This window comes from Xenorhabdus sp. BG5, assembly GCF_015163665.1.
Classification (GTDB): domain Bacteria; phylum Pseudomonadota; class Gammaproteobacteria; order Enterobacterales; family Enterobacteriaceae; genus Xenorhabdus.
The window spans coordinates 1-57,671 of record NZ_JADEUG010000003.1; the positions used below are offsets into that span (position 1 = coordinate 1).

The window sequence follows — 57,671 nt, forward strand, 5'->3', positions numbered from 1 at the left end:
ACAATCAATTATCGTTAAAAGGGATGTGAAGTGAAGGCTCTCAGAGTCTGAACTAATAGCGCCCCTCTGGGGCGAAATCAAAGCCGCCTTCTATGAAGGCGGTTTTTTACTATCATTTGATAAAAAGAAAGATTATATTCTTAGTGAGCCAGAATAAATACCCATTTATTGGATAGTTATGTCCAGATATTTCAGTGACATATAAACCTGTCAACTAGTTCTTATATATAGAAACAGATTGAAACTATCAATCACAATAATAGGAGAATAGGGAATGACAAATAAAAATAATCAAGGCTCCATTGAATTGGTTTCTGAAATAACGATTGAAGATATCACTAACCTATTTGATGGGGCATTTAGCCATTTCAATTCATCAGTAAAAATCAATTCAGACAATATTCCATTGGGAAGTATGGAGTTTTATCAATGGTCGAGTGATGAAAATTTGCCATTATTGATAAAAAATTACCAAGATTCATATTATAGTGATAATGAATTAAAACCAAATCAGAAAGGGCTTTATTCTTTATGGGCACAATGGTATTTTGGCTTAATTGTCCCACCAATGATGTTAATGTTATTGGAATATCCCCAGGCTGTTGATACGGATTATAAGCTTTTTCAGATTGAATTTCATGAAACAGGCAGGCCAAATGTTGTTTATTACCAGTTAACGTGGTTGGACGAGTCAATATCTTTATTGGCGCGTTATCATTCTATGTTGGATCGGCATATTATTCCTGTATGTGAGAAAATTGCATCCTATCGTGGAATAAATGGTCGTTTATTATGGAATAATATTGGCTATGTTATGCATTGGTACCTAAATAATTTCAGGGAAAGAATAGACGCGGATCAGTATGATACATTAATACAAAATCTTTTCTTTACACAAACGTTACCTGATGGCAGGGGTAATCCACTTTATCGTACAGTGATTATGAAAAATAATGTCATACAACGCCGTTGTTGCTGCCAAAGAAATAAATTACCCGGAGTCGGAAATTGTCACGACTGTCCTCTTGAACCTACAGCGCAATCCTTTTAATCGTAATTGATACTTTATGATGAGAGAGGATTGTGGTGTGTAGCATTTTTCTTAACGGGAGCAAATACTCCCGCTAAGGTCACTCTATTAAATCGATTTAATGTAATAAGATTAATGCGCTCCTCCGTGGTCTTTACCTCCGGCAGAGAAAGGTGGTTTTGCCAGCCAGATCAATAACGTCAAGACAAGGAATATGCCTGCTGAAAGCCAAAAGATCTCATTGGCAGAGATAATTAACCCTTGATGAGTGATCTGTTTTGCCAGGTAAGCTGATATTTGTTCATCATTCATGCCCAATTGAGCTAATTGCTGATGTATTTGCTGATAATTAGGGTTATATGGATTGATGTATTCCGTAAGGTTCGAGTGGTGCATTGATTCACGTTGTGTCCACATTGTGGTTGTGAGGGATGTCCCGATTGAACCCGATAATATACGGGTAAAGTTCGATAAGCTGGAGGCTGAGGCCATTCGTTCTGGTGCTAGCCCTGCTAATGTAATGGTTGTCAACGGCATAAAGAAACAGGCCATGGCAAGCCCTTGAACAAACTGAGGCCATGCAGCGGCAGCGAAACCCATGTCTGGTTCAAAGGTATATGCCCGCCAATAGAAGCAAATCGCATAAGTAATGAAACTAAATGTCACGATATAGCGCATATCTATCTTATGACCAAACTTACCAATGACGGGTGACAATAACAGTGGCAGTAATCCTATCGGTGCGGCCGCAAAGCCAGCCCAGGTTGCGGTATAGCCGTAAACTTCTTGCAATAGCTGTGGCAGTAAAACAATTGAACCAAAGTACATCATGAAGCCGAGACTAATACTCAGTGTACCGATGGAGAAATTGCGCAACTTAAACAGGGAGAGATCGATTATCGGATGATCATCAGTCAGTTCCCATATGATCAGAAAAATAAGTGATATAACCGCAGTAGCAGTAAGGATAATAATCTCTGTAGAATTAAACCAATCAAGTTCCTTGCCTTGGTCAAGCATAATTTGCAGGCAGCCAATACCAATCACCAGTAAGAACAGTCCAGTAACGTCAATGGGGCGGATTTCTGTTTTCGTTTCCCGACCACGCAATAGCTGCATAATGATAAAAATAATTGCGATACCAAGGGGGATATTGATGTAAAAGATCCATCCCCAGTGGTAGTTATCACTGATATAGCCGCCAAGGATAGGACCGCAAATGGGGGCAACAACGATCATTATCGACCATAACGCTAATGCCATGTTGCGTTTCGCTGGTGGATAGTTGTTTAGTAACAAACTTTGGCAAAGGGGGAGCACGGGGCCTGCGGCCAACCCTTGCATCACACGGAAGAAAATTAACATACCGAGGCTGTTGGAAAGGCCACACAGCCAAGATGAAAGAGTAAAAATTGCGGTAGACCAGAGGAATAATTTCACCTCACCGAAACGCTTCGCTAACCAACCGGTAATAGGAATGGAAATTGCGTTTGCGACACCGAAGGAGGTAATCACCCATGTTCCCTGCGAGCTTGACGCACCTAGATTACCCGCAATCGTCGGTATGGCGACGTTAGCAATGGTAGTGTCGAGAACAAGCATGAAAGTCGCCATTGAAAGAGTAATAGTCAAAAGGGCGAGTTTCGTACCTGTAAACGGTTCTCTTGTTACCATGACTCCCCCTTAAATTTGGTTTCCTGAATTACTATTAATAATGTCAGTAACTATTTTGTTTGCAGGAGCCATATCTATCGTCAACGCATTGGTTTGATAGGCGGGAAGGGTACGGCCGGTGGTTGCCAGTACAGTTCCATCAGTGTTCGCTGTGTTCACGGTGACTTTTGTTGATAACCCAATTCGTAAGGGATGTTGTTTTAATTGTTCAGGATCAAGTTCAATACGGACCGGTAAGCGTTGTACAACCTTAATCCAATTTCCACTGGCATTTTGCGCGGGCAATAGAGAAAAGGCGCTACCGGTTCCCATATCAATGCCTGCAATCTTGCCGGTATAGACAACATCGTCACCATAGAAATCGCTGATGATTGTAGCAGGCTGTCCAATCCGCATGTTTGCCAGTTGAGTTTCTTTGAAATTGGCCTCAATCCACATATTGTTGACAGGTACAATCGCCATCAATGGTGTTCCTGAATTGATACGGGAACCCACCTGAACGCTACGACGAGCGACATAACCATCAACTGGGCTGACAATATTGTTTCTCTGCAAGGCGAGCCAGGCATCACGAACGCCGGAAGCCGCTTTTTCGATAGCTGGCTGTTTTTCCAGCGGAGTATCCAGAATAATGGCTTGATTGCTTTTATATTGAGCTATCGCGACATCCAGATCAGCTTGGGCTGCCGAGACAGTTTCGCGCATATGTTGCAGCTCTTCTTTACCAATCAAATTTTGAGTTCCCAATATTTCCCTTCGATTGAGGTCACTTTGAGCTTTTCTGAGAGCAATTTTTTTCAGCTCAATGATGGCCTGATATCTTTTACTGTCGATCATGTGTTGATGAGTGACTCTGACAGTATTGGCTAATTCATTTTTGGCTCTGGAAAGAGCCAATTCAGCGTCACGGGGATCGAGTTGGACAAGAGGCTGACCACTTTTCACAAAATCAGTATTGTCAAAATTAACCGTCACGACACTGCCTGCAATTTGCGACATGACTTGTATTTGATTGCCTGTAACATAGGCATTATCGGTTTCTTGGTAGTGACGTAAAGTGAGAAACCAGTAAACGCTATAGCCAGCCCCAAGCAGAAGGAAAAATAACGTCAATAACATAATGATATGGCGGCGTTTTTGTTTTTTAGTCCTATTTTTTGTTTTCACCTTTGCAGGAGAGTGTTTTTCGCTTGAGGATAGTTTTTTTTCGCTAGACGGAAGTGATGCTTTCTCACTAATACTCATGGAGAGTCCCCATATTTGTTTTTAACTTATTATTAATTGTGTGGCCCCGACAGGACAAAACACGTTTCCAGTAGTGTGCGCTTACACTACTGGAAGAGACGAACGATATGGATTTAAGTATTATCTGAAGATAATAGTCAGCCATACGAAGTATCTGATGATACAGGCTAGTAGAAAAGTTTTTTTAGATCATGTTGCTATAACATGTTTTCTTGGTTCAAAACCGTCCAGAAGAAAGGCAATCACTTACTTAAACAATCCCCAATATTATCTAATTGACCCAAAACTTTTCTCATCAATTTTTCTAACTGTTTTTTCTCCTCTGAATCCAGGATAGACCAAAGCTTAACCAGGCACTCATGCTGTGGTGGAAGTAAACTGTTCAAGAAATTTGAACCTTTTTCTGTGAGATGGAGATGGAGACAACGACGATCATTATGGCTCTCCTTTCTCTCTATCCAGCCCTGCTTTTCTAATTCATCTGCAATTCGGGTTGCATTTGTACGGGAAGAGCCTAATGCAGCGCTGAGTTCTGATGGCTGAATGCTACGGCTTTCTTTGGTATCCAGAATCATTAGAGCCATAAACAAGGTTTCATTGATTCCTTGTGCTTTCAGCATGTTGTTGCGATTTTCCAGCAGTCTGCTCTGGACATGCATAGATAAGCGAGTCAGTAATATCTCTTGATAGGGTAAACTTTTTTGCTGTGCTACACGGCAATTAAGTAACTCTTCTGTGGGAGTGAATGAACTTTCCATTGTTTAGATACCTTATTAGTTTCAACCGGTAAAGTAACTTTTGTTAAAAACCCTACAAATACTATATTAAAAGTTAAATTTAGCAATTATAGTTATTTATTATCATCATATTTCTTTTAATATTGATACCTAATTCATAAATAGCTTGAATATTATTCCAAAAGCTACGGCACCAGACAGTGTTGAAATAATGATGCTTCGAGTTTTGTAGAAAAACAGACAGATGGTTAGGCAGCCAATGAGAGTCGGAAAAAGTTTGCTGTGCTCCTTCATGATATCAGGAATGCTTGAGACGATAAGGAGTGAGCAAATTGATGCAATACCAATGCTGTCGAGTATGACGCTCATTTTTCCTTTTTTTTCTGCTGGCGAGCGATTGATACCCAGACGCAGAGGAAGATAACGGAATAAAAAGTTGGCCGCGCCTACAATAAGTCCGATAAGAAGTATTTTATTATCAATCATATAATGAGCTAAGTATGTAATATATTAATTATGTAAGGTACTGATCATGCATTTTTAGTTTGCAAAAGTGCTGCTAAACATCCACTCATGATCCCCGCGAGAATGGCAATGGGGATCGAAAAAAATGTGATTCCCATTAATGCGCCTAATAAAGCAGCGGTAACACAGTAGGTATTTTGTCTTTTGAAAGATGCTAACAAAAAACTTAAGAATAGAGCTGGAAGCATAAATATCATGGCAGCTTCAATGGCGGGATAAGAGCTCAAATAACCATTACCCAATATGGCCCCAGCTACGGTACCCAACACCCAAGAGAGCCAGGAACATGTTGCAATGGCAACCATCCAGTTCTCACTCCAACTTCGTTGGTTTTTAATCAATTTGGCTGTTGCTGCGGCAAAAACTTCATCAGTCAGGCCAAAGGCCCAAATTACAGTTTTCTTTTCTGATAATTTTTGTTTGATGCGATAACGTAAGGCTGGGCCATACAAAATGTGGCGGATATCCATTGCCATTACGGTTAGCGCAGAAAACCACAATGACATTCCTGCACTCAGTAAAGCGGTGATGACAAACTGGCTGGCGCCCGCATAAATGACACAGGAAAAAAATATGGCCTCTATGGGAGTAAATCCCAATTTAATGGCGCTTAAGCCAAATGCAAAAGAAACGGGAATGTAGCCAATGGCGATTGGAAGACTGTCCCAAATACCTTCTTTAAATGAAGAAGCCTTGTGTGATAGAGGATTCTCGGGTTCTGATGTCTCAGATATTGGTATGTCAGATACAGATTTATCAGGTATTGGCATGGGGTATTTTATTTTTTTGTTAACAGATAAAACAACATTAACAAAATATGATGAAAGTGAAAATATAAAATATATAAATTATTTAAATAATATCATTGAGAACAAAGAGATCGATGGTGATGGACGGGAGTGTACTGGATAGCCGTGAATTTTTGTTAATGTCTTCACGGCTACCAGAGGCAGAATGAAGGAAAGGTTAATTTATGCTTTGTGGGCGGCTTTTCTGGCTGCTTTTAGCCACCCATCTACCGTTTTCTGGTGTGTTTTGATCCAGTCTTCAGCTTGGCGTCCAATATCAGCTTCTGAAATTTTAGCGTTATGCATGAGCTGATTTTGCGCACTGATATCCGCAATAGGTAAGGTCATAATAGCAAAAAGTTTCGCCGCAGCGGGGTTCTTTTCTGCCCACGCTTTGTTTGCCACGATACGCATGGAGCTGGGAGGGAAGCCATAGTTACGGCCGTTAGGCAATTGGGTATTGATGGTATCTCCCTCACCGATAGCAGAGAAGGGGACTTGTAGCCAAACGACATCTTTTCCGGGTTTCAGTACATCACTCACCCAATAAGGTGTCCAGGTATAATAGAGGATAGGCTTACCTGCCCGATAACGGGCAATAGTGTCAGCCATCATAGCCGCATAATTGCCTTGGTTTTGTTCCACGGTATTTTTCAATCCATAAGCAGCTAAATGATGATTGATCGCACTTTCACACCCCCATCCGGGGTTACAGCCTGTCAAATCTGCTTTTCCATCTCCATTACTATCAAACAGCCTGGCAAGGTTAGGATCTTTTAATTGAGCAATATTAGTGATGTGATATTTTTCTGCGGTTTTTTTATCAATAAGATACCCTTGAGCCGCATTTACAACATAACTTCCCTTGCGATAGAAGATGTTATCTCCTCCGGCAGCTTTGTATGGGGCATCATGGATTGGTACCCAATTGACGGCCATAAAGGTGGCATCACCAGAAGCAATGGAAGTGTAAGCAACGTTATAATCAACTTCTTTGATCGGTTTGACGTCATAGCCGAGTTTTTCTAATGCTTTGCAGACAATTAAAGTCTGAAATGTTTCTTCCGTGATTGTACTTTGCAGCGGTTGTACACTGATACCTTTGCCGGGAAGGTCAGCTGCGGATGCTACTGAGGATAATGAGAGACTCATGAATACCATGAGGAGCGTTGCAAAAATTATCCCCTTATTCATGATCTCTTTGCATAAGGTGATTATGCGCATGGTTGTTTCCTCCTTTTGTTGCCAGGTCGGATATCGTTTTGGACGTATTATTTTGACTGGCATGATTTTGATGGGCGGTTTTTTTTCTTATTGAACGAATTGAGAGAAAAAGTCGGCGCAGTAATCCTATTGGCCCAGAGTGATACCAGTGTCCTCCTCTGGTTCGATGATTTTTGCCCAAGGATTGAGTCAGGCGATCAAGGATAATGGCAAGAATGACAATACTTGTACCGCCAACGGCGGCTAATCCTATATCAAGGCGGCCAATACCGCGCAATACCATCAACCCCAAGCCGCCAACGGCAATCATGGAAGCAATGACGACCATGGAAAGCGCTAACATCAATGTTTGATTCACACCCGCCATAATTGTCGGCATCGCCAACGGCAATTGAACTTTGAACAGCATCTGCCGCGGGCTTGCTCCAAATGATCTGGCGGCTTCAATTAAATCTGATGGAACCTGTTTTATTCCCAAAATTGTCAGGCGAATAATAGGAGGTAATGCAAAAATGATGGTGACGATGACGCCGGGTACATTACCTATACCAAACAGCATTACGATGGGAACGAGATAAACGAAAGCAGGCGTGGTTTGCATGGCATCCAGCAAGGGGCGAACAATTTTGGCTAGCCGTTCATTGCGAGCCAACCCGAGCCCAAGGGGAAGCCCAATGATAAGGCAGAAAAATAGAGCAGTTAGCACCAGAGCCATGGTTATCATCGCTTCTGACCATGCCCCAATTGCACCGATCATGATCAGCGAAATTAAAGCGATCACGCCTATTCCTGCCCCGGCAATTTGCCAGGCCAGTAACGCAAAAAATAAAATGGTGATGGGGGGAGGCAATGTCGTCAGGAACTGTTCAAAACCACTGAGGACAAAATCTACCGGGACGCGGATGACTTGAAAAACAGGCCGGAAGTGCACAACAATCCAATCAATGATATTGGTCACCCATGAGTCAAACGGAATGAGCTTATGCTGAAAAGGTGACATGAAATCAAAATGTGCTGGAGGAGTATTGGTTGCAGAAGTATTCAGCCAATCGTGGTTTGATGCAGCAGTAGCCGTGCCACTGTCCATCCAGGGATCACTGTTGTTGGTGGGATCAGTGACTGTCTGTGGAGAGTTATTGTCCATTGGGTGCCTCCTTATCTAAGGCCTGTAGCAATATTCCTTTGGAAATGACACCTAAATAACGGCTATTGTTATCTATGACAGGAACAGCACAAGGAGATTGTGCGACAGTGGATATCAATTCGTTCAGCGGAATATCTGCCGAAACGGCGGTTGGTTTTTCCAATATGGCATGTTCAATGGATTTTTTTTCTGTCAATGCTTGTTGCAGAGAATTGACAGATACCACGCCAATAAATTTCTGGCCTTTTTCGATTAAATAGCCATAGCTTCTGTCTTCATTATCCAGCACTTTCAATGCAGAGCGAGGACCAAAACCTGTTGCGGTATGAAGCAACGTTTCTGGTCGGCGGCGGGCAATATCTTTGGCTGAGAAGACATGTCCAACATCCACACCACGGAAGAATGTTTTGACATAATCATTAGCAGGGCTATTCATAATCTCATCAGGTGTACCGACCTGAACGACAATACCGTCCTGCATGATGGCAATGCGATCACCGATACGCATTGCTTCATCCAGGTCATGGGAAATAAAAACCACAGTACGTTGATGTTCCCCTTGCAGGCGCAGTAATTCATCTTGCATTTCGGCTCGGATGAGAGGATCGAGGGCTGAGAAGGCTTCATCCATTAACAGAATATCGGGATTGTTAGCCAGAGCTCTGGCTAACCCAATACGTTGTTGCATCCCACCGGAAAGTTCATCGGGATATGATAGCGCGTAGTTTTCGAGATTGACTTGTTGCAGTGTTTCAAGTGCTTTTTGATGACGCTCTTCTTTGGGGACGCCCGCAAGCTCCATACCAAACGCCGTATTCTCCAGAATATTCAAATGTGGCATAAGTGCAAATGACTGGAAGACCATGCTGATCTTGCTGCGGCGAACGTCTCGTAGCTGAGTTTCTGTGATGGTGGAAATATCTTCGCCGTTGATAAGGACATGGCCTTTGGTCGGTTCTATCAGACGATTGAGAAGACGTACTAGTGTGGATTTACCTGAACCAGATAATCCCATGATCACAAATATTTCGCCTTCTTCAATGGCCAGATTGACATTTTGAACACCGACGGTGAGACCTGTTTTTTCAAGTATTTGTTCTTTGCTGAGACCAGACGCCAATAACTTAAATGCTGGCTCAGGATTATTGCCAAATATTTTATAGAGATTCTTAACTTCAAGTTTAACAGTCATGGAATAATATTTTCCTGTTGTTGATGATATATTGTGTTCAATTACTCCGGTGCCATTTTACCAACATATACCCTAACATATTAAAATGCACTGACAACCCCTTATTTAACATCATTAATAAAAAGTTATGTTTTCACATGACATAATATTGGAGTGATAAAGTAAGTTTTTGGGTATTAATTTAATGAAATTCAACTAGGTAAATGATTTTTCTCAGAAAACAAAAAAGGTTATTATCATGAATAAATTTAATTTGGTTTTTGTTTTTGGTGTATTGCATTGGTTTTTATGATTTTTTGGTTTTTTATGCTTATTTTTGAGTTGCTATAGTGACACATAGGCTAACCATAGAAAAATTCATGAAAACAATGAGGGGGTTAAATTACTATTAGAATATATTTGTGTGATTAGTAGGTGTGATTCTATTTTGCAGGCTTTAAATGGGGTTTATTGGTATATAAATAACGCTATAACAATAGCATATGTCATTTGTAATTATTGTTTTTTATAATTGATTAATCACATGGTGTGGAATTGAAATTCAGTGTTCGATATTTATTTTATGTATTTTCTATGTTTTGAGATTTTACAGATAAATTTTCAATGAGTTTTTATATTAAACAGTGTGTTAATAGATTTGGAATTTAATATCTAATAATTGGTGAAATAACGAATTGAAATCCATTGTATCTGATTCATCATTTCACATCTCAAGAATAGAAAATGGTCATTGTTGAAAAAAGAGTCAGAGGATTGAGTGCCTGGGCGATGAAATTCACACAGTTTGTGAGTGAACGCTGTTAATGCTTGGGTATAACTGGCTTTTTCGCTCCATTGAGTTGATTGGCAGCAGTGTAGTGTATCTCTTTTAGGGCAAATTAGCCCCCGATTGTCGTTTTCTAACCTGGAATCGACGGATGCTATACTACTGTGTTTGCCATAAATGATAACACTTCTAGTAAAATTTCTGGGTGCTATCTTATTTAATAATAATAAAAACTAACATATGTGCATTATATTGAGATAATTTAACTGTGAAATTTACACTATATATGGTTGTTGATTTTATTATTTTATCTATATGTAGTGTTTTAATCTTTTTTAAAGAGGCAACATTAAAAATAAAGTATTATAACTTATTGGCAGAGCCATAATTTTAATTGTCAGAGGGCGCAATGGTTTCTTTATCAAATTGTCAGATGTGTAACCGAATTCATCATTGCAAATTGATGAATGAGAGATTTAGGCTAGTACAGAAATTTTCAATAATAAATTAAATGGAGGTAGTTTATGTATCATCATTACCTGAATACTCCAGAAGGATTTCCCAAGCCTTATGTACATATCACTGCGGACGATGAAGGAGTAACCAGTATCAATTTCGTCAACGAAAAGAAAGAATTAGAATCGAAGAGTGTGATAACCAGGCAGTGCGTGAAAGAGTTGCAGGAATATTTTAAAGGGAAACGATTAACGTTTACCGTCCCTTTAAGTATGCAGGGAACTGAATTCCAAAAGCGTGTTTGGCAGCAACTTTGTAAAATTCCTTATGGCGAACTGTGGAGTTATAAACAGTTGGCACTAACGTTGGGATCGGTAAATTATTGCCGTGCGGTCGGTATGGCGAATTCACGCAACCCTATTTCTTTGATTGTGCCTTGTCATCGGGTGATTGGACATGATGGTAAATTGGTTGGCTATACCGGTGGGCTGGATATCAAAAGGTGGCTACTCGATCATGAAAAAAATAGAAAGGTAAAAAGTAAACAGAATTAAAATAAAACGCTAATTTATTTGTGAAATCACCATTGGCGTATAAAATCAATCAATGTAATTAAACAAAAAGTGTGTTTTTTTACATTCGGTTATATGTTTCGTGATCTATGTTGCAGACAGTGGACTATGTTATTTGCTGTACTGTACGTGACACAGAGTTCGTGTCTTTTTTATTAAAGGTAAGTGTTAATGTCAAAAATTAAAGGTAACGTTAAGTGGTTTAATGAATCCAAAGGATTTGGTTTCATCACTCCAGAAGATGGTAGTAAAGATGTTTTTGTACACTTTTCCGCCATTCAGTCTAGCGGATTCAAGACTCTAGCTGATGGTCAAAAAGTAGAGTTTGAAATTACTGAGGGTGCGAAAGGTCCATCTGCTGCAAACGTTGTCGCAATCTAATTTCGAATCCCGTATTCTGAAAACCCGTTTTGATAACGGGTTTTTTTAATCTTATTCACTTTTAGACAGTTATAAGATCCTTACAATTTGTTCATCACTGCAAAAGCCAATACTGTCATCAACAATGAGCCGATCACATTCACCAAAATACTAACCAGTGCCCAGCCTATTCTTCCGGCCTGCAATAAGTAAACTACTTCGGCTGAAAAGGTGGAAAAGGTCGTTAGCCCACCGCAAAACCCCGTCGTTAGCATGAGCTTCCAAATCGGATCGAGATGTGTGGCTTTGTTAAAATAGGCCAAACCCAATCCAATGATAAAGGCGCCAATGCAATTAGCCGTCAGTGTACCAACGGCAATCGGGGAAGCCGATGTGTTTAGGCGGAGGCTGATGAGCCAGCGTAGTACACTACCCAGGCCACCACCAATAAATACAGCAAATATAATATTCATCATGATGGTGGCAACAGATTATTTGATTTCTACGCCCTTGGCCTGTAAGTCAGCATGGTACGAAGAGCGAACAAACGGACCACAGGCAGCATGGGTAAAGCCCATTTCCAGCGCGGCTTCTTTCATTTCATCGAATTCAGCGGGGCTAACATAACGCTGCACTGGCAGGTGATGGCGGCTTGGTTGTAAATATTGTCCTAAAGTCAGCATGGTAACCCCGTGGCTACGCAAATCACGCATGACCTCTAAAATTTCTTCGTTGGTTTCTCCTAATCCCACCATTAAGCCTGATTTGGTCGGGATATCTGGATGTGCTTCTTTGAATTTTTCCAGGAGTTTCAACGACCAGGCATAGTTAGCACCGGGACGAACCTGACGATAAACCCGTGGCACGTTTTCCAAATTGTGGTTGAACACATCAGGCGGAGTTGCGGTCAGAATTTCCAGCGCACGATCCATACGCCCGCGGAAATCTGGCACTAAAGTTTCAATCTTAATTGATGGGTTTTTTTCACGAATAGCCGTGATACAGTCAGCAAAATGTTGTGCACCACCATCACGCAGATCGTCACGGTCAACCGATGTAATAACGACATAACGCAGCCCCATATCCTGGATAGTCTGCGCGAGCTTGATAGGTTCATTTGCATCAGGTGCATTTGGGCGACCATGAGCTACGTCACAGAATGGACAGCGACGAGTACAGATGGCGCCAAGGATCATAAAAGTGGCGGTTCCGTGGTTAAAACACTCAGCAAGGTTAGGGCAGGAGGCTTCTTCACAGACAGAATGCAACCCATTTTTGCGCATTGCCGCTTTGATACCCTGAATGCGGCTGGAATCCGCAGGAAGTTTGATTTTCATCCACTCAGGTTTACGCAAGAGTGCTTCACGTTCTGTGGCAATTGTTTTCACAGGGATCAAAGCCATCTTGTCTGCGTCGCGGTATTTGACACCACGTTCCATCTGAATTGGTTTACTCATAATCGTGCTGCTTCCAGTTATATTCTTCAGATTTTGACTTATTGCCTGATGGTTATGAGAAAAATATCAAGGCAAATAAATCCATTAAAATTTTTTTGAAAAATGTTAAAAAATTATATCATCTTTCGTCGATGAGTTGGAATCCCAAGATCTGACAGAATTTTTCCACCAGAATGGGTTGTACATCTTCAATGGTCACTCCGGTGACGAAGTCACTGAGTTGGATCATTTGCATTCCTGCATAACCACAAGGGTTTATGCGTAAAAATGGTTGTAAGTCCATTGCAATATTCAGTGCCAGACCGTGGAAAGAGCATCCTTTTCGGATACGCAACCCAAGGGAACATATTTTGTTACCTGCGACATAAACTCCGGGGGCATCTGGGCGAGCACATGATTCCACGCCAAAATGCGCCAGCGTTTCGATGACGGTATTTTCGATTGAAGTGACCAATTGACGCACCCCAATTTTTGACCGTTTTAAGTCAATCAAAACATACATGACCTGTTGTCCGGGACCATGATAAGTAATCTGTCCTCCCCTGTCTGACTGGACGACAGGGATATCACCAGGTGCAAGTATATGCTCAGCTTTGCCAGCTTGGCCTTGTGTAAATACTTTCTCGTGCTGGACAAGCCAGATTTCATCAGGTGTTTCCGCTGTACGTTGTTCGGTGAATTGATGCATGGCATCAGAAACCGGCTCGTAGGGCTGAATACCTAACTGACGTAAAATAACGGTGTTATGTTGCAATGGGAATTTCATCATTCATTAACAAAAAGTGCCCGCCAGTATAACGCTGTAAGATGATTCTCACCAGTTTGAGAGTGCCTTAATGCAATAATATTGTTCATTAGACGAATATATTTTTATTTTATATTATCATGGTTATATATTTTGACGATTTTCCCTTTAATCTCCTGTTTGAGCTAGCAGATGGTCAAAAAAAACCAACTTCTGATTGTTGGGCATCTTTGTAGTTTTCTGGTGCTCCTTTACAGCCTCTCTATGTTGCTGCCTACTTTTGTGGCTTTGTTTTATAAAGAAAAAAGTGTTTTTGCTTTTTTTGAGACATTTGTCATTGGTTTTATTACAGGTGGAATAGGCTGGTACTTTACCCGTAAAATCAAGGCGCAGCCCAGTACGCAAGATGGTTTTCTTATCATTGTACTTTTCTGGCTGTTGTTCTCATTGCTGAGTGCTTTGCCTTTTGTCCTCGATAAAAGTTTAAACATCAATTTGGTAGATGCAATGTTTGAAGGGATATCTGGCATTACGACTACCGGAGCCACGGTATTGAATGATGTCTCAGCCCTGCCAAAGTCCGTGCTCTATTATCGTGCCCAGCTCAATTTTATTGGTGGTTTGGGCGTCATTGTCCTTGCCGTTGCCATTTTGCCTTTATTGGGGATTGGTGGCGCCAAACTCTATCAATCAGAAATGCCCGGCCCTTTCAAAGAAGAACGGTTGACTCCCCGGCTTGCGGATGGTGCCAAGAGTTTGTGGGTAGTGTATTTGTTGTTGGGCGGACTCTGTTCAGCCAGTTTTTGGGCCGCAGGAATGTCGTGGTTTGATGCTGTCTGTCATGGGATATCAACGGTGTCTTTGGGCGGATTTTCTACCCGCAATGAGAGTCTTGGTTATTACGACAGCGCAGCCATTGAAATGGTGGGAGGCATTTTTTCAGTCCTGTCAGCCGTCAACTTTACGCTCTATTTTGTTGCCCTGACGCGCAGGAGCTTAAAACCGCTGCTAAAAAATGCTGAATTGCAATTTTTCTTACTGGTACTGACGGTGATCGTTGTCATTATCTGGTTAGAATTATACCGTTCAGGCATGTATGGCGTGACAGAAGCCTTTGTTCACGGCTTTTTTATGACCAGTTCCATGATGACGGATAATGGTTTAGCAACCTCTGATTACGCTCAATGGCCTCCCCATACAATATTGCTGTTGCTGGCAGTGAGTTTTTTTGGTGGCTGCGTGGGATCAACGTGTGGAGGCATTAAAGCTCTCCGTTTTATGATTCTGGCAAAACAGAGTGTGAGTGAGATTAACCAGCTCATTCATCCAAATGCCATTTCAACGATTAAAATTGGTCAATCTGTGGTGCAGGAAAGAGTGCTGCGTTCTGTCTGGGGTTTCTTCTTTCTCTATGTCTTTTTTAGTTGTTTCTTTGTTTGGGCTTTGAACTTGCTCGGTTATGATTTGATGACTTCATTTGCTACTGCGGCGGCTTGTATTAATAACATGGGGATAGGATATGGTGCGACAGCACAAGGATTCGGTGATCTTGACCCTATAGCGAAATGGATGATGTGTGCGGCCATGTTATTGGGAAGGTTAGAAATTTACCCAATACTGATCTTATGTTCAAAAGCGTTTTGGCGTTTTTGATCAGAATGTTAGATCGAACATTAATTAATGTTATGGCGTATTGGGCTAAGTCTCCACGAAATAATCATGCCTGAATCTGACTCAATGTTTTTTTATTAACAATGCGCTGACATGTATCAGCGCATTGTATTTTAATGAATCGAGTTTTAATGAATTGTGATTGTCCCATTACAGCACAACGCGAACCAACTCCAGCTGACCCAACTCTTCATACAGCGTTTCAACTTGCTCAATATGTGTCGCATTGATGGTAATGGATACGGAATGGTAATTGCCTTTGCTGCTGGGTTTCACGACGGGAGAATAATCGCCTGGGGCATGGCGTTGAACGACTTCAATCACTTGATCCACTAGCTCAGGTTGAGCCAAGCCCATCACTTTGTAGGTGAATGAGCAGGGGAACTCAAGCAGTTCATTTAATTTCGTTTTCATGGGTATTCCTAAAATATATTTGCCACGGCATCAGGGTTGATTTGCCGTGGCGTGATAATTTTCTAACGGTATGTCATTAATATAGGCTCAATATTTGGCTTTCAAGAGATCAGCCGAACCAGTGGTGGAACATCAGCCGGATATAGTCGATCATACGGCTAAAGAAGCCACCTTCTTTGACTTCTTGCATCACAACTAATGGACGTTGTTCAATGATTTTACCATCAAGCTGGAAGTTGATAGTTCCGACAACTTGATTTTTAGCGAGTGGTGCGTGCAGTTCGGTATTGTTCAATACATAGCTGGCTTTCAGGTCTTTCAAACGGCCACGGGGGATAGTCAGGTAAACATTTTTATCAACACCCAATTGCACCTTATCAGTATCACCATACCAGATTGGCTCTGACGCAAATTCTTTACCAACTTGTAGTGGTGAAACCGTTTCGAAGAAACGGAAACCCCACGTCAATAATTTTTTGCTGTCGGTCTCACGTCCCTTGAAGGTTGGGCTGCCCATCACCGCAGAAATCAAGCGCATATTGCCTTCGGTAGCAGAAGCAACAAGGTTATATCCCGCACCACTGGTATGGCCCGTTTTAATACCGTCAACATTCAAGCTTTTATCCCATAACAAGCCATTACGATTAGGCTGGCGAATGTTGTTGTAAGTAAAATCTTTTTCTTTGTAGATAGCGTATTCATCCGGTACATCACGGATTAGGGCTTGGCCAATCAATGCCATATCATGGGCAGAGCTATATTGGCCGGGGGCATCCAGGCCATGAACGGTTTGAAAATGGGTATTTTTCAGCCCTAAATTTTGCACATATTGATTCATCAAACTGACGAATGCATCTTGGCTGCCCGCCACATAGTCTGCCATAGCGACACAGGCATCGTTGCCAGATTGCAAGTTGATACCGCGGGAGAGCATAGCGACAGAAACCTGGTCACCTGGTTTTAAAAACATCAAAGATGAGCCTTTAAATACCGGATTACCCGTTGCCCAGGCATCTTTACCGACAGTAACGATATCTTCCGGTTTGATTTTTCCTGATTTGATGGCTTGGCCAATGACGTAGCTGGTCATCATTTTAGTCAGACTGGCGGGATCGCGGCGGACATCTGCATCCTTTTCGGCCAATATCTTTCCTGAGTTGTAATCAATCAGAATATAGGCTTCTGAATCCAGTTCTGGTACACCAGGGATCATGGTTTTGAAATTATCATCCGCGTAGGCAGATGCGGAAACGCTGGCAGCCAGAGCGATGCCTAACGTGGCTCTTTTAATAAAACGGGAAGTAACTATGTATTTCATGATTGATTAGATAACATCCGTGAGAGAAGGATTGATAATAAATGACATAATAACAAATGAAAAAAAAGCTGACATTAAACAAAACTGAGTGCAGCAAATTTTATCTGCCTGCTGACAGGAAAATATCAGCAGGCGGTGATGCTATTTATCGCGTTATCGTGATGGTGTTGCCTGAATCAGGGCGCAACAATAAACGAAGATTGCTGCATCTGATCTGTCAATTTCTTTTGCAATTCCATAGCTTGCTGGCGGTTATTGAATGGTCCTAACTGGACGCGATAGACGTTACCAAATGGGATAATACGCCCTTGAACATTAAAGCGCTGGCTCAATGACTGTTGCCATTCTTTGGCTTTTTGCTCAGCGCTGATTGCACCTACTTGTACCATGTAACCGCTTGTTGATTCAGATGCTTCAGCCAGCGGCTGCTTCACTGTATTTTCGTCAGCAGAATTGCTTGTTACAGCAGGAAGCATTGATGATTGAGCACTCAGATTAGGTCTTTCAGGTAAAGCAAAGCTCTGTTTAACAATCGTCGATCCTTCTATTCCCAAACCGGAAAGTGAGCCATCAGGTGAAACAAGAATACCATCCAGTTTCACTTTGCTTTGTGGCATCAAATTGAGCCGTTCTGCTGCTGCATGAGATAATTCGATAATTTTCCCTGGCTTATTGTAAGGGCCGCGATCATTGATCCTGACAATCATCATACGTCCATTGCTTAAGTTGGTGACACGGACATAACTTGGGATAGGCAGTGTCGGGTGCGCTGCCGCTAAAGCATAGGGATTCGCTCGTTCACCAATTGCCGTCAGTTTTCCATTGGATTCTTCACCGAACCAACTGGCGTAGCCTGTCTGGGTAAAGTGAGCAGGATCTTGCACTATGTGATAGGTTTGCCCGTCCCGCTGATAATCACGGTTGGCACTTGGATAGTGAGGTTCATATTGAGGCTCAGCCCCCAGAACTTCACGAGTTGGAACGGGGGGAAGAGAAGATGTCCGATTGTTATCTGTTGTGGTACAGCCTGATATTAGTACAGCCACGATGCCAAGTATAAGCCACTGTTGACGCATGAAACTTCTTCCTCATAAACTTTTGGACAATAATTTACGATGCGTATGTATCGACATGATAATGCCGAACCCCGCCATTAGGACAATTAATGCTGATCCCCCATAACTAATCAACGGCAGGGGAACACCGACTACCGGCAGGATACCGCTTACCATGCCGATATTGACAAAAATATAAACAAAGAAAATCAGTATCAATCCTCCGACCATGACTCGGCCAAAAGTATTCTGCGCTTTGGTTGCAATAAACAGACCACGCATAATAACCAGCAAGTAGAGTACCAGCAAAACCAGGACGCCAATTAACCCCAACTCTTCAGACAGAACGGCGAAAATAAAGTCAGTATGTCGCTCCGGCAGGAATTCTAACTGCGATTGAGTGCCTTGTAACCAGCCTTTGCCAAATATTCCTCCTGAGCCAATAGCAATTTTGGACTGAATGATATGGTAGCCTTTGCCCAATGGATCACTTTCTGGGTCCAATAGCATCATAACGCGGGCGCGTTGGTAATCATGCATCAGGAAGAACCACAATATTGGGATGAAACAGGCAAGCAGTAAAACAGCAACGCCAATGAGTTTCCAATTCATTCCCGCTAAAAATAGGATGAATATCCCAGAAGCCGCAATCAAAATAGATGTACCTAAATCGGGTTGTGCTGCTACCAGTAGCGTAGGGACAAAGGTCAAAGCTAATGCAATGCCTGTATTTTTCAGCGAAGGTGGGCAGAGGTCTCGATTCATAAAGCGAGCTACCATCAAAGGTACGGCGATTTTAGCAATTTCTGACGGTTGGAAACGTACAATACCCAGATCCAGCCAACGCTGCGCCCCCTTACTAATTTGCCCAAAAACATCAACAAAAATGAGCAATATGATACAAACAATATAGAGATAGGGTGCCCAGTTTTCGTACATGCGTGGAGGAACCTGAGCTAAAGCGATCATTATTATGAGACCCATGATGACTTGCCCTATTTTTCGCTCCATCATATCCATGTCTTGCCCACTGGCGCTCCACATAATGAAGAGGCTGTAGACCAGTAATGCCAGAACGCATAGCAATAATGGAATATCTATATGGAGTCGAGTCCAGAAAGAGATCTTGTTTGATGAATCTGTCATGGTGTTACTCAATGGTTTCTGTTTTGGGTAGCTTGTGTTTTGGTCGTATTGACTCCTGTTTCAGCAGAGGCGCTGGCAGGAGAGGTGTTTTTGCTATCCCTGAGTAAAATATGATCCAGAATTTGGCGAACAATAGTGCCGACAGGCGGCCCAGAACCCCCATTTTCAAGAATGACGGAAACGGCAACCGTCGGGTTGTCATAAGGCGCAAAGGCAATCATCAGCTTATGATCACGTAGATGTTCAGCAAGTTTACTTGCATTGTAGGTTTCATAACTGAAAACCTGGGCTGTACCTGATTTAACCGCCGCTTTATATGGCGTACCGGCAAAGGATCTACGCGCTGTGCCATTTGGGGCATTGGCAACACCATACATGCCATCTTTAGCAATTTCCCAATACCCAGAATGAATATCCCCAATCGGTTCGCTGGCAGGGGGCTGGTAAGGCTGCATTTCGCCATTTACACGCGTATTCAGCAAAAAATGGGGTGTTTTCACTACGCCATCATTAATCAAAGTCATTAAGGCTTTTACCATCTGCATAGGGGTTGCAGTCCAGTACCCTTGACCGATACCAACGGAAATCGTATCGCCTTGATACCACGGTTTTTTATAGCGTTTAAGTTTCCATTCGCGGGTCGGCATATTACCGGGATTTTCTTCTTTCAAATCAATGCCAGTAAATTGACCATAGCCGAATTTCGTCATCCATTCGGACATCTTATCAATACCCATATCATAGGCGACTTGATAGAAAAAAGTATCCGCTGACTCGACAATCGCTTTATGTACATTCAGCTTGCCATGTCCCCAGCGTTTCCAATCGCGGTAGCGTTTCTCTGAACCTGGCAGTTGCCACCATCCAGGATCATTGATGGTAGTGTTCTTGGTAATGACATCACTACTAAGGGAGGCCACGGCAATAAAAGGCTTCACTGTTGATGCTGGTGGATAAGCGCCTTGTGTGGCACGGTTAATTAAGGGGCGATTGGGATCATTGAGCAGAGATTTATAGTCCTGGCTCGAAATACCATCGACAAATAGATTCGGATCGTAGCTTGGGTTGGAAACCATAGCTAAAACCTCCCCTGTGCGGGGATCGGTGACTACAACACCTGCCCGGCTGGTCGTCAATATCTCTTCAATATAGGTTTGTAGCTCTAAGTCAATGGACAGGTAAATATCTTTGCCAGCTTGTGGCGGTTGTTCATGTAGCTGGCGGATCACTTTACCGCGGTTGTTGACTTCGACTTCTTCATAACCCGGCTTGCCATGCAGGACGGATTCATAATAACGTTCAATACCCAGTTTTCCAATATCATGGGTGGCTGCATAGTCTGCAAGAATGCCTTCTTTTTCTAGTCGTTCTACATCCTTGTCGTTGATTTTGGCAACATAGCCGATCACATGGGTGAGAGCGGAGCCATAAGGGTAATAGCGACGTTGGTATCCTTTGATTTCCAATCCTGTAAAGCGATATTGGTTGACAGAGAACCGAGCAACCTGAATTGGAGTCAATGAGGTTTTTAGCGGAATAGAAGTAAAACGGCGTGCACGTTGACGCTCTTTTTCGAAGGTTTCAATATCTTCGTCAGTCAGCCCAACGACAGAGCGCAGATCGTTTAATGTCTTATCAAGATCAGCGACTTTTTGTGGCACGATTTCTAACTGATAAATAGTTCGGTTAGCTGCCAGTGGTGTGCCATTACGGTCATAAATGATGCCCCTGCTTGGGGCTATGGGAACGAGCTTAATACGATTTCCATTCGATCGGGTTTGGTAATCTTCGTGGCGCGTGATCTGGAGATGATAGAGATTGGCAAATAGGATACCGGTTAAAATAATAATGCCTATAAACGCCACGAATGCACGGCGTATGAATAAGGCCGATTCAGCCGAATGATCGCGAAAAGGGGTTCGTTGATTCTTCATCCCATTGCCAGAATTCACGGTGTCAGATTACCCAATTTATTCCCGATGATAAGGGTGGTTAGTAGTGATGCTCCACGCCCGATAAAGGCTCTCCGCAACCATAACTCGTACAAGAGGATGTGGCATGGTTAAAGGAGAGAGTGACCAGCTTTGCTCCGCGGCTGCTTTGCAGGCAGGGGCCAAACCTTCAGGGCCACCAATTAACAGGCTGACATTTCTGCCATCCAGCTTCCAACGCTCAAGCTGCTGTGACAATTGTGGAGTATCCCAACGAGAGCCGGGAATATCCAGAGTCACAATACGATTACCTTTACCAACGGCAGCCAGCATCTGCTCGCCTTCTTTTTCCAGAATGCGTTTGATGTCAGCATTTTTGCCCCGTTTTCCCGCTGGAATTTCAATAAGCTCAAAAGGCATATCCTTGGGAAAACGATGCAAATAATCCATAAAGCCGGTCTGTATCCAGTCCGGCATTTTTGTTCCTACAGCGACCAGTTGTAACTTCAAACTCAACTCCAGAGTTTTTCCAATTCGTACATACGGCGGCTGTCTTCTTGCATCACATGTACCATGATCTCGCCAAGATCGACGACTATCCAGTCTGAAATGCCTTGCCCTTCAACACCTAAAGGCATAATGCCGGCTTGGCGGCAGTCATCCACCAGATGATCTGCCACAGACATCAAGTGGCGAATTGATGTTCCGGTGCAGATAATCATGCAGTCAGTAATACTGGATTTTCCACGAACGTCTATAGAAACAATATCTTGTGCTTTGGAATCTTCAAGTCTGTCAATAACAAATTGTTGTAGTTCTGTGCCTTGCAAAAGGATCACCTTTATTTCATCAAATTGGTTAAGTAACGCAGAATAATAGCATGCCAATCTCTATAAAAGTAAGCGAGTTAGCTGCAAATCACCGTATAGTTTCGTTATTTCTTATATAGTCCCTGTGAATCGATATAATTTTGTATCGATGGGGGAAGCAAATCATCACAACTTACCCCTTGCTGGTGACGTTGGCGAATATCCGTTGCTGAAATGTTTAACAACGGAGTGTCAGCCAGATAAATATGACCATATGGTTTTTGGCTCAGTGGGAGTGGAAAGTCAATTTGGTTCTTTTCAAGCCACGATTGCATTCCTGGAGCTGAAAGTTGACTTTGATAACCCGGACGAGAGCAGACCAACAGATGACAAATATCGAGCAACTCTTCCCACTTATGCCAGGTATGAATAGTTTGTAATGAATCCTGGCCAATGATGAATGCCAATGGATGCTGCTCACCGATTTCCTGACGAAAAGATTTCAGTGTTTCTACTGTGTAAGAGGGAGCTTGCCGTTCTAGCTCACGGGTATCTACAGTAAACAGAGGATTATCCTGCACGGCCAGACGAACCATTTCCAATCGTTGCTGGGCGGTTGCCTCCGGTTGAGGGCGGTGTGGAGGAACGTGATTCGGTAATAAGATAACCTGCTTGAGTCCCACTAATTGGGCCAATGCTTCCACAGGACGTAAATGACCATAATGGATGGGATCGAATGTGCCACCGAATAAAGCCTGAATAACCGGAGAATTCCCATTGGTTTCAGAACCGATGGCATTGATTGGGGCAATATTCGTTGAGTCAATATCTTGATCGATATTGATCGGATCAATAGAGTCAAGCATTCAGGAAGCTCTCTGGTAATGGTTTTCCGCATAACAACATGGAAAGCGTTTCCAGGTCAGCCCAAATGGATTGGCTATAATCCTGTTTGACGCGCAGTTCCATCTGAGTCAACAAATGTATGGCAGATTGCAGTTCTCGCTGTGACAGGCGCTGTAGTGCCGTTGACAGCAATGCTCTGCGGTTTTGCCAAATCTTGTGTTGATCAAACAAAGTCTTCAAAGGGACAGTCGTATATTGACGCTTAAGTACCAGCAGCAGTATTAGCTCCCTCTGTATGGTACGGAGCAAAATAATCGTCTCGGTATCTTCTTGTCGAAGTTGTTTCAGTATATGCCATGCCCGCTTTATTTTTCCTGCCAGCAAAGCGTCAACCCAATGATAGGGAGAAAAATGGGCTGCATCGTTGACAGCTTCTTCTACGCGAGGAAGTGTCAATCGATTATCGGGATAGAGCAGGGAAAGACGTTCCAGAGCCTGGGCCATTGCCAATAGGTTTCCTTCATAGCAATAGCATAGTAATTGATTGGCTTCATTTTCCAGTAATAGCCCCATGTTTTTGGCACGTTGTGCCACCCATTGTGGCAGGCGATTTTGCTCAGGTGTCAAACAACTGACATAGACTCCATTTTGCCCAATCGCTTTGAACCACGAGCTATTTTCTTGTGCTTTAGTCAGCTTGTGCCCACGCAATATCAGTAAGATATCTGAATGCAGCAACCCTGATAGCTTGGTCAGACGCTCTGCCATTGTGGTATTAGGACCATTTTCTGGAAGCAGCAGGGTGAGAGACTGACGGCTGGCAAACAGGCTAAGTGACTGACATAAACTGAAGATTTCATCCCAATCGGTATGATTATCCAGTGTAAAGGTGAAATGCTCCCTAAAGCCATGTTGTTCAGCCACTTTGCGGATACTGTCTTGACTTTCTTGCAATAGTAATGGCTCATTGCCCCACAACAGGTAGCTGCCTCGCAGCTCTTCATTGAGCTGCGAGAAAAGTTGTTCAGGATACAGTCGGATCATTGCTTCTGTATGGCCGTAGCTTTTTGTTTTGCCTCGGCTTTCAAGAGTTCTGCGCTATGAACGGTCAGCAATTGGCGCATAAGCTGACGGGCAGCCTGTTCGCGCATTTCCTGTTTAACCAGTTCATCTTCTGCATCTTTTGCCAGTGCTTCCAATGGGTTATCGAAGAACGAACGATCAACCTTTGCCCGCAATGGATAGATGCTACCATTTGGCATCAGAACTTGCGCATCAACATTCAGTACCAACAGACGTTCAGCCGCTTTACCATCCTGAAAGATAGAAACTGTCTCTTTGTTTTCATTAGAGCCAACCAGTTTCAGGATAGGTAATGAAGCATCACCGTTTTCCACAATTTTGACATCGTTTAACCGAAGTTGCTGACGTACTGCCCGTGCCAGAGGACCATAAGGATCTCCAGAGCTTAATTGCAATGTTTGCAGCTCCTTTGGTACTTGTGTTGTGCCGCGAAGATGAAAACCGCAGCCAGCGGTGACTAGCACCGCTAACCCGAGCAAAAACGTGCAAATATGATGTCGTAGATTCTTTTCTACCACAAATAGGGTCTCCTGTTATCAGCCTACAACCAGATTCAGTAACTTACCTGGAACATAGATGACTTTGCGGATACTGACGTCTTCAAGATATTTCTTCACACCGTATTCTTGCATCGCCATCTCTTGGACATACTCTTTTGTTGCCTCTGCCGCGACTGTAATGCGGCCACGAACCTTACCGTTAATTTGAATAATTACCAGTTTAGTATCGTCTATCATTGCCTGCTCATCAGCTTGTGGCCATGCCGCAGTGTCAATGTCATCCTCATTACCAAGCGCTTTCCACATGGCGAAGCAAGCATGTGGTGTAATCGGTGAAAGCATACGTACAATCGCAGTGACTGCTTCTTGCATCAGAGCGCGATCTTGCTCTGTTTCCTGTGGCGCACGAGTCAGTTTATTCATCAGCTCCATAATGGCCGCAATGGCAGTATTGAATGCTTGACGGCGACCAACATCATCAGTGACTTTCGCAATGGTTTTGTGCAAATCACGGCGCAGATCTTTCTGTTCTGTCGTCAGGTTGCTGATATCCAGTGGCTGGGTTGCCCCTTTGTTGCTGTGCTCGTAAACCAGACGCCAAACACGTTTCAGGAAGCGGTTAGCACCTTCCACGCCAGATTCTTGCCATTCCAGAGTCAGTTCTGGTGGTGCAGCGAACATCATAAACAGACGAACGGTATCTGCACCGTATTTATCGACCATAATTTGTGGATCGATACCGTTGTTCTTGGATTTCGACATCTTGCTCATGCCGGTATAAACCAGCTCATGGCCGTCTTTATCTGTTGCTTTGACAATACGGCCTTTCTCATCGCGCTCAACAATGGCATCAGCTGGAGATACCCAGACTTTCTCGCCGCTGTTGCCGGTATAGTAGAAGGCGTCAGCCAGAACCATGCCTTGGCACAGCAGGCGCTTGGCAGGTTCATCCGAGTTGACCATGCCAGCATCACGCATCAATTTATGGAAGAAACGGAAGTACATCAGGTGCATGATAGCGTGTTCAATACCACCGATGTATTGATCCACTGGCAACCAATAGTTAGCCGCTGCTGGATCCAACATGCCTTTATCATAATCTGGACAGGTATAGCGTGCGTAATACCATGAGGATTCCATAAAGGTATCAAAGGTATCAGTTTCAAGCAGTGCAGGTTGGCCGTTAATGGTCGTTTTTGCCCATTCAGGATCCGCTTTAATTGGGCTGGTGATCCCATCCATCACGACATCTTCTGGCAAAATTACCGGTAATTGATCTTCTGGAACAGGGACAACAGTGCCATCTTCCAGTGTTGCCATTGGAATTGGCGCACCCCAATAACGTTGACGAGAAACGCCCCAGTCACGCAGGCGGTAATTGACTTTACGCTGTCCGACGCCCATTGCAACCAGTTTGTCTGCGATAGCATTGAAGCCTTCTTCATGGCTCAGTCCACTGAATTCACCGGAATTGACTAGGGCATTTTTATCAGTAACCGCTGCTTCCTGAACGTTTGGTATATTGCCATCGTTGTCAAGAATAACGGCTTTTATTGGCAGGCTGTATTTAGTGGCAAATTCCCAGTCACGTTGATCGTGTCCTGGAACAGCCATTACCGCACCAGTGCCGTATTCCATCAAGACAAAGTTGGCAACCCAGATAGCGAGTTTTTCATTGGTCAATGGATGAATGACAAACATGCCTGTTGACATGCCTTTTTTCTCCATCGTTGCCATATCAGCTTCGGCAACTTTGGTATTACGGCATTCGTCGATAAATTTCACCAGTTCAGGATTATTTTCCGCCGCCTGTTTTGCCAGAGGATGACCCGCTGCTACAGCGACATAAGTTACCCCCATGAAGGTATCAGGGCGCGTGGTATAAACAGTGAGTTTTTCCTGGCTGTCAGCAACATTGAACGTGATTTCGACACCTTCAGAACGGCCAATCCAGTTGCGCTGCATGGTTTTGACCTGTTCCGGCCAATCTTCCAGTTTATCCAGATCGTTTAGCAGCTCTTCTGCGTAAGCAGTGATCTTGATGAACCATTGTGGGATCTCTTTACGCTCAACCTGGGTATCACAACGCCAGCAACAGCCATCAATCACCTGCTCATTAGCGAGAACAGTCAGGTCATGTGGACACCAGTTAACGGCGGAAGTTTTTTTGTATACCAGACCCTTTTCGTACAATTTAGTGAAGAACCACTGTTCCCAGCGATAGTATTCTGGCGTACAGGTCGTGACTTCACGATCCCAATCATAGCCAAAACCCAGTTTTTTTAACTGGTTTTTCATGTACTCAATGTTGGAATATGTCCACGGAGCTGGGGCAGTATTATTCTTGATCGCAGCGCCTTCTGCTGGCAAACCAAACGCATCCCAACCGATAGGTTGCAGTACGTTTTTGCCCAGCATGCGCTGATAACGGGAAATCACATCACCAAGGGTGTAGTTACGGACATGGCCCATATGTAGTCGGCCAGAAGGATAAGGTAGCATAGACAGGCAATAATATTTTTCTTTGTTGTTGTCTTCTGTCACTTTGAACGTTTGCTTCTCTTGCCAATGAAGCTGGACTTGTTGTTCTATGTCTTCTGGACGATATTGTTCTTGCATGGCACCGATAATCCTATGGTGAGTAATAAATAAAGCTACGCCTTTAGCGCGTTTAGTTTGTTTATGAAGTCTAAGGTTCCATAGCATAGCTGATAAGGGATAGGGGCAACAACTCTTGTTAAAGGAGGAATGCGGAAAATTACTTATTTTTAGGGGAAATTTAAGATCGGCGGCAGTCTTGCCTTCCGCCGACGAGGAAAAATCAGTGCAGAATTTTCGCCAGAAAATCGCGGGCACGCTCTGATTTCGGGTTAGCAAAGAAATCGTCTTTCTTACTGTCTTCGACAATTTTGCCTTCATCCATGAAAATAACGCGATGTGCGACTTTCTTGGCAAAACCCATCTCATGGGTGACTACCATCATGGTCATGCCTTCGTTCGCCAATTCCACCATGACATCCAGGACTTCATTAATCATTTCAGGATCAAGGGCAGAAGTAGGCTCATCAAATAGCATAGCTATCGGGTCCATGCAGAGTGCCCTGGCAATGGCAACACGTTGTTGCTGACCACCGGAGAGTTGTGCAGGGAATTTATCCGCATGGCTGGCTAATCCAACTCGCTCCAGCAGTTTTAAGCCTTTTTCAGTCGCTTCTTTCTTGTTGCGCTTTAACACTTTAACCTGAGCCAATGTCAGGTTTTCAATAATCGATAGATGAGGAAAAAGTTCAAAGTGCTGAAACACCATTCCCACCTTGGAGCGCAATTGTGCCAGATTGGTGTTCTTGTCATTGACTTTTGTGTCGTTTACTCGAATTTCACCTTGCTGGACAGGTTCAAGGCCATTGACCGTTTTTATCAGTGTGGACTTGCCGGAACCAGAAGGCCCACAGACCACGACCACTTCGCCTTTTTTGACTTCAGTTGAGCAGTCAGTAAGAACCTGAAATTGGTCATACCACTTGGATACATTTTTCAGGGAAATCATCAAACAGTCCTTTTCTTCAAATAGTTAACCAGCATAGAAGCGGAAAAACTAATCACAAAATAAACAAAGCCGGCAAACAGAACCATTTCAATTTGGGTCCCATCGCGCTCACCAATATTCGTTGCTGTACGGAAAAAATCCGCCAGACTCAATACATATACCAGAGAAGTATCCTGGAATAATACAATGCCTTGTGTCAGCAGCAATGGGATCATTGCCCGAAATGCTTGTGGCAGTATGACCAGCCGCATGCTTTGCAATTGCGTCATACCTAACGCCAGCGCAGCAGAAGATTGCCCGCGGGAAATGCTCTGAATACCTGCCCGAATTATTTCGGCGTAGTAAGCTGCTTCAAAGAGCGAAAAAGCTACCATTGCAGAAATTAAACGGATATCGGTTTTTGGTGAAATGCCTAGAATATTTTGTAATAAGTTAGGCACAATCAGATAAAACCACAGTAATACCATCACCAGCGGAACTGAGCGGAACAGGTTAACATATAGGGCAGCAAACCAGTTCAATGCCTTGATGGATGAGAGGCGCATCATCGCCAGAATGGTTCCCCAGACAATGCCTATGATAACGGCTGTCACGGTAATTTTTGCCGTTATCAACAATCCATCCAGAAGGAAGGGCAAACTTGGTACAATCGAACTCCAGTCAAACTGATACATTTCTTATCGCCCTCCCATATTGCCGGGTAAACGTACTTTTTTCTCCAGTATGCTCATGGCAAGCATAATCACCAGGTTGATACCCACATAAGCCAATGTGATCGCGGTGAATGATTCATAGGCGTGAGCAGAATAATCCAGCAATTTATTGGCCTGAGCAGCCATATCAACCAACCCGATTGTGGAAGCAATGGCAGAGTTCTTCACCAAATTGAGCATTTCCGAGGTCATTGGGGGAATTATCACTCGGTAGGCGTTTGGCAGCAGAACGTGACGGTAGGTTTGTGGCAAGGTTAAGCCCATTGCCAGACCTGCGGCTTTTTGCCCCCTTGGGAGCGACTGGATTGCCGCGCGAACTTGCTCGCATACGCGGGCAGCGGTGAATAACCCTAAGCAGATGACTGAGGAGATAAAAAATTGGATATTGGGATCCAGCTCCATTTTGAACCAATCACTCAAATTTTTGGGCAGGAATTCAGGAACCACCAGATACCAAGTAAAAAATTGGACAATAAGAGGAACGTTGCGAAATAACTCTACATAACAGGTTCCAAGCCCGGAAAGGAACTTATTCGGAACTGTACGGAGAATACCGAACAATGAGCCGACAAGGAATGCAATGATCCAGGCACAGGCGGAAAGTGCCACCGTTACCTGAAAACCCGAAATAAGCCACCCCAAATAGGTGGTATTACCAAAAGGGGCGGCTTGTAAAAAGATGCCCCAATCCCAATTAGCGGACATAATCGAACTCCCTGATATGGGGTTAGCTGTCATTCATCGAATTTAAATCTGGAAAAAAATGAGGTAGGGAACGACTACCTCATACCCGTCTTGCCAATCAAATCGGGATTTTGGTTGATTAATTCAATGCCTTATCGTTTGGTGATTTAAACAAAGCTTTCATTTCATCTGACATAGAGAAGTTTAAATTTAGCTTCTTAGGTGGAATGGGTTCTTTAAACCAGCGATCAAACATTTTTTCTGCTTCACCGGAGGTTTGTGTTTTGGTAATAACGTTATCAATCAATTTCTTGAATTGAAGATCATCTTTGCGCAGCATACAGCCGTATGCTTCTTCCGATTGTGGTTTGCCAACAATGATCCATTGGTCGGGTTTTTTCGCTTTTGCGCGTTCACCGGCGAGTAAGGCATCGTCCATCATAAAGGCGACAGCACGGCCTGATTCCAGGGTACGGAATGAATCACCGTGGTCTTTGGCACTGATGATACGCATTTTCATTTGCTTTTCATCATTGAGCTTATTTAACAAAATTTCAGAAGTTGTGCCGGAAGTCACAACGACATTTTTTCCTGCCAGATCATCAAATCCCTTGATGCCTGAATCTTTTTTGGTCAGCAGGCGAGTACCGACGGAAAAGATGGTATTGGAGAATGCCGCTTGTTTCTGTCGTTCAATGTTGTTGGTAGTAGAACCACATTCAAAATCGAAAGTACCGTTTTGTAGTAGGGGAATGCGGTTCTGGGAGGTAATCGGGATCAGCTTAACTTGCAAATTAGGCATATCCAGTTTTTTCTTGACGGCTTCAACGATCTGGTTGGAATAATCTTGGGAATAACCCACGACGTTTTGTTGATTATCGTAATAAGAGAATGGAACCGAAGATTCTCGGTGTCCAACAACGATAATGCCATTGTCTTTGATTTTTTTCAGTGTTCCTGTCAATTCCTCAGCATGGGCAACCCCGACTGCGCTAAGCAACATCATGGTTAACATCAACTTACGCATATACAGCTCCTTTATCTGGTTATTTTTCGTGAAATTGGATTTTCTTACAGATAATTGTGTTTCTGCATGTTTCTACATAAATAAGACTGCCGAAACGATTTTTCTGGTTCCCTTGTTTATGTTCTGTAAAAAAATAATTCATAATGTTACTTTTTTGAAACCATAATGTTTCTGTTTCGAGACCCACATCGCACTATAAATAAACAATTTCATTTATGTGTGATTAAAAAGTGAATAATATTGAATGCTGTTCACACTTTGCGCCATTCAAAGTAATGTTCTGTTTTGGTGGGTATTTTATGGTGAAATATGTGATGAATTTTTGTTATTTCGGTGATGAAATCGATGATTAAATAAAATCAAGGCATAAGTAATATGCCCTGATCACTATTAACGTTTAATTATAAGAAAATAGAAAATTAAGTTTTGCGGCGTTTTTCTATCCAAGCAAAGATGAAAAACAGGGCACTTGCTCCCCATATTGGCCAATTGCCGAAGCGAAAATAAGGTGTTATCCCTGTGGCTGGGGTTACTTTGGTTTCCAATACCTGTCGGGTAAATTGTGGAAGTTCAGCCTGAATGGAGCCATCCGGGTTGATTACTGCTGTAACACCATTATTTGTTCCTCTTAGCAGAGGACGTCCCAGTTCAAGAGCGCGCATCCGTGCCATTTGGAAATGTTGCCAAGGGCCAATGGAACGTCCAAACCAGGCATCATTAGAAACAGTCAGGAGGAACTCGGTGTCAGGTTTGAAATTATCACGCACCTGTTCACCCAAAATAATTTCGTAGCAGATAGCGGCAGTAATGTTGTGCCCGGCAACAGAAAGTTGAGGCTGGATGTAATTACCTTGGCTAAAAGAAGACATCGGCAAATTGAATAAAGGTGCCAGTGGCCGCAGTATTGATGCCAATGGCACGAACTCACCAAACGGTACCAGATGATGTTTATCGTAGCGGGTTGGTGCTGGGTATTGGTAAGGTATCTTATCCCCTAATACGATGATGCTGTTATAGAATTTATAGCCTTCCAACGTCGGTCGGGCGTCCACAATGCCAGTGATCAAGCTGGTATTATGTTTTCTCAGCACGGTATCCAGTTTAGTCAGAAAATCACTCTGGTTATATTCATAATCAGGAATAGCAGATTCCGGCCAGATGATGATTGGCGTTTTACCAATGAAGGGGCGACTGTTATCCAAATAGATATCCAGTGTTTTCCCAAGAGCGGTGGACTCCCACTTAATGGCTTGGGGAATATTACCTTGAACCAACGCAATATCAGTGGCTTTTTCTGGTTGTAGGGTATACCACGGGTAGTGCCTCATTGGCCACGGTAACAGTAGCAGGATAATGGCTAAAATAGCTGCGGAAATTTTTTTCTGGGTAACAGCAACAACCAGCAATCCGCTGATCATCATCAGTAAGAAGGTAATACCTTCTACACCCAGAATAGGCGCAATGGCTTTCATCGGGCCATCAATTTGGCTGTAACCAAATTGTAACCACGGAAACCCAGATAACACCCAACCACGCAAGGATTCTGTCAATTGCCACAGCGCTGGACTGGCTATAACCAGCCTGATGCTATTAGAAGCCGGAAAAAAGCGGTTCAATACACCAGTAAATAAAGCGGGATAAAGGGCAAGATAGGCAGATAGCAAGATCACCAAAAAGATATTGATAGCGGTTGGCATGCCACCAAAGTCAGCGATACTGACATAAACCCAGTTTGCGCCACTGCCAAACAAACCAAGGCCCCAGCATAAACCAATAAAGCAAGCTTGGCGGGTTGTTCTGTTCAAGGAAAGGATTTGCAGGCCAAAAAGGGAAACAAGGGCAGCAGGCCAGAAATCAAAAGGTGAAAAAGCCAGCGTTCCACTGGCTCCGAAGAAAAGTGCCAGCACGGCACGTAACCGCTGGCAACTCATTAATGAGGCTTTGTTCATCCAGATCCTATTTATTGTTTATCAAGGCCAGGAACATCAGCATCATCCGGTATTTTTACATGAACCTGAATGATTTTACGGCTATCAGACATTGCCACTTTGAAAAGGTAACCATCAATGGTGATGGATTCCCCACGTGAAGGCAGATGTCCAAATGCCTGCATGACTAGCCCACCAATAGTATCAACCTCTTCATCGCTGAAATTAGTGCCAAAAACGTCATTAAAATCCTCGATTTGAGTCAACGCCCGAACTGAATAGGAGTGGCGACTTAGGGTACGAATATTGTTATCTTCATCATCATCGTATTCGTCTTCTATTTCCCCCACAATCAGTTCAAGAATATCCTCAATGGTGACCAGCCCCGAAACGCCGCCAAATTCGTCGATCACAATCGCCATATGGTAGCGTTGGGAACGGAATTCTTTCAGCAGGCGGTCAACACGTTTACTTTCCGGCACGACAACAGCCTGACGAAGGACTTTATCAATGCTGAAAGGTTCTGCATTTGTACGCATGAAGGGTAGCAGATCTTTTGCCATTAATATGCCTTCGATGTGATCTTTGTCTTCGCTGATCACAGGAAAGCGTGAGTGGGCCGAGTCGATAATAACATCCAGACATTCGTCCAGAGATTGGTTGCTTTTTAAGGTAACGATCTGTGAGCGTGGGATCATAATGTCACGCACGCGTTGATCAGCAATATCCATGACACCTTCGAGCATCTCGCGGGTATCGGGATCGATTAGGTCGTTCTGCTCAGAATCACGGATCAGTTCAACCAAATCATCACGGTTTTTCGGTTCACCGTGAAAAAGCTGATTAAGAAGTGCAAAAAAGCCTTTCTTAGGGCCAGGGTTATCGTTACTTGAAGGATGGTCGTCGCTCATGGCGTTTTAATGAAAATTTCCCATATAAAATCGTAGACTGTTATGTTTAACATAAAAATGTTAGCAATGGTTATTCTTTTTCCGCGAGGTAGGGATCAGAATAACCCATTTTTTTTAGGATCTCTGTTTCCAGAGCTTCCATTTCTTCCGCTTCATCGTCTTCAATATGATCATATCCCAGAAGATGAAGGCTGCCGTGAACCACCATATGTGCCCAGTGTTCTTCGACAATTTTTTGTTGCTCATCTGCCTCTTTTTCAACAACTTGACGACAGATAATTAAATCACCGAGTAAGGGTAATTCAACTTCAGGTGGAGCTTCAAATGGGAAAGATAACACATTAGTTGGTTTATCTTTCCCACGATAAGTGAGGTTTAAATCGTGGCTTTCTGCCTCATCGACCAGGCGAATAGTTACTTCACTTTCGGCCAGAAATTGTGGCAAAACACTTTCCAGCCAGCGTTGGAAAAGAGCTTCTTCAGGAAGCCCTTCGGGGTTTTCACATGCAATTTGCAAATCTAATATGACTGAACTCATCGTGCTTCCTGTTTGCGTTTCTCATTGAGCGCTTTTTTGCGTTCCTGTTCCGCCGCTTCCCATGCTTCATAGGCGATAACCACTTTTGCTACCACCGGATGGCGAACAACGTCTTCACTATGTAAGAAGTTAAAACTCAGGTCATCAACATCAGATAACACTTCTATTGCATGACTCAGGCCTGATTTTTGACCTCTTGGCAGGTCAATCTGAGTTACGTCACCAGTAATGACGGCTTTAGAATTAAAACCAATACGGGTCAGGAACATTTTCATCTGTTCAATGGTCGTATTCTGGCTTTCGTCAAGAATAATAAAGGCATCATTGAGGGTACGTCCACGCATATAAGCCAATGGTGCCACTTCAATAACGTTTCTTTCGATCAGCTTCTCAACTTTTTCAAATCCCATCATCTCAAACAGGGCATCATAAAGCGGACGTAGATAAGGATCGACTTTCTGGCTGAGATCACCAGGCAAAAAGCCCAGTTTTTCGCCGGCTTCAACCGCAGGACGGGTTAGCAGGATACGGCGGATTTCCTGACGTTCCAGTGCATCAACCGCCGCGGCAACAGCCAAATACGTTTTCCCTGTACCCGCAGGCCCAACCCCGAACGTGATATCGTGATCAAGGATGTTAGCGATATATTGCGCCTGATTGGGAGTTCGGGGTTTTACAACACCCCGTTTAGTTTTGATATTGACGGCCTTGCCATACTCAGGAACGCTTTCTGCTGCTTGTTCCAGCACCCGGCTTTCAGTAATAGCGAGGTGAACCTGTTCAGGCTCAAGATCAGGTATCACGCCGCGTATAGGAGCGGTTTCGATATAAAGGTGACGTAGGATCCCTGCGGCTGCATTAACACACAATGGTTTACCTGCCAGTTTGAAACGGTTATCACGGCGATTGATTTCAATGCCCAAACGACGCTCAAGTTGTTTCAGATTATCATCAAATGGTCCACACAGGCTCATCAGTCGTTGATTGTCTGCGGGTTCCAGAAAGATTTCTTGGGTTGTTACTTGTGGGTTTATTTGTGTCACTGATTATCTCTATGTTAGGGCCTGTTAAGGCTGATAAAAGCCAACACCGATCTCATCTTCCTTGCGAGTACGGGCAATGACTGATTCAGGTGACTCATGGATGCGCAGATCCATATCATCTTCAGTACGGATGACTTTACCACGCAGGGAGTTGGCGTATACGTCAACAATGTCGACATCAACAAATTTACCAATCATGTCAGGCGTTCCCTCAAAGTTAACCACGCGGTTATTTTCGGTACGGCCAGAGAGTTCCATGATATTTTTGCGTGATGGGCCTTCAACCAGAATGCGTTGTGTGCTGCCAAGCATTGCGCGGCTGTAGCTCATGGCCTGCTGGTTAATACGTTGCTGGAGCAGGTACAAGCGCTGTTTCTTTTCATCTTCACTGACATCATCTGGTAAATCGGCCGCGGGTGTTCCTGGGCGTGCTGAATAGATGAAGCTAAAACTCATGTCGAAGTTAACATCGGCAATGAGTTTCATCGTTTTTTCAAAATCATCCTGTGTTTCACCTGGGAAACCGATGATGAAGTCAGAACTGATCAGAATATCAGGGCGTGCTTTACGTAAACGGCGAATAATGCCTTTGTATTCTAGTGCAGTATGGGCGCGTTTCATCAGGGTAAGAATGCGATCAGAACCACTCTGGACTGGCAGATGCAGGAAGCTCACTAACTCAGGAGTATCTTCGTAGACTGCAATAATGTCGTCAGTAAATTCAATGGGATGGCTGGTCGTGAAGCGGATGCGGTCGATACCGTCAATAGCTGCAACCAGACGCAACAGTTCTGCAAATGTGCAGATACCACCATCAAACGTTGCGCCGCGATAGGCATTAACGTTTTGACCGAGCAGATTAACTTCACGTACACCTTGCGCAGCAAGTTGGGCAATTTCGAATAAAATATCATCACAAGGACGGCTGACTTCTTCCCCGCGGGTGTAAGGTACAACGCAGAATGTGCAGTACTTATTGCAGCCTTCCATGATGGAAACGAATGCTGTTGGGCCTTCGGCACGAGGCTCTGGCAGACGGTCAAATTTTTCAATTTCAGGGAAACTGATGTCAACAATTGGGCTGCGGGTGCCTTTGACATGATTAATCATCTCGGGCAGGCGGTGCAGGGTTTGTGGCCCGAAAATAATATCGACGCTAGGTGAGCGTTGGCGAATGTAATCCCCTTCCTGGGAAGCAACACAACCCCCCACACCGATAATGATTTCAGGATTTTTATCTTTCAGGCCCTTCCAGCGGCCAAGTTGGTGAAAGACTTTTTCCTGAGCCTTTTCACGGATTGAACAAGTATTCAGGAGTAAGATATCTGCTTCTTCGGCGACATCGGTTAACTGATAACCGTGCGTGGTTTCCAGCAAGTCGGCCATCTTGGATGAATCGTATTCATTCATCTGACAGCCCCAGGTTTTGATATACAGTTTTTTTATCGTCGACATTTTGTTGTATCCGGTGTTTCCAGTGGAATGATGCTTCAACACTGAAAAGCGCAATATATTGCATAATATTGCACGTAGTGTATTTAGCATAATATTGTTGGCTATTGTAGTCATTTGAGGCACCAGTGACCAGACTGTAACAGCGGATATTCTCAGCCGGAAAGGGAAAATTCCGGTAGACTGTTTTAATCAATAAGTTAATGACGTGATGAATATGAATAATCCACAACAAAAATTCGATATCGTTGTCGTTGGCGCAGGTATGATTGGTGCGGCGACAGCATTGGGATTGGCGCAGGAAGGTTGGCGTGTTGCATTATTGGAGCACCAGCTTCCCGCACTTTATGATGCAGAGAGTGAACCTGATGTTCGTATATCTGCGATCAGCTGTGCTTCGGTGGATTTATTGAAACAATTGGGAGCATGGGAAAACGTATTGCAAATGCGCAGTGCTCCTTATCGAAAGCTGGAAACATGGGAGCAAAATGATTCGAACGTCATTTTCGACGCTGAAAGTTTGAGGCTGCCAGAGTTAGGGTATATGGTTGAAAATCGTGTCTTGCAACTGGCATTGTGGCAGGAATTTGAACGTTATCCAAACCTGACATTGATTTGCCCCACGGTTTTGCAATCTATGCAGCGTCAGCATGAGAATAAAACGTGGTTGGTGACGTTGGAAGATGGCACGGAAATTAACACACGACTGATTATTGGTGCAGATGGTGCCCGCTCTCAAGTCCGTCAATTGGCGGGTATTGGCAGTAACGGGTGGCAATATCGCCAGTCATGTATGCTGATAACCGTCAAGACTGATCAGCCTCAACAAGATACAACGTGGCAACAATTTTTTTCTTCTGGCCCCAGGGCTTTCCTGCCGTTGTTTGATCAATGGGCTTCTTTGGTTTGGTACGATTCTCCCGCACGTATTCGTCAATTGCAGTCGATGACGATGGCACAACTTGAACGAGAAATTTTTCAGGCATTTCCTGCCCGCTTAGGTAAAGTTACCCCGATTGCTGCGGGTTCATTTCCACTGACTCGTCATCATGCCAGCCATTACGTACAAGAAGGGTTGGTTCTGCTGGGAGACGCGGCTCATACCATCAATCCGTTGGCAGGGCAGGGAGTGAATTTAGGTTATCGGGATGTTGATGTGTTACTCAAGGTATTAACCAATGCTAAGGAATTGTTGGAAGAGTGGGATTCTTTGCCAGTCTTGATGCGTTATCAACGTCGCAGAATGCCGGATAATTTGGTGATGCAGGCAGGAATGGATTTTTTCCATACCACATTCAGTCATGATTTGCCGGGGTTAAAAACGGTACGAAATCTGGCATTAATGGCCGCGCAGCGTTCAAGAGTCATGAAAAATCTTGCTCTGAAATATGCATTGGGGTTGTGATGGATATTGTCTCCTATTAGCCCCTTATGGGGCTATTTGGTTGGTTTGGCGGAAACCATGGAACTAGCAAAAAATGCCTACCCCAAAACGGGTGGCGTCGTGGGCGAACATGTCGATGTTGAGGGGTACATTAAATCCGGTGCGGGTTATGATGTTGTGTCTGGACGTGATATTTGGACGAAAAATAATATTTGGGAAAACGGACAGCGCGTCTACAGTCCGAACAATAAACCCAACCCGGAGGAAATCGGCGCACAACCTGCGGGCAACTACCAGCCTGCCAGGGATTATCTTCAACCAGCAACTTATCATGCCGCCATATCTTGAAATTCACGGAATCAGCAGTGTTATTTTCAGTTAAACCTGAAATTGTCACCTTTAACTTTTTCATTGTGTGATCCCTAACTTTTATTGCGGGAAAACAAAAAGGCCACGCCATGCGCAGCCTTGTGTATTATTTGATAAACTTCAGATCGTCTTTCTTGTGTCGCTTTTGTTCCTGATAGAAATTTTCATGAGGACCCACATTTAACAGGTAAAGCTCTATTTTCTCTTCAACCCAGTGATAACCAAGCAATATTAACTGATTATTTAATTGAAACCTGTGAACACGAAGAAAACTCAAATCACCTTTCTTTTGTTCGCCAATTTCAGGGTTGTCGATAATTTTTTCTATCTCATCTTCCACGATAGCAAGAAGATTTTCAGGTAACTTAGATAATGCCTTAGAGAAACGCCTTGTTTCATAAACGTCAATCTTGGGACTTTTTTGTCCTTCTGACATAACGCGACACCTTACCATTATCGACTTCGCTTTTCGCCAGTAAGACATCAAGGATAAAAGAGTATGGTACATCCGGGTTATCTTCGGCAATGCTGCCTATTTTTGCCCAGTGTTCTATCTGCTTTGGCACACTCCTGCTTGATGCTTCTGCGTGAATTTTTACCTCATTCACAAAGTCATCATCTAAACGAATGCTAATAGCCATTTGAGTAGCCTCTCGGGTATTGTGTTACATGCGGTGTGAAACGCATACGCCTTCGGAAGCGCACTTATAATATGCACCATTTTGTTGTATTACGCAATCTTTTGTCGCGTTATATATTCTCCAATTCAAGCGTATTAGCTGGATAAACATAATACGCTTACTAGCTACTTGCATAAGTCCCAAATTGGGACTGGCGTCAGGGGTTACGCATGAAATTTTGGTAGGCTAAAATTGATTAAATAACAGCGCTTCCATATAGCTATTATCCCACCCGGCTGATTTCCTTCGGGCACTCAAACTCAGTTTACTGTTGGTATCTCGTTTCACGATATTGAGCGCCATTTTACGTAATTGGGCAAATATTCTTGTGGCGATCCGCTCTCTCATCCGTGAATCATTTTCTCGAAAAGTGACATCCAGTACCCAGTGTACACTATTTTCTATAGCCCAATGCTTTCGTATGGCATTTAACTGAAAGGCGGGAGAATCATGGCAACTGCTTAGATAATAACGAAAATCAGAGGTCACTTTGTCAGAATAATGTTCTTGTCGTATCGTTTCTGTGACCAGAAGGGCCTGAATATCTGGCCAGGAACCTAAGTGTTTTGTTTCTGATGTCAGTGGCAGAACCCATCCACGTCGTCTGACGGTACGTCCATGGCTATCATCGAATTCATCATGGTCAGGTTTAAGGTAAGGCTTTTGGGTTATCTGTTGTTGTTGAAAATAGTTAACAGCTTCCGAAATGGTTTTTCCCTGATTGCCTTTAAGGGACAAAATATAATCGGCTTCACTCTCGCATAATTGCTGAGCAATCGTGCGTTGGCACCCCATCGCATCAATCGTAACGAGATGCCCTTTCAATGAAAGCATCGATAATAATGTGGGGATAGCCTTAATTTCGTTTGATTTTCCGTCTACGGCACACTGACATAAACTGATCCCTTTCTCAACCGAGAATGCACTCACCACATGTAATGGGCTTTGTTCAATTTTCTTATCAAACGAATGGCGTAAACTTTTACCATCAATCGCAATGATCGCCCGCTTTTTTGAAGAAACATCATGAGAAACCCACTGATAAAAATGACGTTCAAAGAGGTCCGGATTTAATAAACTGAAACAGCGCCGAAAAGTATCATGTGACGGAATACCGCCTTTGAGCGGAAGAAATGAACTCAGCCAATCCTTTTTTAGCTGACCGTACTGTTCAATATCGGTCCAGGCGTTAGCGCCGGCAATGACAGCGCATACCGCGATCACTAAGATATCAATAAAGCAGTGTTTGACCTTTCCCTGACAACGTGGATCTGGAAAATCAGAAAAAACATCCACTAATTCTTTCATCAGCGCCCCTTTAAAAATGAACTCATTATCTACTAAATATTTTCATGCGTAACCCCTGGGACTGGCGTGCTTTTATGAAAATAAATCCGTTGCATCATTAAAAACGTTTTGGGAAAAATACCCCGATGCAGAACAACCACTAAGGGCTTGGTTTGACGAGGCCAAAAAAGCCTCCTGGAAAACACCTGCTGAAATTAAAGCGCAATACCGCAATACGAGTATCTTGAAAAATAATCGCGTAGTATTCAACATCAAGGGGAACGACTACGTCTGATAGTTTCCATCTTTTACTCCACAGGCTGGGTGTACGTAAAATTCATCGGTACACACAAACAGTACGATGCCATAGATGCTAACACCGTAGAGCCGGAGTGAACAATGAACATTAGAACAGAAAGCGATTATCAAAAAGCATTAAAAACTATTGCCTCACTATTTGATAATCAAGGTGTTATGGAATTACACAATGGGTTGATTTGCGCAGTAAAAACGGGTAGCTGACTGCTGGATGCATTGAAATTCAACAAATTATTAGTTCAATAAATGTGCAAAATGATAGTTTGGAGGAATATGAGAACGGATGAGGGAAATGTATACAGATGCCGGAAGATTCGGTGTGGAATTTGAGTCAGGGGGAGGTAGATCTATAATTTCAGTTGTATAAAATTACAAATCCAAATTTATTAGATTATCTAATTGGTGAGAGGGTGGGAAAATTTATTTTTATGAGATAAATGCGAAAAAATCACCCTTAATGGCGGCTTGTATATCAAAGAATATTCTACCTGTATATTCTTTCTCTATTCTTTTTCTGCTCTTTTTCAATTCGCTACATCATGTAACTCGTTGATAAATCTGGCTGGGGTACCAGGATTCGAACCTGGGAATGCCGGAATCAGAATCCGGTGCCTTACCGCTTGGCGATACCCCAACTGAACTTTAAAATGGTGGCTACGACGGGAATCGAACCTGTGACCCCAGCATTATGAGTGCTGTGCTCTAACCAGCTGAGCTACGTAGCCATTTACGATAAACGTAATATTTTTGATAATTCTCAATAAGATGGCTGGGGTACCTGGATTCGAACCAGGGAATGCCAGGATCAAAACCTGGTGCCTTACCGCTTGGCGATACCCCACCTGAGTGTTATCAATGCAGCCTTTGTTATCCCCAGAATGCGCAATCAACCTTATACCGTTTTAATTCATTGTTTCAGTTAAATGGCTGGGGTACCTGGATTCGAACCAGGGGATGCCAGGATCAAAACCTGGTGCCTTACCGCTTGGCGATACCCCACCTGAAACAACACACTAAAACTTAAAATTGTTACTAAAACATATTCTAAGTAAAACCCGATAAAGAAAATGGTGCGGGAGGCGAGACTTGAACTCGCACACCTTGCGGCGCCAGAACCTAAATCTGGTGCGTCTACCAATTTCGCCACTCCCGCAAAGATGGTGGCTACGACGGGAATCGAACCTGTGACCCCAGCATTATGAGTGCTGTGCTCTAACCAGCTGAGCTACGTAGCCATCTTTTTTTCGCTTTGCCTTCATCGGCGGTGCGGGGCGCATTATGCGTATATCAGACAGATGCGTCAACTGCTTTTTTAAAGAAATATGCACAAAATCGTTTGTTTGTTTGTCTTATAAGCGTTTTGTCGACAAAGTCAGCTAAAACGGTTGAAATTATCCGCCAAGAAGATGTTGCAACAGTACACCATTAAGCATTGCACGTTTCGTTAGGGCGAATGCCCCAATCGCTGAACAGTGATTTAGCTCAGAAATCACCACGGGGAGGTCTTCACGGAATGCTTTTAATACCTGGGTATTGATGCTGCTTTTGATAGTCGGCAGCAATACTTGTTCTGCTTCAGTGATTTCTCCGGCAATTACCACCTTCTGAGGATTAAACAGGTTAATCGCGATTGAGATAGCCTTGCCAAGATAGAGCCCTACATGTCTGATGACTTCTGTGGCAAGGGGATCGCCCGCATTGGCTGCAAGGCAAATTGCATGGATATTGCAATTATTCAAGGCCAGCTGACTTGGGAACCCTTGGCGTAATTGTTGTTGTACTTTAGCTTCGATTGCTGAGTTGGCAGCGATAGTCTCCAGACAACCAAAATTACCGCAATGGCAGCGTTCACCGAGAGGATCGATTTGGATATGGCCTATTTCACCCAGATTGCCGCGTTTGTTGAGCAAAATGTTGTTATTAACAATGACACCAGCCCCTGTACCGCGATGGATGCGTACCAGAATGGAATCTTCACAATCGCGTGTTGCGCCGAAATAATTTTCGGCCAATGCCAGGCTGCGAATATCATGACCAATAAAGCAGAAGGTATTAAAATGATCTTTGAGGTTTTTAACCAGAGGCCAGTTATCTACCTTAATGTGTGGCATATAGCGGATAATGCCAAGTTCAGGATCAACCAGACCGGGAAGAATAACTGAAATTGCGATCAACTCACGGATCCGGCGCTGGTTTTTGTTGATGAAACTTTCAACGGCGTGAATAACTCGTTTCTCGACTTCCTGCTGACTATTTTCCCTTACGGGGTAGTGTGCTTCCGCTAACGTCTTGCCACTCATATCGAACAGCGCCACCGTTGCATCATGGCGCCCAAGCCGGACGCCAATCGTATGGAAATGGCGTGTTTCGCTAATTATGGAGATTGCACGTCTTCCGCCGGTGGAAGCCTGATGTTCGACTTCTTTTATCAGACCCCTCTCCAGCAACTGACGAGTAATTTTGGTTACACTGGCAGGAGCAAGCTGGCTTTCTTCTGCGATTTGGATGCGTGATATTGGCCCATGCTGATCAATCAGGCGATAGACCACAGCACTATTTAGCTGTTTGACGAGATCAATATTACCAATTTGCTTCTGTGCGTTCTCATTACTCATCAGTCTTTATACTCACGGTAGTTTGATTTTGTTTCCGTTAACAATGGTTTTGCAGATTTTGAAATCGTGAGTAAATGCAGTCAGGTTCGCTACCTTGCCGGATTCAATCGTACCGAGGTGTTTATCAACACCGATTGCGCGGGCTGGGTAAAGTGTCACCATTCGCAACGTTTCATCCAAAGCAATACCAACATGTTCCACACTATTTTTGACACAATCAATCATTGTGATTGATGAGCCGCTCAGCGTTCCATTTTCATCAACACATAAACCATTTCGATAATATATTGTTTTATTAGCAAAGGTAAATTGATCCATGGCATCGGGAGCAAGCCCGGCAGGAACGATGGCATCCGTTACCAAGATAAGCTTTTCATTTTTTAATCTCTTGGAATTGCGAACATTTGGCCATGATACATGCATTCCATCACAGATTATTCCGGCATAGACTTCCGGGGAATCATAAATGGCACTCACCAGCCCAGGCTGGCGGCCAGAAATCGCAGGCATGGCATTATATAAATGGGTAGAGAAAGTGATGCCATGTTGGAATCCATGACGAGCTTCCTCATAAGTTGCATTAGAATGGCCAGCAGAAACAGTAATACCCGCTTCGGCCAATTGCTGAATATATTGGCTTTCTACCATTTCAGGAGCGAGGGTGATCTTGGTAATAACATCAGCATTCCGGCACAGGTAATTAACCATTTCGGGGGTGGGCTTGCGAATATAAGCGGTATTATGAGTTCCTTTTTTTATTGGATTGATATAAGGCCCTTCCAGATGCAACCCTAATGCTTGATTCGGATTTTTTTGCAGATAGGTGCGCATCACTTCAATGGCTTTTATCATTAATTCATCGGGGCTGGTGATGAGGGTAGGCAAGAAACTGGTACAACCGTAGAGCTGGTTGGTTTTCTGCATAGTATGCAGAGTTTCTTCTGAAATATCTTCCAACCGTTCATTAAACTGGACTCCACCACAACCATTCACTTGTAGGTCAATAAATCCTGGTGCGAGATTTGCGCCTTGTAAATCGTGTTTTTCAATCTTTTCTGGCAACTCGTTTGCCGGACAGACTTGTTTAATCAAACCATCTGCAATAATGACGGCATGGTTATCGAGCCTGTCATATCCGGTATAAATAGTGCCATTGGTTAATGCATACATTGATATCTTAACTCCTGAATCAGTTTAGCTGGCGAATTCACTAACGATATTGGCCTCTAACTGGTGAAAATACTTCACTGTCTTTACTTTCAGTTCCATGGTGGCAGGTTCATCACAGACAATCAGTGATTTTGGATGCATCTGGAGACAACTGATGGTCCACATATGGTTGATATTCCCTTCTATTGCGGCTTGCAGGGCTTGCGCTTTACTCATACCGGTTGCCAAAATCATAATTTCTTCCGCATCCATTAAAGTACCGACACCAACAGTTAATGCATATTTGGGAACTTGTTCCACATCATTATTAAAAAAACGGGAATTGGCGGTCCGCGTTTCAATGGTCAGTGTCTTAATTCGTGTGCGTGAAGAAAGAGAAGAGGCCGGTTCATTAAAGGCAATATGCCCATCATTACCAACACCGCCCATAAATAAGTGTATCTTGCCATAAGCTTTAATTTTATTTTCGTAACGTCGGCACTCAATATCAATATCTTCCGCATTTCCATTTAACAAATTGATGTTCTCTTTTGGGATATCAATGTGATTAAAGAAATTTTGATACATGAATGAGTGGTAGCTTTGAGGATGATCTTCCGGCAGACCAACATATTCATCCATATTAAATGTCACAACATGCTTGAAGCTCACTTTTCCAGCTTGATACAGGGAAATAAGTTCCTTGTAGGTTGCCAGTGGTGTGCTGCCTGTGGGAAGCCCAAGAACAAAAGGGTGCGCAGAAGTTGGATTTAACTCATTGATTTTATTTGCAATGTGGTGAGCAGACCATCGACCAACATCACTTGCCGTAGTTAGGGGGATAAGCCTCATGATTACCTCTTAAAAAACATTCAATAAATTAATGAAGATCAGTTATGCACGATATACGTGATATTTGAGATATTTTAAATCTTAAAATAAGAGTTAAAATATGGCTAGTTTTTTATCATTATAAGATCGTATTATGACTTTATTTTAGGGTTTTAAAAGATGTTTTTTTTCATTATTAAAGAAGTGTATTTGTTATTTTTCTATTTTAAAACAAATGGATAAGCTGTGTTTACTATAGATAAAAAGGAACATAATTACGTTCCTTTTTTATTCTTATTACTGTAAATTATTCAGTTTTATCTGAGTGATTTAATTTCAACTGAGCTTTCACTTGTTCGGCAATACCTTCAGCTTGTGGGCCGAGGACAACCTGAATACTTTGCTTACCTATTTTTAAGACACCTTTAGCTCCTAATTTCTTTAATTGAGCCTCATCTAACCGGGTGTTGTCTTCTACAGTTAAACGTAGCCGAGTGATGCAGGCATCGACAGTACGAATATTGTCAGGCCCGCCGAGCGCACGGATATAGTGTGAAATCGCCTCTTTATCTTGAGATGCCGAAGTTGCTTTATCAGAATTTTCCTCTTCTCTGCCTATCGTATTCAGATTGAAAATGCGGATCATTAAGGTAAAGACAACGAAATAGATAACAAAGAACAGGATGATAAGTGGGATCAATATCCATGGTTTTGTTGCTAACCCCCAATTTAAGCCAAAATCAATAAGGCCAGCAGAGAAACCAAAACCGTGCAAGACACCCAAAGAGTTTGCAATTACCATGCTAACACCCGCAAGAATTGCATGTAACACATATAATACGGGAGCTAAAAATAAGAATGAAAACTCGATTGGTTCAGTAATACCTGTCAGGAATGATGTTAAGGCGACAGAAAATAACATCCCACCAATTTGAGGACGACGAGATTTTGGTGCAGCTAAATACATGGCTAAAGCCGCGCCAGGTAACCCACCCATAAATATTGGATAAGCCCAAGCCATATAAACCCCTGCATTGGGATCACCAGCAAAGAAGCGATTGAGATCACCACGAGTAAGATCACTCGCTACTTGAGTGATGTTTGAACCTTCTATTCCAGGTATAGCTGCTCCAATCGTGAGTGAGTGTGCTATATCAGGCGCCAGACAGATATTGTGCATTGCTCCTGCCAGATCGTAAGTGATTTTTATACAGTCACCTAAGCTGAACCAGAAAACGGAATGTAGGATATAGTGCAGGCCGAACGGAATTAAGGCACGGTTAAGAACACCATAGGTAAACCATCCAGCCATGCCACTTTTTGAAACTAAAAGGCTAAAATGATCAATACCATGTTGTACATATGGCCAGATATGCCCGCAAATCCATGCGAGGAAAAGGCAAATAATTCCGGTGATAATGGGGACTAAACGTTTACCAGCGAAAAAGGCTAAAAATTCGGGTAATTGGGTTTCAGAAAAACGGTTATAACAGTGGCCGGCAACAATTCCTGAGATAATACCGGCAAAAAATGACATATTGATTTTAGGATCAATAACGGTGGTTGCTTTTGTCAGAATAAAAAAGCCAACGACGCCAGCGAGTGCCGCAGCTCCACTGTTATCTTTCGCCAAACCAACAGAGATTCCTAGTGCAAATAATAAAGGCAAATTTTCAAAAATTCCGCCACCTGCACTGGCAATAAAAGCGATATTAAATACATCCGGTTGACCAAGCCGCAGTAGTAATGCGGCGACAGGAAGTGAAGCGATGGGGAGCATGAGTGCTTTTCCCAATCGCTGTAAGTAACTGAATATATCCATGATGCTCACCTGTTGTAGTAAATATTATCGGAGACGTTTCACTATTAACAGCACTTATTTTTAATCGAAAAATAAGAAAAAGCTATAGATAAGTAAGTAATTGTGATCGTTGTAGCGATCTTGATAAAAGTTAAAATGAGCACACTGTTGTGCTCATTTATCTGAAATTATTTACTTGCGTTATTATAAATGAAGTTTAGATACTATATGATAGTAAATGTTATCAACTTATTGAGATTTTTTAATAAAATCTATTAGCTCTTTCTTCAAGAATATCTTTTAACAGTAAAGAACTGAGATTTTTTTGTTGTGTATCGAATATGGATAATTTTTTATTATATATAGAAATTATTTTTCGTCAGTGACGTTGTATCGTATTCAAATTTATCTTCCAAAGAAAAATAAGTTGATGTTTCCACGTAGCTAAATGGTTTTTTATGTGGTGGTTTATGTGAAATTAAAAAGTATCTTCTATATTTTTCTTCATCACCTCAAATTAATGTTCTTGTTGGAATATCTATTTCTAATAAGCTAATTAATGAATAATTCGATATTTTTAAAATAATCTAATCTAGCAGTAGCAGAAAATAATAAAATTTCATCTTTACTCTTTTTCAGGAAATTAGTGATTGTTGATTCTTTGTTAACTAATTTCTTCAATCGGCTAAGATAAGAGCTGATTTCCCGCTTTTCCGTACTAACTTTACCCATTCCGCCATTTCCCACGAACAAAGTATTGTTTCTCGGTTCAGCTTATTAGATTATAGAAGGTTATGTTAAAGCGCTTTTTGCATTGAGGAAAAAAACGATGAGTGAGGCAGATGCCCGCCCGACAAACTTTATTCGTCAGATTATTGACGAAGATCTGGCAACTGGTAAACATACATCCGTACATACCCGTTTCCCACCTGAACCCAATGGTTATCTGCATATCGGCCATGCCAAGTCGATCTGCCTGAATTTCGGCATCGCTCAAGACTATCAGGGACAATGCAACCTACGTTTTGACGACACAAACCCCGTCAAGGAAGATATCGAGTACGTTGAGTCGATTAAAGCTGACGTCCAGTGGTTAGGGTTTCAGTGGAGTGGGGATATTCGTTACTCTTCTGACTATTTTGATACCCTGTATCAATACGCCATTGAATTAATCAATAAAGGCCTGGCGTATGTCGATGAACTGAGTCCCGAAGAGATCCGTGAATATCGCGGTACTTTAAAAGAGCCGGGTAAAAATAGCCCGTATCGTGATCGCAGCGTAGAAGAAAACCTGGCCCTGTTTGAAAAAATGCGTGCCGGTGAATTTGCTGAAGGCAAGGCGTGTCTGCGTGCCAAAATTGATATGGCATCCTCGTTCATTGTCATGCGTGATCCAGTCATCTACCGTATCAAATTTGCAGAGCATCACCAGTCAGGCAATAAATGGTGCATCTATCCGATGTATGATTTCACGCACTGTATTTCCGATGCGCTGGAAGGGATCACCCATTCCATTTGTACACTGGAATTCCAGGATAACCGCCGTTTGTATGATTGGGTATTGGATAACATTACGATTGATTGCCATCCGCGTCAGTATGAGTTTTCTCGCCTGAATCTGGAATATACGGTGATGTCTAAGCGTAAGCTTAACCAGTTGGTGACAGAAAAGATTGTTGATGGTTGGGATGATCCACGTATGCTAACTATCTCTGGATTACGTCGTCGTGGTTATACTGCGGCGGCTATCCGTGAGTTCTGCCGCCGCATTGGTGTGACTAAACAGGATAACAACGTTGAAATGGCAGCGTTGGAATCCTGCATTCGTGATGACCTGAACGAAAATGCGCCGCGTGCTATGGCGGTTCTTGATCCGGTCAAACTGGTGATTGAGAACATGCCAGAAGGTGAAGTCATTCTGACAATGCCTAACCACCCAAACAAGCCAGAAATGGGTAGCCGGGAAGTGCCGTTCAGCCGTGAACTGTATATTGACCGTGCGGATTTCCGCGAAGAAGCAAACCGCCAATATAAGCGCCTGGTTCTGGGCAAAGAAGTACGTCTGCGCAATGCTTATGTGATTAAAGCAGAACGAGTTGAGAAAGACGCGGAAGGCAATATCACTACGATTTATTGCCAGTATGACGAGCAAACCCTGAACAAAGATCCTGCCGATGGCCGCAAGGTTAAGGGAGTCATTCATTGGGTAAGCGCTGCACACGGCGTAGCAGCGGAATTCTATCTGTATGACCGTTTGTTCAGCGTGGCGAACCCAGGGGCAGAAGATGACTTCTTGTCTACTATCAATCCAGAATCGCTGATGATCCGTAAAGGATTTGTCGAACCGGGGTTGGCAAATGCATCGCCAGAAACAACCTATCAATTTGAGCGTGAAGGTTATTTTTGTGCTGATAGCCGCCTGTCAAGTGCTGATCATCTGGTCTTTAACCGTACAGTTGGCCTGCGTGATACTTGGGCAAAAATCTCACAAGAGTAATCATTTCACCAAGATAATGTGACCTCATACACAAAAAAGCGTGATTATTTTCACGCTTTTTTGTGCTTGATAACCTCGTAATGAAAATTAACTCCTTCCGCTAAGATTAAAAATTGCCTTATAGTCACATATTGTATAGGGTTATTGCCTGATCAAATTTGTACACTATTTACCCAAAAATTTACCCATCGAAAAAATAATAAGTTCGGACGAGGTAATTTATGAAACCCATTAAATTACGTACCTTGGCAGCATTCATCACGGCAGTTGGATTTATAGGCAGCGCTCATACAGAAATGACATCGGCCATGTCGCCGCAAAATCCAATGTCATCACAGCAGATCGTGGATTTGCTGAGCCAGTTAAAAGTGACTTTCAAAATCATTGATAATCAGGCGGGTTCACATGGTACAGATTGTGCCATTCTTGGCGCTGATTCGGCGGCCTGTAATCGGGTCAATATCATCTTGAGCAATGGTGATCAGGCAATCAATTCTTCTGATTGGGCGCTTTATTTTCACAGTATTCGCCAAATACTGAAACTGGATAATGATCAATACAAAATCACTCATGTTACGGGTGACTTACATAAACTGGAACCGACGAAAAAATTTACGGGCATCAAAGCCAATGAAAAGGTTGTGCTACCGATTATTGGTGAATATTGGCAGATTTACAGTACGGATTTTATGCCGCGTTGGTATGCGACTTCCGGTGATGCGAGGCCCAAGGTCTTGGCAAGTACCGATACGGAAAATATCAGCAAATTTTTATCTGATCTGGAAGGTGAACAGTGGAAACGAACCACAACGGATAACAATATCCTGATGACACCTGAAAACCGCTTTGCAAAAAACCAACAGGTGGCAACAATCAGTGAAGATAAGCTGAGAGGGCAGATTATTCCGACACCGAAAGCGCTTTCCGTTCATTCCCAGGATGTGGATTTATCCCGTGGTGTGAGATTAGAGTTGGGCGGATTGAGCGTCGAATCGATTAACGTGATCAGGGAGCGCTTCAAAGCCCGTGATATTAATTTAACGGATGAGGGTTATCGAATAGCGACCCAAATCAACGCAAGCCAATTTACCGGGCCCTGGCGAGTAAACGGTGCGTATTCATTGGAGATTACCACTAAAGGAACACAAATCGTCGCGTTTGATCAATCTGGCGTATTCTATGGTTTGCAGTCACTGTTTTCCTTACTTTCTGCCAATGGTATTCCAAAGATTGCGACACTGACGGCAAAAGATGCACCACGGTTTGAATATCGTGGTGTGTTCCTGGATGTTGGACGAAATTTTCATAGTAAAGAAGCTGTCCTGCGTCTGCTTGATCAAATGTCCCGCTATAAACTGAATAAATTCCATTTCCATTTGAGTGACGATGAAGGCTGGCGTTTGGAGATCCCTGGTTTACCGGAATTGACAGAAATCGGTAGTCAACGCTGCCATGATCTGAGAGAGACTCAATGCTTATTACCGCAGTTGGGATCAGGGCCGGATAGCAACAATATGGGAAGTGGCTATTTTAGCCGTCAGGATTACATTGATATTCTGAATTATGCCAAAGCCCGCCAGATAGAAGTGATCCCAGAAATTGATATTCCCGCTCATGCTCGTGCCGCAGTGGTGTCGATGGAAGCGCGTTATAAGAGGCTTATGGCACAGGGTAAAGAGCAGGAAGCCAATGAGTATCGTCTGCTTGATCCGACAGATACCTCGAATACAACCTCAGTGCAGTTCTATGATCGCCACAGTTATCTTAACCCGTGCATGGACTCTTCAAGGCGGTTTATCGATAAAGTGATTAGCGAAGTCGTTGCCATGCACAAAGAGGCCGGCCTGCCGTTGAATACATGGCATTTTGGGGGTGATGAGGCGAAAAATATTCGTTTGGGCGCTGGATATCAGGATAAAGATGGACCGATTGTGCCCGATAAGGGGATTATCAACCAGAAAATTGAAGACAAGCCGTGGGCAAAATCTCAGGCTTGTCAGAAAATGATAGCGCAAGGCGTCATTAAAGATGTTGATGAGCTTGCCAGTTATTTTGCTATTGAAGTCAGCAAAATCGTCAACGCCCACGGTATCAATACCATGCAGGCATGGCAGGATGGCCTGAAACATGCCAAATCGGCAACAGATTTCGCCACTAAACATGTTGCGGTGAACTTTTGGGATACCCTGTATTGGGGAGGTTATGATTCTGCCAATGACTGGGCGAATAAGGGCTATCGGGTTGTTATTTCCAGTCCTGATTATGTTTATCTGGACATGCCCTATGAGGTCCACCCGAAGGAGCGGGGCTACTATTGGGCAACTCGCTTTAATGATGAGGCGAAAATTTTCAGCTTTGCCCCGAACAATATGCCACAAAATGCTGAAACTTCGGTGGATCGTGATGGCAATTACTTTAATACCCATAGTAATAAACGCTGGCCGGGGGCTTATGGCATGTCGGGGCAATCATGGAGTGAAACCGTGCGTACCGATGAACAAATGGAATATATGATCTATCCACGCTTACTGCCGCTGGCGGAACGGGCATGGCATCAAGCGGATTGGGAGCAGAATTATCAGCATGGCAGGGAATATAAAGGTGGGATAACACATTATATTGATACGGCTCGTCTGCAACAAGACTGGGAACGCTTTGCCAATCTGATAGGGCAGCGTGAACTGGCTAAGCTGGATAGCGCCAAAATCACATATCGTCTGCCTGTGCCGGGCGGCAGAATTGTTTCAGGAACACTGGAAGCGAATATCGCATTACCGGGAGTGGTTATCCAATACTCATTGGATAATGGTAAAACATGGCAGGATTATAATGACAGACAACGGCCTCATGTTAGCGACAATGTAAAAATTCGCTCTGTCAATACTGATGGAAACCGTTTTAGCCGCATAGATGAAGTTAAGCTCTAACGATTGCCTTGGAAAATGAGGGCAATAAATTGATAAAGCAACCTGCCGATTAGCTTGATAATTAATCGGCAGGTTGCTTATCCAGAAGAACAACTTATTCAGATGAATAAATAGCAGAAGCGAATTATTTCAATTACTTCATTGTCAGCGCTTGTTTATCATGCTTTTTCATCATGAAGCGCGCTATCTTTGCGGCAATCACCATCAGCACAGTGGCCATATAAATAAAGACTGTGGTTTGAGAGCTTAATTCCATAACGCTCAGCGATGTTTTTCTGACGCTCTTCAATGAACTCATCATTAAATTCAATGACCTTACCGCAGTCGAGACAAATCAGATGGTCATGGTGATGTTGCTGAGTGAGTTCAAAAACCGATTTACCGCCTTCAAAATTGTGGCGTGTGACAATGCCAGCATCATCGAACTGGTTCAACACGCGATAGACAGTGGCGAGGCCAATCTCTTCACCGATATCAATCAGTTTTTTGTAGAGATCCTCCGCACTGACATGATGGCATTCTGGGTCCTGTAGCACTTCCAGAATCTTCAGTCGTGGAAGTGTTACTTTAAGTCCAGCATTTTTCAATGCTTTATTGTTGTCGGTCATGCGGATTCAGTCCTGTAACTTGAGTTAAGTGAACTTATGATACTTGGGGGTATCGTGAGGGAGTTTCATGTTGCTGATTATAGGCATGGATATTAAAAATGAAAACCATGCCTATTCATATATCATGACACATTATGCAAGAATAATCCTGCCTGAAAGGGCTTTTCTCTTCTTATTAAGCGCCTAGAATCTCTGACAGGCTCATTTCAGCCTTGATCTGTTGTACCCAGGCTTCAACGCGCTCATCCGTCAATTCTGGTTGACGATCTTCATCAATGGCCAGGCCAATAAAATGGTTATCGTCGGCCATACCTTTAGACGCTTCAAAATGATATCCTTCGGTTGACCAGTGGCCTACAATAATGGCACCACGAGGTTCAATAATATCGCGAATGGTGCCCATAGCGTCACAGAAGTACTCTGCATAATCTTCCTGATCACCACAGCCGAACAAAGCAACCAGTTTCCCGTCGAAGTTGATCTCTTCCAGTGTTGGGAAGAAATCATCCCAGTCACATTGAGCTTCACCGTAATACCAGGTTGGGATGCCAAGCAGCAGAATATCGAAGGCTTCAATGTCTTCTTTGCTGCTTTTGGCAATATCGTGGACTTCAGCAACATCAGCACCGCCCAATTTTTCTTGGATCATTTTGGCGATGTTCTCTGTGTTGCCTGTATCGCTGCCGAAGAATATACCTATCATTGCCATAAAATGGGTTAACCTCTTGTTTTATCTGTGTATTAAATCTATACACATCACGCTGAAATCAGCTAGAAAAATGTCAGTTTCGGTAACATGAAAAGCGTTATTTTGACCAAACATCCATGACAAATCTGTCAGATTTGTGTGGTGACACCGCTTCATTGTGTTTAATAAAAGCCGTCAGTCGGCAAGGTGATTTTTTTCTGTCAGTTGGGCTAATAACATTTGTTCAATCAATTCACTGCGGCTAATGTTGCGCTGTTTTGCCAGATGGTTTAGTGCATCGACGGCATCTTCATTAAGTTTGAGTTCCACTCGACGCAATCCTTTGACTTTATCTCGTCGCAACTGGTTGCGTTTATTGATTCTAAGCTGCTCATCCCTGGACAGCGGATTTGTTTTAGGTCGCCCAGGCCTGCGTTCATCTGCGAACAAATCCAGTGTGGTGCGATCAGTTTGTTCTTTTGCCATAAATTCAATTGATAATGGGCGTGTACCAATAATATAGCGGGCAATAATACCTTAGCTGGGCGCGTGTCGCTACTAGTTGATGGGAGAGATTGTTGGGATGGCTCAAATGACATTTACATTTCGGGTCAATAATACTTTGTATCATTTAAATGTGACCGCTTAGACGGTCACGGAACCCTCTTCAGAGAAATATATCAGGCTTTACGTTGAAGCGCTTGGAAAGTGCCTTAATATGCGCAATAGTTAATGAGCGTTTGCCTGAAAGAATCTGACTAATAAGTGATTTTGAGCCAATCTCTTCTTTCAAGTCTGCATAAGAAAGGCCATGTTGATCCATCAACACATGCAGTGCTGCTACCCCAGCAGACATATCATTCACGGCTTTGTTAAATTCGGTAAATCGTTCGTTGTTGTCTTCATATTCGGCGATTTTTGCGGTTAGGAAGTCTATCAGTGGGCTTTCATCATCGTTTTCGATGAGATAATCTACCATTGCCAGTGCATCTTGGTAGGCTTCTTCGGAAGTATTTCCCCCTAAAAAGGGAACAGCGGCCACCAGTACCTTGGTTGCTTCAAGCGCTTTGGTCGGTTCTGCAATCATTCTTTTGTCTCCCGATACCTCTTAGTTAATTTGTTATACTCTGCATGAGTAATTATATGCTTGACGTAGAAGCGTTGATTTACAAAATTTATATAGGCGATCATTCGTAAGTTATTCCCACCTATGTCTATTACCCACCATTTGTTTCGGTATTTAAAATTATCGAGGCTGGGGAACTGTTTCATTAGTTCCGTAGGGTTTTCATAGTATTTTTCTTTTAACAGCTTATATGTTGCAATAATCACATCCGCATCATTTGGGAAATTTTTCTGTATACAATGTCAGTGATGATATTTTGGGCGATATTTCTGGCTAAAATGATATCGAATTACGCTTTGAGAGCATCTTGTGATGCTCTGTTTTTTTCAATCATCACTGAGTTTGTTGATACCAAAGCTGTGCATATAAGCCATCTTGCTGCACTAAGGCATCATGTGAACCTGATTCAGCGATTTTTCCCAAATCCAAAACGAAAATCTTATCGGCATGACGGATAGTATTTAGCCGGTGAGCAATGCTGATTACTGTTCTGTTTCGGCATATCTCAGCCATATTGCTCATGATGGCCGCTTCAGATTCATAATCTAGTGCAGACGTGGCTTCATCCAGGATCAAGATTTTGGGATCACTCAGTAGCGCCCTTGCCAATGCGATGCGCTGCCGTTGTCCGCCAGAAAGATTGCCCCCTTTTTCACCAACCGGATGGGCAAATTTATGGGGGAACGCGTTAATGAAATCAACCGCGCCCGCTAAGGTTGCCGCCCGATAGACTTCTTCATCGCTGGCATTGGGTTTGCACAGGCGGATATTGTCCGCAATGCTGCCGGAAAACAGAATGCTCTCCTGCAAGACCACGCTCATATTACGTCGTAGTGATACCGGGTCGGAAATCGCTAAATCCATTCCATCCACCAAAACCTGACCGTGTTGTGGCACGTATAGGCGCTGTAATAAGCGGGTTAATGTACTTTTGCCGGAACCCGATGGCCCTGTAATACCAATAAATTCTCCGGCCTTAATTTCCAGTGACAGATTTGCCAGCACTTCTGGTGTATCTGCATGATAGCGGAAGCGTATATTGCGGAATTCAATCTGGCCTGCCAGTTCGGGGGCTGATGCCAGCCCTTGTTTACTGTTTTCCATTGGCTCATCAAGAATATCTCCCACCCGCCTCAGAGCGATCAGGGTATGCTGGAAGTCTTGCCAGACTTGCGCCAGTCTTAGGATGGGTTGGGTAACGTGCCCTGCCAGCATATTAAAAGCAATTAACTCACCTGGAGACAAATCTCCATCAAGCACACTTCGGACTCCCCACCACAACAGCAGGGCGGCAACCCCTTTTTGGATCAGCTCAATCCCTTGTCCCGCTGCAAGCCCGCTTTTTTGGGCGGTAAAGCGTTGGATTAACTGCTGGCTCAACACCTTTTGCCATTGGTATAAAAAGCGTTTTTCTGTCGCAGTGGTTTTGATGGTTTCAATACCCATAACTGCTTCTGTCAGGAAGCTGGTGGCATTGGCATCGGCTTCATACTCTTTTTCTACCTTGCGCCGAATAATGGGGCCGACGGCGATCCATAGCAAGAAATAGAGCACCAGCGAACTGATGACGAGCCATGTCAACAGGGAGGAGTAATGAAACATCACCCCCAGAAACAGAATGATGAAAATCAGGTCAAGCAATAGCATAAGGGTAGAGCCGGTCAAAAACTGGCGGATCTGCGCCATTTCCCGGACTCTGGCGATAATTTGCCCTGTTTGCCGTTGTTTGAAATAAGGTAGGGGTAATCCTACGAGATGGCGATACAGTTTGCCGGAGAGTTCAGCATTGATTTGGCTGGCTGTATGCCCAAACACGGTATTGCGCAAGAACCCATACAGAGGTTCTGCCAATGCCAGTGCCAGCATCGCCATCCCTAATACATGCAGGCTGGAAATACTCCGTCCAACCAACACCTTGTCAATGACATTTTCAAATAGCAAGGGCGCTGCCAGGGCAAAAAGTTGCAACACGATAGCAAACAGGAAAATATCCCGTAATTGGTTTTTTTGCCTGAAAATAGAGGGATAAAACCAGCTTAGTCCAAATTTAACCTGTTGCCTGGTCAGGGATTTATCCGCCACCAGTAACACCTTGTATTCGTTAGATTGGCTGCCACTTGTTTTTTCATCGTGCAATAATGCACGCACTTCATATTTTTCGGTGGCAGGATCGAACAACGTAAAAGTGTCAGGATGGATTTCTGACAATACCCACCAGCGCTGATCCAATTCAACCAATGCCGGTAAAGGTAATGTGGCGGCGGTATCCGGTGTCAGGCGTTCAAATTTGCTGCGTAACCCAATGGCATCCGCCGCTTCACGTAGCTGTGGATCTGTCAGTGCCAGGGAGTCCGCACCCAGAATATGGTGTAATTGTTCGACAGAAGCCACCTTGTGGAACTGTTTTCCTAAATGAGCGATACAATTCAGCGCATAATTGTTTGTATTTTCATCGATTGTGTTGTCGTCTGTTTGGTCTGTATCTGTATTACAGGTGAAGGTAAAAGTATCAGCCATGATTATTTTTCCCTCAACGCTTCAGATTGATATTCCTGGATTGGACTGAGCAGATAATCAATCACTCTTCGCTGATCTGTCTTAATTTCTGCAACGATAGACATACCTGCCGTGATTTCGACAGGTTTTCCCTCTACCATAATATTGTTCTGTTTGAGGCTGATTTGTGCAGGAAAAACCAAGCCTAACTGTTCATCGGTGGTGGAATCCCGCGAAATGCTAAGTAACTCTCCCTCAATTGTGCCATAGCGGGTATAGGGGAAAGCATCGACTTTGACGGTGACATGCTGACCAGGCCGGACAAAACCGACATCTTTATTCAAAATCTGGATTTCAGCGAGTT

55 protein-coding genes, 6 tRNA genes and 1 pseudogene (1 of these 62 running past the window's edge) are annotated in these 57,671 nt (G+C 43.3%); 10 read left to right on the forward strand and 52 right to left on the reverse strand.

Annotated elements, in window-relative coordinates:
- The first annotated feature begins 274 nt into the window (after positions 1–274).
- Positions 275–1,051 carry a siderophore-iron reductase FhuF gene (fhuF, locus tag IQ209_RS02905; RefSeq protein WP_193848845.1) on the forward strand — a complete coding sequence of 259 codons (777 nt, stop codon included), beginning with the start codon at positions 275–277 and terminating at the stop codon, positions 1,049–1,051.
- 111 nt (positions 1,052–1,162) lie between these two features.
- On the opposite strand, the gene emrB is transcribed toward fhuF, so the two are convergent.
- The 8 genes from emrB to proV form a co-directional block, all read right to left on the reverse strand.
- The gene (gene emrB / locus IQ209_RS02910; protein WP_193848847.1) at positions 1,163–2,704 is read right to left on the reverse strand and encodes a multidrug efflux MFS transporter permease subunit EmrB; all 1,542 of its coding nucleotides are present in this window, start codon (positions 2,702–2,704) and stop codon (positions 1,163–1,165) included.
- Between the two features lie 9 nt (positions 2,705–2,713).
- Positions 2,714–3,949: a multidrug efflux MFS transporter periplasmic adaptor subunit EmrA gene (emrA, locus tag IQ209_RS02915; protein ID WP_193848849.1), complete on the reverse strand. Its 1,236-nt coding sequence runs from the start codon at positions 3,947–3,949 to the stop codon at positions 2,714–2,716.
- A gap of 242 nt (positions 3,950–4,191) precedes the next feature.
- Positions 4,192–4,707, reverse strand: coding sequence for a transcriptional repressor MprA (mprA, locus tag IQ209_RS02920; protein WP_099131081.1), 516 nt, complete (start codon positions 4,705–4,707; stop codon positions 4,192–4,194).
- A 129-nt stretch (positions 4,708–4,836) separates the two neighbouring features.
- Complete coding sequence (gene ygaH / locus IQ209_RS02925; protein ID WP_193848851.1) at positions 4,837–5,172, reverse strand: L-valine transporter subunit YgaH; 336 nt, start codon at positions 5,170–5,172, stop codon at positions 4,837–4,839.
- Positions 5,173–5,216: 44 nt separating this feature from the next.
- A complete protein-coding gene (locus IQ209_RS02930; protein ID WP_193848853.1) occupies positions 5,217–5,981 on the reverse strand; it encodes an AzlC family ABC transporter permease in 765 nt (254 codons plus the stop codon).
- A 201-nt stretch (positions 5,982–6,182) separates the two neighbouring features.
- Positions 6,183–7,151: a glycine betaine/L-proline ABC transporter substrate-binding protein ProX gene (gene proX / locus IQ209_RS02935; RefSeq protein ID WP_370588383.1), complete on the reverse strand. Its 969-nt coding sequence runs from the start codon at positions 7,149–7,151 to the stop codon at positions 6,183–6,185.
- A 34-nt stretch (positions 7,152–7,185) separates the two neighbouring features.
- Positions 7,186–8,367 (reverse strand): glycine betaine/L-proline ABC transporter permease ProW, encoded by a 1,182-nt coding sequence (proW, locus tag IQ209_RS02940; RefSeq protein WP_193848855.1) that lies wholly within the window; start codon positions 8,365–8,367, stop codon positions 7,186–7,188.
- Positions 8,357–9,559 carry a glycine betaine/L-proline ABC transporter ATP-binding protein ProV gene (gene proV / locus IQ209_RS02945; RefSeq protein ID WP_193848857.1) on the reverse strand — a complete coding sequence of 401 codons (1,203 nt, stop codon included), beginning with the start codon at positions 9,557–9,559 and terminating at the stop codon, positions 8,357–8,359. Before proV ends, proW begins: the two co-directional genes overlap by 11 nt.
- Before the next feature lie 1,290 nt (positions 9,560–10,849).
- On the opposite strand from proV, the gene IQ209_RS02950 reads away from it, so the two are divergent.
- Positions 10,850–11,335 (forward strand): methylated-DNA--[protein]-cysteine S-methyltransferase, encoded by a 486-nt coding sequence (locus IQ209_RS02950; RefSeq protein ID WP_193848859.1) that lies wholly within the window; start codon positions 10,850–10,852, stop codon positions 11,333–11,335.
- A gap of 189 nt (positions 11,336–11,524) precedes the next feature.
- Entirely contained in the window at positions 11,525–11,734 is a 210-nt protein-coding gene (gene cspE, locus IQ209_RS02955) for a transcription antiterminator/RNA stability regulator CspE (RefSeq protein WP_193848861.1), read from the forward strand.
- Between the two features lie 80 nt (positions 11,735–11,814).
- Here the strand turns inward: cspE and crcB are convergent, their stop codons facing one another.
- From crcB to lipB, 3 genes are all read right to left on the reverse strand, one after another.
- Entirely contained in the window at positions 11,815–12,189 is a 375-nt protein-coding gene (gene crcB / locus IQ209_RS02960; protein WP_193848863.1) for a fluoride efflux transporter CrcB, read from the reverse strand.
- A gap of 15 nt (positions 12,190–12,204) precedes the next feature.
- Positions 12,205–13,170 carry a lipoyl synthase gene (lipA, locus tag IQ209_RS02965; RefSeq protein WP_193848865.1) on the reverse strand — a complete coding sequence of 322 codons (966 nt, stop codon included), beginning with the start codon at positions 13,168–13,170 and terminating at the stop codon, positions 12,205–12,207.
- A 118-nt stretch (positions 13,171–13,288) separates the two neighbouring features.
- Complete coding sequence (lipB, locus tag IQ209_RS02970; protein ID WP_370588384.1) at positions 13,289–13,936, reverse strand: lipoyl(octanoyl) transferase LipB; 648 nt, start codon at positions 13,934–13,936, stop codon at positions 13,289–13,291.
- A gap of 171 nt (positions 13,937–14,107) precedes the next feature.
- Here lipB and IQ209_RS02975 point away from each other — a divergent pair, with 171 nt between their 5' ends.
- Positions 14,108–15,568, forward strand: a complete 1,461-nt coding sequence (locus IQ209_RS02975; RefSeq protein ID WP_193848869.1) for a TrkH family potassium uptake protein — start codon at positions 14,108–14,110, stop codon at positions 15,566–15,568.
- 168 nt (positions 15,569–15,736) lie between these two features.
- Here the strand turns inward: IQ209_RS02975 and ybeD are convergent, their stop codons facing one another.
- From ybeD to miaB, 20 genes are all read right to left on the reverse strand, one after another.
- The gene (gene ybeD, locus IQ209_RS02980; protein WP_047769148.1) at positions 15,737–16,000 is read right to left on the reverse strand and encodes a DUF493 family protein YbeD; all 264 of its coding nucleotides are present in this window, start codon (positions 15,998–16,000) and stop codon (positions 15,737–15,739) included.
- Positions 16,001–16,109: 109 nt separating this feature from the next.
- Positions 16,110–17,318: a D-alanyl-D-alanine carboxypeptidase DacA gene (dacA, locus tag IQ209_RS02985; protein ID WP_193848871.1), complete on the reverse strand. Its 1,209-nt coding sequence runs from the start codon at positions 17,316–17,318 to the stop codon at positions 16,110–16,112.
- 176 nt (positions 17,319–17,494) lie between these two features.
- Positions 17,495–18,394, reverse strand: coding sequence for an endolytic peptidoglycan transglycosylase RlpA (gene rlpA, locus IQ209_RS02990; RefSeq protein ID WP_193848873.1), 900 nt, complete (start codon positions 18,392–18,394; stop codon positions 17,495–17,497).
- Positions 18,395–18,406: 12 nt separating this feature from the next.
- Entirely contained in the window at positions 18,407–19,519 is a 1,113-nt protein-coding gene (mrdB, locus tag IQ209_RS02995) for a peptidoglycan glycosyltransferase MrdB (protein WP_193848875.1), read from the reverse strand.
- Positions 19,520–19,527: 8 nt separating this feature from the next.
- Entirely contained in the window at positions 19,528–21,453 is a 1,926-nt protein-coding gene (mrdA, locus tag IQ209_RS03000) for a peptidoglycan DD-transpeptidase MrdA (RefSeq protein ID WP_193848877.1), read from the reverse strand.
- A 36-nt stretch (positions 21,454–21,489) separates the two neighbouring features.
- Positions 21,490–21,960, reverse strand: a complete 471-nt coding sequence (rlmH, locus tag IQ209_RS03005) for a 23S rRNA (pseudouridine(1915)-N(3))-methyltransferase RlmH (RefSeq protein ID WP_193848879.1) — start codon at positions 21,958–21,960, stop codon at positions 21,490–21,492.
- Positions 21,961–21,962: 2 nt separating this feature from the next.
- Complete coding sequence (gene rsfS / locus IQ209_RS03010) at positions 21,963–22,289, reverse strand: ribosome silencing factor (protein WP_193848881.1); 327 nt, start codon at positions 22,287–22,289, stop codon at positions 21,963–21,965.
- A gap of 95 nt (positions 22,290–22,384) precedes the next feature.
- Positions 22,385–23,125, reverse strand: a complete 741-nt coding sequence (nadD, locus tag IQ209_RS03015) for a nicotinate-nucleotide adenylyltransferase (RefSeq protein ID WP_193848883.1) — start codon at positions 23,123–23,125, stop codon at positions 22,385–22,387.
- Positions 23,118–24,149 (reverse strand): DNA polymerase III subunit delta, encoded by a 1,032-nt coding sequence (gene holA / locus IQ209_RS03020; RefSeq protein WP_193848885.1) that lies wholly within the window; start codon positions 24,147–24,149, stop codon positions 23,118–23,120. The genes nadD and holA overlap by 8 nt, the downstream gene beginning before the upstream one ends.
- Positions 24,146–24,706: an LPS assembly lipoprotein LptE gene (gene lptE, locus IQ209_RS03025; protein WP_193848887.1), complete on the reverse strand. Its 561-nt coding sequence runs from the start codon at positions 24,704–24,706 to the stop codon at positions 24,146–24,148. Before lptE ends, holA begins: the two co-directional genes overlap by 4 nt.
- Positions 24,707–24,724: 18 nt before the next feature.
- Positions 24,725–27,307, reverse strand: coding sequence for a leucine--tRNA ligase (gene leuS / locus IQ209_RS03030; RefSeq protein WP_193848889.1), 2,583 nt, complete (start codon positions 27,305–27,307; stop codon positions 24,725–24,727).
- A 202-nt stretch (positions 27,308–27,509) separates the two neighbouring features.
- Entirely contained in the window at positions 27,510–28,235 is a 726-nt protein-coding gene (locus IQ209_RS03035; protein WP_193848891.1) for an amino acid ABC transporter ATP-binding protein, read from the reverse strand.
- Positions 28,235–28,909, reverse strand: coding sequence for a glutamate/aspartate ABC transporter permease GltK (gene gltK, locus IQ209_RS03040; protein ID WP_193848892.1), 675 nt, complete (start codon positions 28,907–28,909; stop codon positions 28,235–28,237). The genes IQ209_RS03035 and gltK overlap by 1 nt, the downstream gene beginning before the upstream one ends.
- 3 nt (positions 28,910–28,912) lie before the next feature.
- Positions 28,913–29,653 carry an amino acid ABC transporter permease gene (locus IQ209_RS03045; RefSeq protein ID WP_193848894.1) on the reverse strand — a complete coding sequence of 247 codons (741 nt, stop codon included), beginning with the start codon at positions 29,651–29,653 and terminating at the stop codon, positions 28,913–28,915.
- A gap of 118 nt (positions 29,654–29,771) precedes the next feature.
- Positions 29,772–30,659, reverse strand: a complete 888-nt coding sequence (locus IQ209_RS03050) for an amino acid ABC transporter substrate-binding protein (RefSeq protein ID WP_193848896.1) — start codon at positions 30,657–30,659, stop codon at positions 29,772–29,774.
- Positions 30,660–31,078: 419 nt separating this feature from the next.
- Positions 31,079–32,608: an apolipoprotein N-acyltransferase gene (gene lnt, locus IQ209_RS03055; RefSeq protein WP_193848898.1), complete on the reverse strand. Its 1,530-nt coding sequence runs from the start codon at positions 32,606–32,608 to the stop codon at positions 31,079–31,081.
- A gap of 11 nt (positions 32,609–32,619) precedes the next feature.
- Positions 32,620–33,498, reverse strand: a complete 879-nt coding sequence (corC, locus tag IQ209_RS03060; RefSeq protein WP_193848900.1) for a CNNM family magnesium/cobalt transport protein CorC — start codon at positions 33,496–33,498, stop codon at positions 32,620–32,622.
- 70 nt (positions 33,499–33,568) lie between these two features.
- Complete coding sequence (gene ybeY, locus IQ209_RS03065) at positions 33,569–34,036, reverse strand: rRNA maturation RNase YbeY (protein ID WP_193848902.1); 468 nt, start codon at positions 34,034–34,036, stop codon at positions 33,569–33,571.
- Complete coding sequence (locus IQ209_RS03070; protein WP_228005699.1) at positions 34,033–35,010, reverse strand: PhoH family protein; 978 nt, start codon at positions 35,008–35,010, stop codon at positions 34,033–34,035. Before IQ209_RS03070 ends, ybeY begins: the two co-directional genes overlap by 4 nt.
- Positions 35,011–35,103: 93 nt before the next feature.
- Entirely contained in the window at positions 35,104–36,534 is a 1,431-nt protein-coding gene (miaB, locus tag IQ209_RS03075; protein WP_193848906.1) for a tRNA (N6-isopentenyl adenosine(37)-C2)-methylthiotransferase MiaB, read from the reverse strand.
- 214 nt (positions 36,535–36,748) lie between these two features.
- Between miaB and ubiF the strand changes: the two genes are divergently transcribed.
- Both ubiF and IQ209_RS03085 read left to right on the forward strand, forming a co-directional pair.
- The gene (gene ubiF / locus IQ209_RS03080; RefSeq protein ID WP_193848908.1) at positions 36,749–37,936 is read left to right on the forward strand and encodes a 3-demethoxyubiquinol 3-hydroxylase; all 1,188 of its coding nucleotides are present in this window, start codon (positions 36,749–36,751) and stop codon (positions 37,934–37,936) included.
- A 6-nt stretch (positions 37,937–37,942) separates the two neighbouring features.
- On the forward strand, positions 37,943–38,263 hold the full coding sequence (locus tag IQ209_RS03085) for a hypothetical protein (RefSeq protein WP_193848910.1): 321 nt from the start codon (positions 37,943–37,945) through the stop codon (positions 38,261–38,263).
- Positions 38,264–38,390: 127 nt separating this feature from the next.
- Here the strand turns inward: IQ209_RS03085 and IQ209_RS03090 are convergent, their stop codons facing one another.
- From IQ209_RS03090 to IQ209_RS03100, 3 genes are all read right to left on the reverse strand, one after another.
- Entirely contained in the window at positions 38,391–38,720 is a 330-nt protein-coding gene (locus tag IQ209_RS03090; RefSeq protein WP_193848912.1) for a type II toxin-antitoxin system RelE/ParE family toxin, read from the reverse strand.
- Positions 38,689–38,925 (reverse strand): hypothetical protein, encoded by a 237-nt coding sequence (locus IQ209_RS03095; protein ID WP_193848914.1) that lies wholly within the window; start codon positions 38,923–38,925, stop codon positions 38,689–38,691. The genes IQ209_RS03090 and IQ209_RS03095 overlap by 32 nt, the downstream gene beginning before the upstream one ends.
- A 225-nt stretch (positions 38,926–39,150) precedes the next feature.
- On the reverse strand, positions 39,151–40,272 hold the full coding sequence (locus tag IQ209_RS03100) for an ISAs1 family transposase (RefSeq protein WP_228005691.1): 1,122 nt from the start codon (positions 40,270–40,272) through the stop codon (positions 39,151–39,153).
- A 61-nt stretch (positions 40,273–40,333) separates the two neighbouring features.
- On the opposite strand from IQ209_RS03100, the pseudogene IQ209_RS03105 reads away from it, so the two are divergent.
- Together IQ209_RS03105 and IQ209_RS18560 are read left to right on the forward strand one after the other, a co-directional pair.
- Positions 40,334–40,647: pseudogene (locus IQ209_RS03105) on the forward strand (type II toxin-antitoxin system HigB family toxin).
- Between the two features lie 3 nt (positions 40,648–40,650).
- Positions 40,651–40,773 carry a hypothetical protein gene (locus IQ209_RS18560; RefSeq protein ID WP_255528746.1) on the forward strand — a complete coding sequence of 41 codons (123 nt, stop codon included), beginning with the start codon at positions 40,651–40,653 and terminating at the stop codon, positions 40,771–40,773.
- 355 nt (positions 40,774–41,128) lie between these two features.
- Here the strand turns inward: IQ209_RS18560 and IQ209_RS03115 are convergent.
- The 11 genes from IQ209_RS03115 to IQ209_RS03165 all read right to left on the reverse strand — a co-directional run bounded on the left by IQ209_RS03115 (position 41,129) and on the right by IQ209_RS03165 (position 47,697).
- A tRNA-Gln gene (locus tag IQ209_RS03115) sits at positions 41,129–41,203 on the reverse strand.
- A gap of 14 nt (positions 41,204–41,217) precedes the next feature.
- Positions 41,218–41,294 (reverse strand) — tRNA-Met (locus IQ209_RS03120).
- A gap of 41 nt (positions 41,295–41,335) precedes the next feature.
- A tRNA-Gln gene (locus IQ209_RS03125) sits at positions 41,336–41,410 on the reverse strand.
- Positions 41,411–41,493: 83 nt separating this feature from the next.
- Positions 41,494–41,568, reverse strand: a tRNA-Gln gene (locus IQ209_RS03130).
- A 69-nt stretch (positions 41,569–41,637) separates the two neighbouring features.
- Positions 41,638–41,722 (reverse strand) — tRNA-Leu (locus tag IQ209_RS03135).
- Positions 41,723–41,727: 5 nt separating this feature from the next.
- Positions 41,728–41,804: transfer RNA gene (locus IQ209_RS03140), tRNA-Met, on the reverse strand.
- Positions 41,805–41,960: 156 nt separating this feature from the next.
- Positions 41,961–43,184, reverse strand: a complete 1,224-nt coding sequence (locus tag IQ209_RS03145; protein WP_193848916.1) for an ROK family protein — start codon at positions 43,182–43,184, stop codon at positions 41,961–41,963.
- 12 nt (positions 43,185–43,196) lie between these two features.
- On the reverse strand, positions 43,197–44,354 hold the full coding sequence (gene nagA / locus IQ209_RS03150) for an N-acetylglucosamine-6-phosphate deacetylase (protein WP_193848919.1): 1,158 nt from the start codon (positions 44,352–44,354) through the stop codon (positions 43,197–43,199).
- Between the two features lie 24 nt (positions 44,355–44,378).
- Positions 44,379–45,185: a glucosamine-6-phosphate deaminase gene (gene nagB, locus IQ209_RS03155; protein WP_193848921.1), complete on the reverse strand. Its 807-nt coding sequence runs from the start codon at positions 45,183–45,185 to the stop codon at positions 44,379–44,381.
- Between the two features lie 286 nt (positions 45,186–45,471).
- Entirely contained in the window at positions 45,472–46,986 is a 1,515-nt protein-coding gene (nagE, locus tag IQ209_RS03160; protein ID WP_193848923.1) for an N-acetylglucosamine-specific PTS transporter subunit IIBC, read from the reverse strand.
- A gap of 531 nt (positions 46,987–47,517) precedes the next feature.
- Positions 47,518–47,697 (reverse strand): hypothetical protein, encoded by a 180-nt coding sequence (locus tag IQ209_RS03165; protein WP_193848925.1) that lies wholly within the window; start codon positions 47,695–47,697, stop codon positions 47,518–47,520.
- 97 nt (positions 47,698–47,794) lie between these two features.
- On the opposite strand from IQ209_RS03165, the gene glnS reads away from it, so the two are divergent.
- Positions 47,795–49,462: a glutamine--tRNA ligase gene (gene glnS, locus IQ209_RS03170; RefSeq protein WP_193848927.1), complete on the forward strand. Its 1,668-nt coding sequence runs from the start codon at positions 47,795–47,797 to the stop codon at positions 49,460–49,462.
- A 221-nt stretch (positions 49,463–49,683) separates the two neighbouring features.
- Complete coding sequence (locus tag IQ209_RS03175) at positions 49,684–52,389, forward strand: beta-N-acetylhexosaminidase (RefSeq protein WP_193848929.1); 2,706 nt, start codon at positions 49,684–49,686, stop codon at positions 52,387–52,389.
- Between the two features lie 158 nt (positions 52,390–52,547).
- Here IQ209_RS03175 and fur read toward each other — a convergent pair whose 3' ends face one another.
- The 7 genes from fur to IQ209_RS03210 all read right to left on the reverse strand — a co-directional run.
- Positions 52,548–52,997: a ferric iron uptake transcriptional regulator gene (fur, locus tag IQ209_RS03180; RefSeq protein ID WP_193848931.1), complete on the reverse strand. Its 450-nt coding sequence runs from the start codon at positions 52,995–52,997 to the stop codon at positions 52,548–52,550.
- Between the two features lie 175 nt (positions 52,998–53,172).
- Positions 53,173–53,706, reverse strand: a complete 534-nt coding sequence (fldA, locus tag IQ209_RS03185) for a flavodoxin FldA (RefSeq protein WP_193848933.1) — start codon at positions 53,704–53,706, stop codon at positions 53,173–53,175.
- Between the two features lie 174 nt (positions 53,707–53,880).
- The gene (gene ybfE / locus IQ209_RS03190) at positions 53,881–54,171 is read right to left on the reverse strand and encodes a LexA regulated protein (RefSeq protein ID WP_074018441.1); all 291 of its coding nucleotides are present in this window, start codon (positions 54,169–54,171) and stop codon (positions 53,881–53,883) included.
- A 181-nt stretch (positions 54,172–54,352) separates the two neighbouring features.
- Positions 54,353–54,772, reverse strand: a complete 420-nt coding sequence (locus IQ209_RS03195; protein ID WP_193848934.1) for a type II toxin-antitoxin system HigA family antitoxin — start codon at positions 54,770–54,772, stop codon at positions 54,353–54,355.
- Positions 54,769–55,047: a type II toxin-antitoxin system HigB family toxin gene (locus IQ209_RS03200; RefSeq protein ID WP_193849064.1), complete on the reverse strand. Its 279-nt coding sequence runs from the start codon at positions 55,045–55,047 to the stop codon at positions 54,769–54,771. The genes IQ209_RS03195 and IQ209_RS03200 overlap by 4 nt, the downstream gene beginning before the upstream one ends.
- A 97-nt stretch (positions 55,048–55,144) precedes the next feature.
- On the reverse strand, positions 55,145–57,328 hold the full coding sequence (locus IQ209_RS03205) for a type I secretion system permease/ATPase (RefSeq protein WP_193848936.1): 2,184 nt from the start codon (positions 57,326–57,328) through the stop codon (positions 55,145–55,147).
- Positions 57,329–57,330: 2 nt separating this feature from the next.
- On the reverse strand, positions 57,331–57,671 hold the end of the coding sequence (locus tag IQ209_RS03210; RefSeq protein ID WP_193848938.1) for an HlyD family type I secretion periplasmic adaptor subunit. The gene runs 1,015 nt beyond the window's last position; the window shows 341 of its 1,356 coding nt (coding positions 1,016–1,356); its start codon lies off the right edge, out of view; its stop codon occupies positions 57,331–57,333.

Bases quoted from the DNA above. Each gene is read 5' to 3' on its own strand.
- fhuF (WP_193848845.1), top strand. From the start codon at position 275: ATGACAAATAAAAATAATCAAGGCTCCATTGAATTGGTTTCTGAAATA.
- emrB (WP_193848847.1), bottom strand. From the start codon at position 2,704: ATGGTAACAAGAGAACCGTTTACAGGTACGAAACTCGCCCTTTTGACT.
- emrA (WP_193848849.1), bottom strand. From the start codon at position 3,949: ATGAGTATTAGTGAGAAAGCATCACTTCCGTCTAGCGAAAAAAAACTA.
- mprA (WP_099131081.1), bottom strand. From the start codon at position 4,707: ATGGAAAGTTCATTCACTCCCACAGAAGAGTTACTTAATTGCCGTGTA.
- ygaH (WP_193848851.1), bottom strand. From the start codon at position 5,172: ATGATTGATAATAAAATACTTCTTATCGGACTTATTGTAGGCGCGGCC.
- IQ209_RS02930 (WP_193848853.1), bottom strand. From the start codon at position 5,981: ATGCCAATACCTGATAAATCTGTATCTGACATACCAATATCTGAGACA.
- proX (WP_370588383.1), bottom strand. From the start codon at position 7,151: ATGAGTCTCTCATTATCCTCAGTAGCATCCGCAGCTGACCTTCCCGGC.
- proW (WP_193848855.1), bottom strand. From the start codon at position 8,367: ATGGACAATAACTCTCCACAGACAGTCACTGATCCCACCAACAACAGT.
- proV (WP_193848857.1), bottom strand. From the start codon at position 9,559: ATGACTGTTAAACTTGAAGTTAAGAATCTCTATAAAATATTTGGCAAT.
- IQ209_RS02950 (WP_193848859.1), top strand. From the start codon at position 10,850: ATGTATCATCATTACCTGAATACTCCAGAAGGATTTCCCAAGCCTTAT.
- cspE (WP_193848861.1), top strand. From the start codon at position 11,525: ATGTCAAAAATTAAAGGTAACGTTAAGTGGTTTAATGAATCCAAAGGA.
- crcB (WP_193848863.1), bottom strand. From the start codon at position 12,189: ATGATGAATATTATATTTGCTGTATTTATTGGTGGTGGCCTGGGTAGT.
- lipA (WP_193848865.1), bottom strand. From the start codon at position 13,170: ATGAGTAAACCAATTCAGATGGAACGTGGTGTCAAATACCGCGACGCA.
- lipB (WP_370588384.1), bottom strand. From the start codon at position 13,936: ATGAAATTCCCATTGCAACATAACACCGTTATTTTACGTCAGTTAGGT.
- IQ209_RS02975 (WP_193848869.1), top strand. From the start codon at position 14,108: ATGGTCAAAAAAAACCAACTTCTGATTGTTGGGCATCTTTGTAGTTTT.
- ybeD (WP_047769148.1), bottom strand. From the start codon at position 16,000: ATGAAAACGAAATTAAATGAACTGCTTGAGTTCCCCTGCTCATTCACC.
- dacA (WP_193848871.1), bottom strand. From the start codon at position 17,318: ATGAAATACATAGTTACTTCCCGTTTTATTAAAAGAGCCACGTTAGGC.
- rlpA (WP_193848873.1), bottom strand. From the start codon at position 18,394: ATGCGTCAACAGTGGCTTATACTTGGCATCGTGGCTGTACTAATATCA.
- mrdB (WP_193848875.1), bottom strand. From the start codon at position 19,519: ATGACAGATTCATCAAACAAGATCTCTTTCTGGACTCGACTCCATATA.
- mrdA (WP_193848877.1), bottom strand. From the start codon at position 21,453: ATGAAGAATCAACGAACCCCTTTTCGCGATCATTCGGCTGAATCGGCC.
- nadD (WP_193848883.1), bottom strand. From the start codon at position 23,125: ATGCTTGACTCTATTGATCCGATCAATATCGATCAAGATATTGACTCA.
- holA (WP_193848885.1), bottom strand. From the start codon at position 24,149: ATGATCCGACTGTATCCTGAACAACTTTTCTCGCAGCTCAATGAAGAG.
- leuS (WP_193848889.1), bottom strand. From the start codon at position 27,307: ATGCAAGAACAATATCGTCCAGAAGACATAGAACAACAAGTCCAGCTT.
- IQ209_RS03035 (WP_193848891.1), bottom strand. From the start codon at position 28,235: ATGATTTCCCTGAAAAATGTATCCAAGTGGTATGACCAATTTCAGGTT.
- gltK (WP_193848892.1), bottom strand. From the start codon at position 28,909: ATGTATCAGTTTGACTGGAGTTCGATTGTACCAAGTTTGCCCTTCCTT.
- IQ209_RS03045 (WP_193848894.1), bottom strand. From the start codon at position 29,653: ATGTCCGCTAATTGGGATTGGGGCATCTTTTTACAAGCCGCCCCTTTT.
- IQ209_RS03050 (WP_193848896.1), bottom strand. From the start codon at position 30,659: ATGCGTAAGTTGATGTTAACCATGATGTTGCTTAGCGCAGTCGGGGTT.
- lnt (WP_193848898.1), bottom strand. From the start codon at position 32,608: ATGAACAAAGCCTCATTAATGAGTTGCCAGCGGTTACGTGCCGTGCTG.
- corC (WP_193848900.1), bottom strand. From the start codon at position 33,498: ATGAGCGACGACCATCCTTCAAGTAACGATAACCCTGGCCCTAAGAAA.
- ybeY (WP_193848902.1), bottom strand. From the start codon at position 34,036: ATGAGTTCAGTCATATTAGATTTGCAAATTGCATGTGAAAACCCCGAA.
- IQ209_RS03070 (WP_228005699.1), bottom strand. From the start codon at position 35,010: ATGAGCCTGTGTGGACCATTTGATGATAATCTGAAACAACTTGAGCGT.
- miaB (WP_193848906.1), bottom strand. From the start codon at position 36,534: ATGTCGACGATAAAAAAACTGTATATCAAAACCTGGGGCTGTCAGATG.
- ubiF (WP_193848908.1), top strand. From the start codon at position 36,749: ATGAATAATCCACAACAAAAATTCGATATCGTTGTCGTTGGCGCAGGT.
- IQ209_RS03090 (WP_193848912.1), bottom strand. From the start codon at position 38,720: ATGTCAGAAGGACAAAAAAGTCCCAAGATTGACGTTTATGAAACAAGG.
- IQ209_RS03095 (WP_193848914.1), bottom strand. From the start codon at position 38,925: ATGGCTATTAGCATTCGTTTAGATGATGACTTTGTGAATGAGGTAAAA.
- IQ209_RS03100 (WP_228005691.1), bottom strand. From the start codon at position 40,272: ATGAAAGAATTAGTGGATGTTTTTTCTGATTTTCCAGATCCACGTTGT.
- IQ209_RS18560 (WP_255528746.1), top strand. From the start codon at position 40,651: ATGAACATTAGAACAGAAAGCGATTATCAAAAAGCATTAAAAACTATT.
- IQ209_RS03145 (WP_193848916.1), bottom strand. From the start codon at position 43,184: ATGAGTAATGAGAACGCACAGAAGCAAATTGGTAATATTGATCTCGTC.
- nagA (WP_193848919.1), bottom strand. From the start codon at position 44,354: ATGTATGCATTAACCAATGGCACTATTTATACCGGATATGACAGGCTC.
- nagB (WP_193848921.1), bottom strand. From the start codon at position 45,185: ATGAGGCTTATCCCCCTAACTACGGCAAGTGATGTTGGTCGATGGTCT.
- nagE (WP_193848923.1), bottom strand. From the start codon at position 46,986: ATGGATATATTCAGTTACTTACAGCGATTGGGAAAAGCACTCATGCTC.
- IQ209_RS03165 (WP_193848925.1), bottom strand. From the start codon at position 47,697: ATGGGTAAAGTTAGTACGGAAAAGCGGGAAATCAGCTCTTATCTTAGC.
- glnS (WP_193848927.1), top strand. From the start codon at position 47,795: ATGAGTGAGGCAGATGCCCGCCCGACAAACTTTATTCGTCAGATTATT.
- IQ209_RS03175 (WP_193848929.1), top strand. From the start codon at position 49,684: ATGAAACCCATTAAATTACGTACCTTGGCAGCATTCATCACGGCAGTT.
- fur (WP_193848931.1), bottom strand. From the start codon at position 52,997: ATGACCGACAACAATAAAGCATTGAAAAATGCTGGACTTAAAGTAACA.
- fldA (WP_193848933.1), bottom strand. From the start codon at position 53,706: ATGGCAATGATAGGTATATTCTTCGGCAGCGATACAGGCAACACAGAG.
- ybfE (WP_074018441.1), bottom strand. From the start codon at position 54,171: ATGGCAAAAGAACAAACTGATCGCACCACACTGGATTTGTTCGCAGAT.
- IQ209_RS03195 (WP_193848934.1), bottom strand. From the start codon at position 54,772: ATGATTGCAGAACCGACCAAAGCGCTTGAAGCAACCAAGGTACTGGTG.
- IQ209_RS03205 (WP_193848936.1), bottom strand. From the start codon at position 57,328: ATGGCTGATACTTTTACCTTCACCTGTAATACAGATACAGACCAAACA.